This window comes from Prosthecobacter sp., assembly GCF_046154365.1.
Classification (GTDB): Bacteria; Verrucomicrobiota; Verrucomicrobiia; order Verrucomicrobiales; family Verrucomicrobiaceae; genus Prosthecobacter.
The window spans coordinates 1-57671 of the sequence record NZ_JBJXFV010000009.1 but is presented as its reverse complement, the minus strand read 5'-3'; the positions used below and the strand labels follow the sequence as shown (position 1 = coordinate 57671).

The 57671-nt window shown below is 58.5% G+C and carries 49 protein-coding genes; 38 read left to right on the top strand and 11 right to left on the bottom strand.

Going from position 1 to position 57671, the window contains the following annotated elements; all coding sequences use genetic code 11:
• The first annotated feature begins 59 nt into the window (after window positions 1-59).
• Window positions 60-1433 (top strand): alkaline phosphatase family protein, encoded by a 1374-nt coding sequence (locus ACKVY0_RS01340; protein WP_409212981.1) that lies wholly within the window; start codon window positions 60-62, stop codon window positions 1431-1433.
• Here ACKVY0_RS01340 and ACKVY0_RS01335 read toward each other — a convergent pair whose 3' ends face one another.
• From ACKVY0_RS01335 to ACKVY0_RS01325, 3 genes are all read right to left on the bottom strand, one after another.
• Window positions 1434-1763 carry a YbjQ family protein gene (locus ACKVY0_RS01335; protein WP_409212980.1) on the bottom strand — a complete coding sequence of 110 codons (330 nt, stop codon included), beginning with the start codon at window positions 1761-1763 and terminating at the stop codon, window positions 1434-1436.
• A gap of 16 nt (window positions 1764-1779) precedes the next feature.
• On the bottom strand, window positions 1780-2409 hold the full coding sequence (locus ACKVY0_RS01330; RefSeq protein WP_409212979.1) for a hypothetical protein: 630 nt from the start codon (window positions 2407-2409) through the stop codon (window positions 1780-1782).
• Window positions 2410-2537: 128 nt separating this feature from the next.
• Complete coding sequence (locus tag ACKVY0_RS01325) at window positions 2538-2759, bottom strand: hypothetical protein (RefSeq protein WP_409212978.1); 222 nt, start codon at window positions 2757-2759, stop codon at window positions 2538-2540.
• A 108-nt stretch (window positions 2760-2867) separates the two neighbouring features.
• Between ACKVY0_RS01325 and panB the strand changes: the two genes are divergently transcribed.
• The 21 genes from panB (at window position 2868) to ACKVY0_RS01220 (ending at window position 24361) form a co-directional block, all read left to right on the top strand.
• Window positions 2868-3626 carry a 3-methyl-2-oxobutanoate hydroxymethyltransferase gene (gene panB / locus ACKVY0_RS01320; RefSeq protein WP_409212977.1) on the top strand — a complete coding sequence of 253 codons (759 nt, stop codon included), beginning with the start codon at window positions 2868-2870 and terminating at the stop codon, window positions 3624-3626.
• Between the two features lie 120 nt (window positions 3627-3746).
• On the top strand, window positions 3747-4805 hold the full coding sequence (gene pseI, locus ACKVY0_RS01315) for a pseudaminic acid synthase (RefSeq protein ID WP_409212976.1): 1059 nt from the start codon (window positions 3747-3749) through the stop codon (window positions 4803-4805).
• Window positions 4802-5566: a cytidylyltransferase domain-containing protein gene (locus ACKVY0_RS01310; RefSeq protein WP_409212975.1), complete on the top strand. Its 765-nt coding sequence runs from the start codon at window positions 4802-4804 to the stop codon at window positions 5564-5566. The genes pseI and ACKVY0_RS01310 overlap by 4 nt, the downstream gene beginning before the upstream one ends.
• 32 nt (window positions 5567-5598) lie before the next feature.
• Complete coding sequence (locus ACKVY0_RS01305; protein ID WP_409212974.1) at window positions 5599-6756, top strand: N-acetyl sugar amidotransferase; 1158 nt, start codon at window positions 5599-5601, stop codon at window positions 6754-6756.
• Window positions 6753-7367: an imidazole glycerol phosphate synthase subunit HisH gene (gene hisH / locus ACKVY0_RS01300; protein ID WP_409212973.1), complete on the top strand. Its 615-nt coding sequence runs from the start codon at window positions 6753-6755 to the stop codon at window positions 7365-7367. Before ACKVY0_RS01305 ends, hisH begins: the two co-directional genes overlap by 4 nt.
• A 2-nt stretch (window positions 7368-7369) precedes the next feature.
• On the top strand, window positions 7370-8134 hold the full coding sequence (gene hisF, locus ACKVY0_RS01295; protein WP_409212972.1) for an imidazole glycerol phosphate synthase subunit HisF: 765 nt from the start codon (window positions 7370-7372) through the stop codon (window positions 8132-8134).
• A gap of 185 nt (window positions 8135-8319) precedes the next feature.
• On the top strand, window positions 8320-9450 hold the full coding sequence (locus ACKVY0_RS01290; RefSeq protein ID WP_409212971.1) for a Glu/Leu/Phe/Val family dehydrogenase: 1131 nt from the start codon (window positions 8320-8322) through the stop codon (window positions 9448-9450).
• Between the two features lie 6 nt (window positions 9451-9456).
• A complete protein-coding gene (locus ACKVY0_RS01285) occupies window positions 9457-11715 on the top strand; it encodes a hypothetical protein (protein WP_409212970.1) in 2259 nt (752 codons plus the stop codon).
• A 13-nt stretch (window positions 11716-11728) separates the two neighbouring features.
• The gene (locus ACKVY0_RS01280) at window positions 11729-13306 is read left to right on the top strand and encodes a class I adenylate-forming enzyme family protein (RefSeq protein ID WP_409212969.1); all 1578 of its coding nucleotides are present in this window, start codon (window positions 11729-11731) and stop codon (window positions 13304-13306) included.
• On the top strand, window positions 13303-14022 hold the full coding sequence (locus ACKVY0_RS01275) for a VOC family protein (protein WP_409212968.1): 720 nt from the start codon (window positions 13303-13305) through the stop codon (window positions 14020-14022). Before ACKVY0_RS01280 ends, ACKVY0_RS01275 begins: the two co-directional genes overlap by 4 nt.
• A gap of 63 nt (window positions 14023-14085) precedes the next feature.
• Window positions 14086-14331, top strand: coding sequence for an acyl carrier protein (locus ACKVY0_RS01270; protein WP_409212967.1), 246 nt, complete (start codon window positions 14086-14088; stop codon window positions 14329-14331).
• A gap of 15 nt (window positions 14332-14346) precedes the next feature.
• Window positions 14347-14790 (top strand): MaoC/PaaZ C-terminal domain-containing protein, encoded by a 444-nt coding sequence (locus ACKVY0_RS01265; RefSeq protein WP_409212966.1) that lies wholly within the window; start codon window positions 14347-14349, stop codon window positions 14788-14790.
• Complete coding sequence (locus tag ACKVY0_RS01260) at window positions 14787-15692, top strand: class I SAM-dependent methyltransferase (RefSeq protein ID WP_409212965.1); 906 nt, start codon at window positions 14787-14789, stop codon at window positions 15690-15692. Before ACKVY0_RS01265 ends, ACKVY0_RS01260 begins: the two co-directional genes overlap by 4 nt.
• Window positions 15689-17539, top strand: a complete 1851-nt coding sequence (locus tag ACKVY0_RS01255; RefSeq protein ID WP_409212964.1) for an HAD-IIIC family phosphatase — start codon at window positions 15689-15691, stop codon at window positions 17537-17539. The genes ACKVY0_RS01260 and ACKVY0_RS01255 overlap by 4 nt, the downstream gene beginning before the upstream one ends.
• Window positions 17536-18483 (top strand): acyltransferase, encoded by a 948-nt coding sequence (locus tag ACKVY0_RS01250; protein ID WP_409212963.1) that lies wholly within the window; start codon window positions 17536-17538, stop codon window positions 18481-18483. The genes ACKVY0_RS01255 and ACKVY0_RS01250 overlap by 4 nt, the downstream gene beginning before the upstream one ends.
• 20 nt (window positions 18484-18503) lie before the next feature.
• The gene (locus ACKVY0_RS01245) at window positions 18504-19172 is read left to right on the top strand and encodes a cyclase family protein (protein ID WP_409212962.1); all 669 of its coding nucleotides are present in this window, start codon (window positions 18504-18506) and stop codon (window positions 19170-19172) included.
• A 12-nt stretch (window positions 19173-19184) separates the two neighbouring features.
• Entirely contained in the window at window positions 19185-19439 is a 255-nt protein-coding gene (locus tag ACKVY0_RS01240) for an acyl carrier protein (RefSeq protein WP_409212961.1), read from the top strand.
• On the top strand, window positions 19436-20596 hold the full coding sequence (locus tag ACKVY0_RS01235) for a class I SAM-dependent methyltransferase (protein ID WP_409212960.1): 1161 nt from the start codon (window positions 19436-19438) through the stop codon (window positions 20594-20596). The genes ACKVY0_RS01240 and ACKVY0_RS01235 overlap by 4 nt, the downstream gene beginning before the upstream one ends.
• The gene (locus tag ACKVY0_RS01230; RefSeq protein ID WP_409212959.1) at window positions 20593-22731 is read left to right on the top strand and encodes a DUF4910 domain-containing protein; all 2139 of its coding nucleotides are present in this window, start codon (window positions 20593-20595) and stop codon (window positions 22729-22731) included. The genes ACKVY0_RS01235 and ACKVY0_RS01230 overlap by 4 nt, the downstream gene beginning before the upstream one ends.
• Before the next feature lies 1 nt (window position 22732).
• Complete coding sequence (locus ACKVY0_RS01225) at window positions 22733-23644, top strand: methyltransferase domain-containing protein (RefSeq protein ID WP_409212958.1); 912 nt, start codon at window positions 22733-22735, stop codon at window positions 23642-23644.
• 42 nt (window positions 23645-23686) lie between these two features.
• Window positions 23687-24361 carry a hypothetical protein gene (locus ACKVY0_RS01220; protein ID WP_409212957.1) on the top strand — a complete coding sequence of 225 codons (675 nt, stop codon included), beginning with the start codon at window positions 23687-23689 and terminating at the stop codon, window positions 24359-24361.
• Here the strand turns inward: ACKVY0_RS01220 and ACKVY0_RS01215 are convergent.
• Window positions 24348-25679 (bottom strand): surface carbohydrate biosynthesis protein, encoded by a 1332-nt coding sequence (locus tag ACKVY0_RS01215; RefSeq protein WP_409212956.1) that lies wholly within the window; start codon window positions 25677-25679, stop codon window positions 24348-24350. The two genes, ACKVY0_RS01220 and ACKVY0_RS01215, sit on opposite strands and share 14 nt — an antisense overlap.
• 102 nt (window positions 25680-25781) lie before the next feature.
• Here ACKVY0_RS01215 and ACKVY0_RS01210 point away from each other — a divergent pair, with 102 nt between their 5' ends.
• The 3 genes from ACKVY0_RS01210 (at window position 25782) to ACKVY0_RS01200 (ending at window position 29457) form a co-directional block, all read left to right on the top strand.
• Window positions 25782-26939: a glycosyltransferase family 61 protein gene (locus tag ACKVY0_RS01210; protein WP_409212955.1), complete on the top strand. Its 1158-nt coding sequence runs from the start codon at window positions 25782-25784 to the stop codon at window positions 26937-26939.
• Complete coding sequence (locus tag ACKVY0_RS01205) at window positions 26936-27892, top strand: glycosyltransferase family 9 protein (protein ID WP_409212954.1); 957 nt, start codon at window positions 26936-26938, stop codon at window positions 27890-27892. Before ACKVY0_RS01210 ends, ACKVY0_RS01205 begins: the two co-directional genes overlap by 4 nt.
• Window positions 27893-28380: 488 nt before the next feature.
• Window positions 28381-29457, top strand: a complete 1077-nt coding sequence (locus ACKVY0_RS01200) for a L,D-transpeptidase (protein ID WP_409212953.1) — start codon at window positions 28381-28383, stop codon at window positions 29455-29457.
• Between the two features lie 40 nt (window positions 29458-29497).
• Here ACKVY0_RS01200 and ACKVY0_RS01195 read toward each other — a convergent pair whose 3' ends face one another.
• Genes ACKVY0_RS01195 through ACKVY0_RS01185 form a run of 3 tightly spaced genes read right to left on the bottom strand, consistent with a single transcriptional unit; the run spans window position 29498 to window position 31240 of the window.
• A complete protein-coding gene (locus ACKVY0_RS01195) occupies window positions 29498-30157 on the bottom strand; it encodes a phosphoribosylanthranilate isomerase (protein WP_409212952.1) in 660 nt (219 codons plus the stop codon).
• On the bottom strand, window positions 30147-30608 hold the full coding sequence (locus ACKVY0_RS01190; RefSeq protein ID WP_409212951.1) for a hypothetical protein: 462 nt from the start codon (window positions 30606-30608) through the stop codon (window positions 30147-30149). The genes ACKVY0_RS01195 and ACKVY0_RS01190 overlap by 11 nt, the downstream gene beginning before the upstream one ends.
• 11 nt (window positions 30609-30619) lie before the next feature.
• Window positions 30620-31240, bottom strand: coding sequence for a hypothetical protein (locus ACKVY0_RS01185; protein WP_409212950.1), 621 nt, complete (start codon window positions 31238-31240; stop codon window positions 30620-30622).
• Between the two features lie 727 nt (window positions 31241-31967).
• Here ACKVY0_RS01185 and ACKVY0_RS01180 point away from each other — a divergent pair.
• The 12 genes from ACKVY0_RS01180 to ACKVY0_RS01125 all read left to right on the top strand — a co-directional run bounded on the left by ACKVY0_RS01180 (window position 31968) and on the right by ACKVY0_RS01125 (window position 42710).
• The gene (locus ACKVY0_RS01180) at window positions 31968-32978 is read left to right on the top strand and encodes a zinc-dependent alcohol dehydrogenase family protein (protein WP_409212949.1); all 1011 of its coding nucleotides are present in this window, start codon (window positions 31968-31970) and stop codon (window positions 32976-32978) included.
• Between the two features lie 32 nt (window positions 32979-33010).
• Complete coding sequence (locus tag ACKVY0_RS01175) at window positions 33011-34729, top strand: arylsulfatase (RefSeq protein WP_409212948.1); 1719 nt, start codon at window positions 33011-33013, stop codon at window positions 34727-34729.
• Window positions 34730-34760: 31 nt separating this feature from the next.
• Entirely contained in the window at window positions 34761-35171 is a 411-nt protein-coding gene (locus tag ACKVY0_RS01170) for a hypothetical protein (protein ID WP_409212947.1), read from the top strand.
• A gap of 87 nt (window positions 35172-35258) precedes the next feature.
• Window positions 35259-35888: a hypothetical protein gene (locus ACKVY0_RS01165; protein WP_409212946.1), complete on the top strand. Its 630-nt coding sequence runs from the start codon at window positions 35259-35261 to the stop codon at window positions 35886-35888.
• Window positions 35889-36012: 124 nt separating this feature from the next.
• Window positions 36013-36378 carry a YqjD family protein gene (locus ACKVY0_RS01160; protein ID WP_409212945.1) on the top strand — a complete coding sequence of 122 codons (366 nt, stop codon included), beginning with the start codon at window positions 36013-36015 and terminating at the stop codon, window positions 36376-36378.
• A gap of 20 nt (window positions 36379-36398) precedes the next feature.
• A complete protein-coding gene (locus ACKVY0_RS01155) occupies window positions 36399-36800 on the top strand; it encodes a phage holin family protein (RefSeq protein ID WP_409212944.1) in 402 nt (133 codons plus the stop codon).
• On the top strand, window positions 36773-37162 hold the full coding sequence (locus ACKVY0_RS01150) for a hypothetical protein (protein ID WP_409212943.1): 390 nt from the start codon (window positions 36773-36775) through the stop codon (window positions 37160-37162). Before ACKVY0_RS01155 ends, ACKVY0_RS01150 begins: the two co-directional genes overlap by 28 nt.
• 18 nt (window positions 37163-37180) lie before the next feature.
• Window positions 37181-38284: a type IV pilus twitching motility protein PilT gene (locus tag ACKVY0_RS01145; protein WP_409212942.1), complete on the top strand. Its 1104-nt coding sequence runs from the start codon at window positions 37181-37183 to the stop codon at window positions 38282-38284.
• Between the two features lie 29 nt (window positions 38285-38313).
• Window positions 38314-39417, top strand: coding sequence for a type IV pilus twitching motility protein PilT (locus tag ACKVY0_RS01140; protein WP_409212941.1), 1104 nt, complete (start codon window positions 38314-38316; stop codon window positions 39415-39417).
• Window positions 39418-39482: 65 nt separating this feature from the next.
• Entirely contained in the window at window positions 39483-40661 is a 1179-nt protein-coding gene (locus ACKVY0_RS01135) for a hypothetical protein (protein ID WP_409212940.1), read from the top strand.
• A 19-nt stretch (window positions 40662-40680) separates the two neighbouring features.
• Complete coding sequence (locus ACKVY0_RS01130; RefSeq protein ID WP_409212939.1) at window positions 40681-42123, top strand: phospholipase D-like domain-containing protein; 1443 nt, start codon at window positions 40681-40683, stop codon at window positions 42121-42123.
• Between the two features lie 209 nt (window positions 42124-42332).
• On the top strand, window positions 42333-42710 hold the full coding sequence (locus ACKVY0_RS01125) for a rhodanese-like domain-containing protein (RefSeq protein ID WP_409212938.1): 378 nt from the start codon (window positions 42333-42335) through the stop codon (window positions 42708-42710).
• Window positions 42711-42775: 65 nt separating this feature from the next.
• On the opposite strand, the gene ACKVY0_RS01120 is transcribed toward ACKVY0_RS01125, so the two are convergent.
• The 4 genes from ACKVY0_RS01120 to ACKVY0_RS01105 all read right to left on the bottom strand — a co-directional run bounded on the left by ACKVY0_RS01120 (window position 42776) and on the right by ACKVY0_RS01105 (window position 56315).
• The gene (locus ACKVY0_RS01120; RefSeq protein WP_409212937.1) at window positions 42776-46387 is read right to left on the bottom strand and encodes a thrombospondin type 3 repeat-containing protein; all 3612 of its coding nucleotides are present in this window, start codon (window positions 46385-46387) and stop codon (window positions 42776-42778) included.
• A 29-nt stretch (window positions 46388-46416) separates the two neighbouring features.
• Entirely contained in the window at window positions 46417-49719 is a 3303-nt protein-coding gene (locus ACKVY0_RS01115) for a hypothetical protein (protein ID WP_409212936.1), read from the bottom strand.
• Window positions 49720-49760: 41 nt separating this feature from the next.
• Entirely contained in the window at window positions 49761-55052 is a 5292-nt protein-coding gene (locus tag ACKVY0_RS01110) for a hypothetical protein (RefSeq protein ID WP_409212935.1), read from the bottom strand.
• 129 nt (window positions 55053-55181) lie between these two features.
• Window positions 55182-56315, bottom strand: coding sequence for an ROK family protein (locus ACKVY0_RS01105; protein ID WP_409212934.1), 1134 nt, complete (start codon window positions 56313-56315; stop codon window positions 55182-55184).
• 69 nt (window positions 56316-56384) lie between these two features.
• Here ACKVY0_RS01105 and ACKVY0_RS01100 point away from each other — a divergent pair, with 69 nt between their 5' ends.
• A complete protein-coding gene (locus ACKVY0_RS01100; RefSeq protein WP_409212933.1) occupies window positions 56385-57536 on the top strand; it encodes an LLM class flavin-dependent oxidoreductase in 1152 nt (383 codons plus the stop codon).
• The last annotated feature ends 135 nt before the right edge of the window (window positions 57537-57671 follow it).

Genomic DNA, 57671 nt, shown 5'->3' with positions numbered 1-57671 from the left:
TGGGGCATCGACTCCGAGTGAAACCATTGTGGCGAAATTCCCGTTTGGCATACTCCGCCATGCTCGCTCGCCCCCTCACTCTCCTCGCCGCCTCCGCATCGCTCATCCACGCGGCCCCGAGCGAGCACGTCATCCTCGTCAGCATCGACGGCTGGGCGCATCATTATTTCGATGATCCCAAGTGCCACATGCCGGCGGTGAAGTCGCTCGCGGCGAACGGTGTGCGGGCGAAACGCATGGAGTGCTCGTTTCCGACGGTGACGTGGACAAATCACACCACGCTCGTCACCGGCGTACATCCGGGCAAGCATGGTGTGCTGGCGAACGAATACTTCGACCGTGCAACGCGGAAGAAGGTGCCGCTCATTCCCGATCCACTCTTCAACAAGGACGAAATCGTCAAAACACCCACGATCTACGACGCCGCCAAGACCGCCGGCTTAACCACGGCTGGGGTGATCTGGCCCGCCTCACGCGGAGCCAAGACGCTCGACTGGACGGTGCCCGATGTGTTTGAGCAGGAATTGTTTGAGAAGTACGGGACGCCATCGCTACTCGAAGAAGCGCGTGCCGCGGGCATCCCCATAGAAAAGCAGATGGAATGGTGCAAGCTCGGCAACGCAGGCAAAGCGCAGCGTGACTACATGTATGCGCAGCTCGCCACGCACATCATCAAGAAGCACAAGCCGAACTTCCTGGCCATCCACCTCGTCAGTCTCGATTCCTTTGAGCATGCGCATGGTCGTCAGGTGCCGGAAGCCTACTGGGCGGCGAATGACTCGGACAATCGCGTGGCGGATCTCATTCGCGCCACCGAAGAAGCGGGCATTCGTGACAAGACGACGTTTATCATCACCACCGACCACGGTTTCGTCACCTTCACCAAATCCATCAACGCCAACGCAGCGCTGCGGCAAGATGGTTTTGTCAAATCGGTGCTCGGCAAGAGCCTCGCGCCCGACTCGCCGGTCTTCGCGATGGCCGAAGGCGGCGCGTGCTTCGTCTATGTGCTCGATGCGGCGAACCGCGACAGCATCCTGAAGCAGATCACGCCGAAACTCGCGAAGCTGGAAGGCGTGGAGGGTGTCGTCGAAGCCAAGGACTTCGACAGCAAACTGCATCACATCACCGCCGACAAGGATGGCCGTGAGCCTGATCTCGTCCTGCTCGCAGGCGATGGCTACACCTTCACCGATTCTTTGGCCGACAACGACGTCATCATCCCGAACGATCCGCCGAAGGGCGCGCACGGCCATTTCCAGCTTGATGCAAACCTCTACGGTTGCTGCGTCATCAGCGGTGCTGGCGTGAAGCAGGGCATCGTGCTCGACGAAGTGAAGAACATCGACGTGACCCCGACGATGGCGAAACTGCTCGGCATCCCCTTCCCCGGCGCAGATGGCCGCGTACTGGACGAAGCGCTGGCAAAGTGATCAGCCCTGCTGCACCAGCACCGCCGTGCCGTAGCACAGCACCTCGGTGACACCCGGAGCGATCTCCGTGGCGTCGTAGCGCATGGCAATGATTGCATTCGCACCGAGTTCGCGTGCATGCTGCTTCATCAAATCAAAGGCCTCGGCACGCGCCTGCTCGCAGAGCTTGGTGTAGATCGAAATGTTGCCGCCAAACAAGGTCTGGATGCCCGCACCGATGGAACCGACGATCGAGCGCGAACGCACGATGATGCCACGAACGACGCCCAACTCCTGGTTAATGTGGAAACCGTGAAGCGAGTTCGCCGTGGTGGTCAGGATGTCGTGCATGACGATGATTTGAGCCTCACAGCATGCCTGGCGTGTAACGTGGCCGCGCCTCCGCGCCAGCGCCGATGCGCTGGCGCATCTCCACATCATCCAGCGCACGATCCACGGCTTCCTGCAGAGCACGGGAGGTCAGCTCGCGCAGCACCGGCACCGGAGAGCCACTGCCGGGCCGGTAAGCACCGCTCTGGCGCTCACCTTGATACACCTTCGTGAACAGCACCCGGCCGGAACCGGCTTCCAGCACGTTCACCCGGATGCGTGCATACCCATAGGGATGCACCAGAAGCTGCGCCCGCAGATCCTCGACCTCTCCTGTCAGGATAAAGCGGGCCTTGGTATCAGGCGCAACCATGCCGCGTGTTTCCAGGCCATAACCAAAGGCGTTGCGCACCACATCGCTGACGGGCAGCCGGGTTTGCAGGGTATCGACCTTCGGCCCGATGGGCATGCGCACATGACCCAGTGTCTGCGGCTCAACGCCACGCCGATCTTTGAACTTACCCACAGCGAACTCCGGCGCGCCGTGCCGCACCTGGCGGGGCATCGGCACGTAATTCAGGCTGACGACGGAGGAATTGGTGAAACAGGAAGACAAGCCGAAGGCGGCTGTGGCTCCGAGAATGACAGGCAGGCACCGGAAGTTCATGGGTGGGTATCTTTAGAACGCCTTGGCGGCGAATCAATGCGCGAGATGCGCGCTAAAGCCGCATCTGTGCGGTGAGGCGTCCTCAAGGCTTCGCGGTAGCGAACAACCGCTGGAGCTGCGGCGTCGGCTCAGGACTTCGGCTTCACCTGGTACTTGCCCGGCGTCCGATCAAACTTTCCTTTGCACTCCGCCGTGGCAAAGGCGACGCGCTTGCCGTCCTTGGAGTTGCTGTGGAAAATGAGACGAACATCTTTATGGCAGACCGGGCATTCACTGTTCACCGGTTCGGCAGCGGCGGCGGAAAATGTCAGTGCGCTGGCAAGGGCAAGAAGGGTCAGAAGAGTTTTCATGGTTGATGGAGTTGGGTGGAGGGCCGGATGGCATTCACATTCAACACAAACTAACAGAGTCTGTCACGCTTGAATTTCATGTCGATGGCGGCGATGCATCGGCACCCCATGCTGACATCCCTCGCCGAACTCCTCCAGCGCAAGGCCAGTGGCCCCAAGCTGGCCGTGCTGACCGCCTACGACTATCCCACGGCCCGGATGCTTGATGACGCGGGCGTCGATTTGATCCTCGTCGGCGATTCGCTCGGCATGGTCGTGCTCGGCCTGCCAGACACCACTGGCGTGACCATGGACATGATGCTGCACCACAGCGCCGCCGTGTGCCGGGGCGTCAAACGTACGCCGGTGATCGCCGACCTGCCCTTCGCCAGCTACCGCACGTCTGAAGCAGCGGTTTTAAATTCCAGACGCCTCATGGATTGCGGTGCGTCCGCCGTGAAGCTCGAAGGCGGCGTTTCGATGATCCCGCAGGCGCGGGCAATTATCGACGCAGGCATCCCATTCGTCGGTCACATCGGCATGTTGCCGCAGAGCGTGAAGGAGGAAGGCGGTTACAAGAAGAAAGGCAAGACCAACGAGCAAATCGACCGCCTCATCGCCGATGCTCGTGCTCTGGATGCAGCCGGGGCCGTGGCGATGGTTTTGGAGAGCATCGTGCCCGAGGTCGCCACACAGATCACCGACTTAGTCAAAGCCAGCACCATCGGCATCGGGGCCGGTTCAGGCACGGATGGCCAGGTTTTGGTCACGCCCGACCTGCTGGGCAGCTTTCCGTGGTTCCGACCGCCGTTTGCCAAACCTCACGCCGATATCGCCGGTGAGACGCTGCGTGCGGTGCGGGAATACATCGCCGAAGTGCGCGGTTAGGTAAAAAGCACACCCCCTTTCCTGCGTTTTTTTTGAGCGCGCAGATGTCGTAAAACGGCAGCACGGCACGGAGTCCGTTGAATTCATTGCCAACGCAGCTAGTCTCGGCGCTCCACAAGAATGAAGATCGGCACCCACTCCCTCGGCTCCGGCCAGCCCTGCTACATCATCGCCGAACTCTCGGCGAATCACGGTGGGGACTTTCAGATCGCCGCCGACACCATTCGCGCCATGAAGGAGGCCGGCGCGGACGCGGTGAAGTTGCAAACGTACACGGCGGACACACTGACCATCGCCAGCGACAAACCGCCCTTCAAAATCACCGGCGGCACGCTATGGGACGGCAAAACGCTGCACGAACTGTATCAGGAAGCCTTCATGCCCTGGGATTGGCAGCCGAAGCTTCAGGCACTGGCCACCGAGCTGGGGCTCGACTTTTTCTCCACGCCCTTCGATGACAGCGCGGTGGACTTTCTCGAAGGCATGAACGTGCCAGCGCACAAGATCGCCTCCTTTGAGATGATCGACCACCCACTGCTGCGCAAGGTGGCCGCCACTGGCAAACCGATCATCATGTCCACTGGCATGGCTTCACTGGAAGAAATCGAAGAATCCGTGGAAGTGCTGCGAAAGGCCAAGAGTGGCCCGGTAGCCTTGCTGAAATGCACCAGCGCCTATCCCGCCGACCCTGCGGAGATGAACCTGCTCACCATCCAGGACATGCAGCGGCGTTTTGGTGTCCCCATTGGCCTCAGTGATCATACGCTGGGCCACACCGTGCCCGTGGCGGCGGTGGCGCTCGGTGCCTGCATCATCGAAAAGCATTTCATCCTCGACCGCACCCAAGGCGGCCCCGATTCGACCTTTAGCATGGAGCCGCAGGAGTTCCGCGCGATGGTGGACGCGATCCGCATCGTCGAACAAGCACTCGGCAAGCCCGACAACTACGTCATTTCGGAAAAAGAGGCCAAGAGCAAAGCCTTCCGCCGCTCCCTCTTCGTCGTGAAGGACATTCAGGCCGGTGAAGCCTTCACACCTGACAACGTGCGCTGTATTCGTCCCGGTCACGGGCTGCACCCGCGGCTTCTTGAGCAGGTGCTTGACTCAGAAGCCATTTGTGACATCGAACGTGGCACGCCACTCTCCCTGAACCACCTTCACAGCATCACGAACCCATGAAGATCGTTGCCATCATACAAGCACGCTATGATTCCACCCGGCAGCCTGGCAAGGTGCTGCTGCCGCTGGGGGATAAATCTGTCATGGGACAGGTTGTGTCCCGGGTCCGCTCAGCAAAGCTGCTGCACTCTGTCTGGGTGGCGACGAGCACCAAACCCTCCGATGATGCGGTGCATGCCGAGGCAGAGCGCATTGGCGCTCCCTGCTTCCGGGGTAGCTCCGACGATGTGCTGGCACGTTATCAGTCCACCGCCAATGCCGCTGGGGCGGACGTCGTGGTACGCATCACCTGCGACTGCCCGCTCTTCGACGGCACACTGCTCGACGAGATGCTCGCCACGTTCACCCAGGAAGTGACTGAAGGGCGGCAGATCGACTATTTCAGCAATGTGATCGTGCGCACCTTCCCGCGTGGTTTGGACGCCGAGATTTTCACCATGGATGCACTGAACCGGGCCTGCCGTGAAGCCACGCGGACATATGATCGCGAGCATGTGACACCGTTTTTTTACAACAACCCGGAAATCTTCCATCTGCGCTCCTTCACAGGGCCGGACAACCTCACCCAGCACCGCTGGACGCTGGATACGCCGGAGGATTACACGCTCATCAGGAAAATCTATGACACCCTCGCCACTGAAGGTGGCGGCGTCACAACACAGGACATTATCAATCTGGTAACCCGCCATCCGGAACTTCAACTCATCAATTCTCACATCGAGCAGAAGAAAGATGCGCATGCCCGCGCCAATCTGCCGTAAATCCCCTTTCTCTTCCAATTTCTCCGCTCTTTATGCACCCACTCAAATATTGTACTCACTGCGTAATGCCGGACACCAAACCGGACCTCAAGCTGGATGAGCAGGGCGTCTGCAACGCCTGCCGTTCCTATGAGAACCGCAAAGAGACCGACTGGGACAAACGCAAACGTGAACTGGAGCAGTTGCTGGAGAGATACCGCAGACCAGATGGCTCCAACTGGGATTGCATCGTTCCTGTGAGTGGTGGCAAGGACAGCACATTTCAAGTCGTGCGCATGCTCCAGCTCGGGTTGAACCCTCTCTGCGTCACGTCCACGACCTGTGATCTGGCAGACATCGGCCGCCGCAATATCCAGAACCTCAAAAGCCTGGGAGTCGATTACGTTGAGTTCACCCCCAATCCAATCGTGCGGCGCAAACTCAACCGCATTGGCTTGGATCAGGTGGGTGACATCGCCTGGCCTGAACATGTGGGCATCTTCACCATCCCGGTGCGTGCGGCTGTCCAGTTCGGCGTGCCATTGCTCGTCTGGGGTGAAAACTCTCAGAACGAATACGGTGGCCCAGCAGCGGCGTCGGAAAATAACGTTCTCGACCGCCGTTGGCTGGAGGAATTTGGTGGCATGCTGGGACTGCGCGTGACTGATCTCATCGGCCTGGAAGGCATCACCGCGAGAGACATCATCCCCTATTCCTATCCCAGTGATGAAGAACTTAAGCGCGTCGGCGTGACGGGGCTGTTTCTGGGGCACTACCTGCCATGGGATGGCTATTCAAACGCCCTCATTGCCCAAGCGCACGGCTTTGAAAGCTATCCCACGACCATTGAAGGCTCCGTCGTCAATTACGAGAACCTCGACAATCATCAGCACGGCATCCACGACTACTTCAAGTTTCTCAAATTCGGTTTCGGCCGTGCCACAGACCTGGCGTGTCTGCATCTGCGCCGCGGCCGCATCACCCGCGCCGACGCGCAGGACATGGTGCGCCGCCATGATGGTAAATATCCATGGACCTACCTGGGCAAACCACTGGAGGCAATCATCGAGCCGCTCGGGATCAGTCAGGAACAATTCAACAAAATCTGTGACCGCTTCACCAACAAGAAAATCTTCCTGCGGGATGCCAAGGGCAATCTCATCAAAGACAGCCATGGCAACCTGACCAAGATCAATTACGACAACGCGTGAACGTTCTCATCATTGACTACGGCATGAGCAATCTTGGCTCCGTGCGCCGCGCATTCGAGGAGTGCGGCGCCGAGGTCAGCATCTCGGCCGATCCTGCCGATCTCGACCAGGCAGAGCGTATCGTGCTGCCAGGCGTCGGCGCTTTCCCGGACGGCATGGCCCACCTGAACGCTGCCGGCTGGCCGGACAAACTGCGCCAGACACTGACCAATCCAGACATCCACCTGCTCGGCATCTGCCTGGGCATGCAGCTTCTTGCCACTCAGGGCCATGAGAATGAAGCAACAACCGGCCTGGGATTGATTCCGGGGGAAGTCGTGAGGCTTGATCCCGACAGCACAAACGAACGCATCCCTCATGTCGGCTGGAACGAAGTGCATTTCACCCGGCCCCACCCGCTCACCAGCGGGATCAAAGATGGCACCGACTTCTACTTCGTGCACAGCTATCACTTCCGCACGACCGATGCCGCGCATGCCCTCGCCAACACGCCCTATTGTGGCGGTTTTACCTCCATCGTCAGCGCCGGCAATGTCATGGGTGCCCAGTTCCATCCAGAAAAAAGTTCCCGACCAGGCTTTCAAATCATCCGCAACTTCCTTTCACGCTGACGATGCTGAAGACTCGTGTCATCCCCACCCTGCTCTGGAAGGACTTCGGTCTGGTAAAGGGCATCGGCTTCGACAGTTGGCGGCGCGTCGGAACGGTGCTGCCAGCCATCAAGGTGTACAACACCCGTGAAGTGGACGAGCTCATCCTCGTGGACATCACCGCCACCTCAGAGGAACGCGAACCCGACTACGAATCCGTGGCCGAATTCTCTGCCGAATGCTTCGTGCCGCTGACCGTCGGCGGCGGCATCAGCACCATGGAGCACATCACTCAACTGCTACGCTCAGGAGCCGACAAAGTGAGTATCAATAGCGCCGCGTACGAGCACCCTGAACTCGTGCGCGAAGCATCGTCAAGATTCGGAGCACAATGCATCGTCGCCAGCATCGATGCTCGCCGCATGCCGGACGGTAGCCTGCAATGCCACAGCCACAGCAGCGCCAAACCCATTGGTCGTCATCCCGCCGCATGGGCTGCCGAGCTAGAAAAGCTCGGTGCCGGAGAAATCCTCATCACCTCCATCGAGCGTGACGGCACCATGCAGGGCTATGACCTTGATCTCATCCGGGTAGTCGCCGCCGCCGTGAAAATCCCCGTCATCGCCTCCGGTGGAGCCGGCAATTATGCGCACATGCTCCAAGCCGTCCGTGACGGCGGTGCCAGCGCCGTAGCCGCCGCTAGCATCTTCCATTTCACCCAGCAAACCCCGCTAGAGGCCAAAAATCACCTCGCCGCCCACGGCGTGCCCATGCGCTGGCATGGCTGAGCACCTGGCAATGATTTGCTTGCCAAAAAGCGGCGAAACAGCCACTTCCCCATTTGCACATGTCTCAAAACAACAACGTCACCACTTCCAATCTGCCACCTCATGGTGGACCACGGTTCGACGCGGCATTGAGGCTGGCACCTCTACCGGGAGATGCGCTCGTAAGACTTCAAGAACCCCGCAGCGTGCGACGATTCGCGCTGCCGGTGCGGATGGATCACGGCGGACTTCAAACATTTACAGGATGGCGCGTTGTCTATTCAAACTGCTTCGGCCCCACCAAGGGCGGCGTGCGCTTCCACCCAGCTACTAACGAGGCAGATCTCACCGCGCTGGCTTTCCGTCTGCTCCTCAAATGCGCCGTCAATGGACTGCCTCATGGCGGTGCTGGTGGTGGCGTGGCCGTCGATCCCCGCACACTCTCATCACGCGAAAAAGAGCAGCTCGCCCGCGCCTACCTTGATGCCCTTGGCGAGGAAGTCGGCCCGGACGTGGATATTCTCTCGCCCGATCTTGGCACGGACGCGCAAGTGATGGGCTGGATGGCCGATCAATTCAACAAAACACGCCGCGCCAGCATTCCTGGAGCCATCAACGGCAAGCCACCCGCACTTGGCGGCATTCCTGGGCGACCAGGAGCCACCGCGCGCGGTGCATGGGCCGTTTTGAGTGCCGTCCTCGCCGAGCGTGGCATCCAACCCGCAGGCCTTACTTTTGCCGTACAGGGCTATGGCAGCGCGGGCGGGCATCTGGCACGTGTTTTGCAGCAAAATGGCCTGCGCCTCGTCGCCGCCAGCGATTCCAGCGGCGGACTTCATTCGCCCGCTGGACTCGATGCCGAGGTGCTCTGGCAGGCCAAGGAACAGGACCGATCCTTCAAGGATTTGCAGCTTCCTGATGCCACCGCGCTCTCCGCCGTCGATGTTTTGACCCTCAAGGCTGATCTCATCATCCCTGCGGCCACGGCAGGTCAAATCACCGCTGCGCTCACGCCGCACTTGCAGTGCCGTTGGATCGTCGAAATCGCCAACAGCCCCATCGCCGCCGATGCAGAGGCCGCCGTCATCGAACAAGGCATCGAAATCATCCCAGACGTGGTGGTCAATGCGGGAGGCATCACCATGAGTCACTTTGAATGGGCACAAAACCGTGGCGGAGCACTCTGGTCGGCTGAGGATGCTCGCAGCAGGCTCGACACGCGAATGATTGCCACTGCCACTAGTATGCTCCAAGTTGCCCGCGAGCGGAGCGTTTCCCTCGCCATCGCAGCCCAGTTATTGGCATTGGAACGCCTCTCCGCGGCACTCTCCCGCTAAATACACATGTCGAAGTCTTTCTATCTGCACACCACCGTTCCTGGCCTGGATGATTCTGTCGCCGCCGAGCAGGGTTTTGTCATTTTTGGCAAGCACCCGGACCCCGAGGCCCTCCAGCCCATGGACCTGGCGATTTTCACCGTGCATCTCGCCCGCAGACTCGGTGTGATCAACCGCGTCCCGCCCCAGGCCGGTCTGCTGCCCTACGACGCTTCGCATGACAATCTCATCTTCGACGCACCGCTGGCCGGACTGGCTGTCGGACGCCGCATGCGCTTTCTGCGCGGCTGGAAGGACTACGGCAGTTGCGTGAAGTGCTTCAATGGCCTCGGCCTGCTCGGCGAGCACATCCTCAAGGAACTGCGCCGACTTCAGAAAGCTGATAAAGCCTCCCTCAAAGCCGATGCGCTCGCTTTCCTGCGCTCCCGCAAAACAACGCTCGATGAAGGCCGCGCCGCGATCTTTTCCGAAGCCGAAATCGCCGCCGTCACCGATGCCGAGATTGCCAAGATCGATCTCGAAGCGCTCGCCATCTGGAAGGTTTACGGCGCACGTCCCATCGTCTGCTCCACTTCTTCCAACATGGGCATCTCCCTCCATGAAGCGCTGCGCTTCATGCAGAAAAAGCCCGTGAGTCTGGCTGGCAAAAACTTCACCGCACTCAATGACGATGAAGGCTGGCTGATCATCTGGTGCCCTGACGAGCAGGCTGACTTCATGAATGCGGAAAAGACAGAGCATCTGCGTTCCTTGGAAACCGAGCAGCCGCCTCTCACCGTCCTGCACACCTACATTAACCGCAAACAGCGCGACCCCGGTGCGCTCAAAGATGCGCTCGACTCAGGCGGCTACTTCTTCCCCACCAATCCGCAAAGCTCGGACGAGCTGCAAAACCTGCTGGCCAACTCTCTCGGCGATGTGGCACGCGAACGCCGCTGCACCACCGCGCAGCTCCTGGCCGATGAGAAAGTGAGCTACACCCTGCGCTCGCTCGGATGCAGCATCGAAGGCAGCCGCATCGTCGTCCGTGGCGGTGTAGAGGGCGGTTTGTTCGGCCTCATGGCAGGCTATCTCGTGATGCTGGATGAAACGATCCCGCGCAATGACACGGCAGCCATCAGCACGTGGAATCAGGCCTCGATCGGTGCCGCGCTCGCCGCCGCCGTGCTCGCTGATCTTGAATTGCGCGAGCCCCAGAAGCTCAGCCCGTCCATCCGCGCGGATTTGAAGGCCACCTTCCCTGCCATCGACAGCTTCCTCAACCGTCAGCAACTCGGCAAAGATCTGCCCACACGTATTCACGGCGTCTTTGACCTCGCCAATCTCCAGTCACTCGCGCAGCTCCTCGGTGTTGTCGTCGAACGACATCTCTCCGGTCGTGGCACCGCCTACGTCGGTCTTGGCTCCAGCTCCTATGCCAACGGCAACCGCTGTTACTCGATCCTCAAGGCAAGCCTGCTTTGCAACGGCCCCTTCATGGGCAAGGAAACCTTTCATCCCGCCACACACACGCTGAACCCCATCGCGCAGGCTTTGATCTATGCCGATGACATGCACCGCGCCGCCAGCCAGCCCGCGTTTGCCAGCATGAGCGCCGAGGAGCGTGTCCGCTACATCATGCAGCATTCGAAGAAGCCGGAACCCGCCGGTGCCGCCGCCATGGCGGGCTACCTGCTCTCCCGCCTCGATGAACGCACGCTCTCCGTGATCGAACTCGCCGCCGTGCTGCGGCTCGCTGGATTTGATTCGGCCATGTTCCTCGAGTTTGCCGGATTCAACAAAGACGTCCAGGGCACCAACTGGTTCCTTCAGGAGGCGAGCGAAGAAGGCCCCTACATGGAAACGCTGGCCAAGCAGTTCCTCCAGCTCATCGACCGCGACCTCAAGGATCTCCTCGAACTCGCCCGGCATGAGCGCACGCACAGCCGCCTGAACTATCGACTCCGTCCGCTCGATCCGGCCGCCTTTGAAGCACTCAATCCAGCCGTGAACATTTACCTCACTGGTGACAACACGCGCCAGCCGAAGGCCAAGCTCGTGCAGGGCATTTTGGAACGTTACCTCGTAACGAGAGAGCAGTTGGTCACCGTTCTCAGCGAGGATCAGGCCGTGCAAAATCGCGCGCAGGCAGTGGACTTCATCACTCTGGTGAACCTCAGCTTCAGCAAGGTCGCCTCAGGCCTGAAATGGCTGCAAAACAAAATCGAAGCCACCGGCCAGGGCATCCTCGCCTCACGCATCTCCGCCATGGCGGAGAAAAACTAATCACCTCGCCTTCATGTCGCAGACCACGCTCGTTAACCGCATCCGCAGCGTCTTCGAAGAGAATCGAGACCGGGTGTTTTTGATCGAATCGATGACCGGTCGCTCGTGGACCTTCGCCGAGCTTCATGAATGGGGCCTGCGTGGTGCAGCACTGCTAAAAAGCCACGGCATTGGCAAAGGCGACCGAGTCGCCCTGGTGCTGGCGAACTCCGCTGAGTTTGCCGCGATGTACTTCAGTTGCCTCTTCATCGGTGCCGTAGCCGTGCCTGTGAACCAGGCGCTGCACACGGATGACGTCAGCTACATCCTCCAGCACAGCGGCGCCAAGCTGCTGCTCTTCTCGCGCTGCACTCGCTCCCTCGTTTTGCAGGCGACTGAGAAACTCAACACCCTGAAGCAACTGCGCGTCGCTCTCGGACAGGAGACGAGCTTCCATCCCGAGGATGTCGATGAAGCCTGGACCTTCGATCAAGGCACGACAGATCCATCAATTATCCCGCTCGCGGATGTCAACGATGACGACACACTGCTCATCCTTTTCACCTCCGGCACCACCGGGCGTCCGAAAGGTGTGGTGCATCCCGTGCGCTCCGAGTTTGGCAATGCCGTCGCCTTCAATGAAGCGATGCAGTTCGGCCCTGAGCATCGCTTTTTGCACATCTGGCCCATGGCCTACAGCAGCGGCTACCTGAACACGCTCATGTCCCCATTCATGGCTGGCAGCAGCGTGGTGCTCTCCTGTGCGTTCACCGCGCAGACCATCCTCGCTTTCTGGAAACCAGTGCTGGAGCATCAGGCAAATACGCTCTGGCTCTCACCCACGATGATGGCCTCGCTGCTGCGTTTGGATCGCGATCAGGCGGGCATCGATTACTGCCGCGCGAACGTCAAAAGCGTCTGTGTCGGCACCGCGCCTCTTGCTTTGAAACTGAAGAAGGACTTCGAGACCAAATACGGCGTCGAGTGCATGGAAAGCTACGGCTTGTCCGAGCTTCTCATCATCAGTGGAAACGTGCCCACCAAGCCACGGCTGGAAGATTCGGTCGGCAGTTTGCTCGCTGGAGTCGAGTTCATTACCACCGCTGAAAATGGCAGTCATCAGACCGCTTCGCAGGAGGGCGAGATCCTCGTCCGCACCCCCTTCAAGATGCTCGGCTACCTCAACACGGAGACTGGCGAAGTCGAGGCATCACCTGCCGATGAATGGTTCCCAACTGGCGACATCGGCCTCATGCAGGACGATGGAAGCATCTTCATCACAGGCCGCAAAAAGGATCTCATCATCCGTGGTGGTCAGAACCTCAGCCCGCGTGCAGTCCGCGAATGCCTGCTGCATCATCCCTCGGTCGATGACGCCGTCGTCGTTGGCATCCCGCATGATTTTTATGGCGAAGAAGTCGCCGCCGTGCTCAAGCTCAAGCCAGAACTTGTCCTGGCCGACGAGCAATCCTCCATCCTCCAGCACTGCCGCAAGCATCTCGCCCAGGCCGCCGTGCCGACCAAGCTCAAGCAACTCGATGAGTTCCCGCTCGGCAGCACGGGCAAGATCCTGAATCGCGAAGTCCAAAGACTGCTGGCGGCAAAACCATGATCCTCGGAGTCAGCCACATCGTCCTGGCGAGCACGGATCTCACCCGCGACAGGCAGACCTTGGAGTCCATCGGCTGGAAGACGCAGTTTGAACAGCGCAGCATCCCCACGCACCCCGGCAAGCGGCCCTTTATGAGCACTCAATCTACCGAGCAGGGTCTCATCTTCATGCATCCGGGGCAGGGCACGCCCGTCGAGCTCATCCACTATGCGGATGAGCTGCCAGACCGCTCCGATTCGCCCATGCAGATCGTCCTGCCGCAACCGCAGATTCACGCACCCCTCGGTCACCTCACCTGCCCGCTGCAATTCGCCGCCACAGCCCCCGTGCCCAGTTTGATCACCCATTTTGTCACCGACATGGATGCTGCGAGCCGCTTCTGGCAAAAAGGTCTCGGCTTCAAGCGCGCCGCTGCGCAGGACGGACCTCCGGGCAGCCTCCAGCTCGAATTCCGCAGCCTAATGCCGCACTGGCGTGCAACCCTATTGCTACTACCCCGAGAAAAGACCGCGATCCCTAGCCTTCTCGATGGCCCGGGTTTCCGTGTTATTTCCATGGTATGCTCCAACATCGACAGGGATCGTGTGTCGGCCTTCCAAAATGGTGCTCTACACTCCACCGGCATCATGGATCTAGCGGTCGCTGGAAAATCTCTGCGCCTGGAACTTCTCCAAGGTGTGGATGGTGCTATGATCGAGCTTTTGGAGGGCCAGTAAGCGCAGGAAAATAATGAATTTCAAGTTGCGAAGCAGATGACACATAGCTATGTCCAAAACCTCATGCGCTCGAATCTGATCAAACTTGTTACCCCCATCTTCAGAAATGTTTTCGATGCCCCCTCTCTGGAGGTTTCCGAATCCCTTTCCGCGGCCGATGTTGAAGGGTGGGATTCATTTGCGCATATTAACCTCATCGTGGCCCTTGAGGAGGCTTTTAAAGTCAGTTTCACCACCACTGAACTCGGTCAGATGGCTTGTGTTGGCGATTTGATTACTCTCTTGCAAGCCAAAGGGGTCAAGCCCTGATCTCCCTCCGTTTCTATGACGGCAAAGGAACACACGATACAATCTCTTGCAGTCGGCCACGAGGAAAGAATTGAAGTCCATGTCCGACCGGAAGATGTCTCTGCTTTCTCCCGACTCAGCGGAGATTACTCCCCCCTGCATGTGGATGAGGAATTTGCGCGTTCTAAGGGACACCCATCCTGCGTCGCCCACGGCTTCCTAATCGGGGCTTATGTGTCTGCGCTGATAGGAATGCTGCTGCCCGGCAGGCACGGAATCATGCAGTCCTGTGAACTTCAGTTCCGATCTCCCTTAATTGCTCCGCAGACCATCGTCGTAACTGGAACGGTGAGCGGCGTTTCTCAAAGCACTGGACAAATAACAATCAAAATTACCGTGAAAAATTTAGCCGGAAGCATGTTCGCCACTGGCAAAGTCACCAGCATAATTCGGAGTCTCAATCCAGCAACGCCATCATGAAACCATCCTCGTTCCAGCAACTTTCCAAGCTCGTTCATACCAAATACGCAACATACGCAACTCTATGGGACCGCAGTCTCGAGCAGTTTGGCAGCGCTTGGGAAGATGAGATTTCCGGACACATCGACAAGGTTTTTGGATCGGAGCCTAACCAGCGATGGGAAGAGGCCGCAGATGGCTATGCCGAGTTCTGCACCGAAGCACTGCGAGCTCAAGTCTTCTTTGAAAAGCATGGCCATTATAAGGCAACAAACTACCAAGAGGTGCTTAAAGAGTGCTACCACTCATCCGAGTACATGGAGAAACGCTACCTGCCAGGACAGTACCTCTCGCATTCAATCTGGCCGCATCATCAGCGAATGCTCCGCCATTTCACGGATGTGTTGTTGCCGATCATCGCCAAGGATGTTTCCCTCTTTTACGAAATCGGCGTCGGCTGTGGCCTGTACTCCCAGAAAATTCTACAAACTCTGCCCAAGGTCCGCGGGATAGGATATGACATCAGCGATTACGCCCTCAAGTTCACCTACCGCGTCGTGCAAGCACACGGTCTGGCCGACCGCTATGAGATACGCAATCAAGACATCATCTCAAAGCCCATCGAGCAAAAAGCAGACTTCGTCATCAGTCAGGAGGTGCTGGAACATCTGGAAGACCCTCAGGCTTTCATTCACGGGCTGTTTGCGGCCGTTCGACCCGGCGGCTGGGCCTACATCACTGCCGCCATCAACGCTGCTCACACTGATCACATCTACTTGTACCGCTCACCCAAGGAAGTCGAAACCCAGATTGAAAAAGCGGGTTGGATAATTCATGACACACAAATTGAGTGCAATTATCCGGAAAAGCCTGTGGAGTTCCGTCCGACAATCGCAGGCTTTCTCGCGCGCAAGCAGCCATGAACTTTGCCGACGCGCTCGCCCGCATCAAAAAACATGCCGTAGATGGCAGGTTTGATGATGCTTGGAGTGCATTGCGGCACGCCATGCTCGGGTCTTTTAAAATTCCCGACTTGCAAAAACTTAACCGCGAACTACAGGCACATGCGGCTGCATGGAATATCCTCACAGGAGGAAAAGTCATCCGCTTTGCACTGGTTGGCGGTTACACAACTGACCCCATTAAGCAACTGCTGCTCCCTTTGGCACTGGCCGAAGGCTATTGGGCCGAGATTTACGAAGGAACCTACAATACTTTTGAGTCTGAGCCACTGGACCCTTCCAGCGGACTTTATCAGTTTAGGCCGGACATCGTTCTTTTTGCCACCGGAACAGTAAATTTGACCTCTTTCCCGCCTGCGGGAGCGGAGTCTGTAGTTATCGGACATATGGCTGACGAGGTGCTAGCTGCCTGCCGAGCTCGCTGGCATGCCATCGCGGTGGCCACTAGCGCGCGGATCATCCAGCACAATTTCGAGTTGCCGTCCGTGCTGCCGCTCGGACGGCTTGAAGGCCGCCTAGATTGGTCCGCCACCAATTTTGTCCGGTTGCTTAATGACCGCCTGTGGGAACACGATGGGCACGAAATTCGCGTGCTAGACACTTACCAGATCGCGGCCAACTGCGGACGCCGCCAGTGGCATGATTCGCGCTGGTATCATCATAGCAAACATGGATTTGATCCCAGTCTCATTTATCACTATGGCCGTGCCTTGGCTGGGTTGCTACGCGGCATGCTCGGTACAACGCGAAAATGCCTCGTTACCGACCTAGACAACACGCTATGGGGTGGGGTAATTGGTGATGACGGTCTCGACGGCATCCAGTTGGGCAATGTTTCCGCGTCAGGCGAAGCCTATGCCGAGTTTGGACGCTACCTTAAGTCATTGCAGCGGCTAGGAACAGTGCTCGCCGTCAATAGCAAAAACCATGCACAAACTGCTGCCGAGGTATTTAACAGACATCCTGAGACCGTACTGCGGCAGGACGACTTCGGTGCCTTCATCTGTAACTGGGAGAGGAAATCGGACAACATCCGCGCCATTGCTCACCAGTTGAATCTGGGTTTAGACAGTCTCGTATTTGTTGATGACAATCCCGCCGAGTGTGAGGAAGTGCGTGCCGTCTTACCCGAGGTCACCGTGATTGAAATGAGCGGCGATCCGGCCGGCTTCCCACGCCGCATCGAAGAGCTGCAACTGTTTACCCCGCTGGATTTCACCACCGAGGATCTAGCCCGAGCGCAAAGCTATGCCGCCGCTCAGCAGATCACACGGACGGGTGATTCGTCGGTGGATCTCGATGCGCATTTGAGCGGACTGGCAATGGAGGCCTCGATCGGCCCTGCCCATGAGGGCGACCTGCCCCGCCTCGAACAACTCTTCAGCAAGACCAACCAGTTCAATCTCACAGGCCGCAAGTATGAAAAAGTATCTTTGCAGCAGATGATGAACTCACCAGACAAACTGCTGCTGGCAGGGCGATTGAAGGATAAATTTTCCAATCACGGTTTGGTCTCAGCGTTAGCGGCGCGCTGTGAAGGCTCAGTTCTTATCGTTGAAAACTGGGTAATGAGCTGCCGTGTCTTCACAAGAACATTGGAGGAATCCATTCTGAACAGATTGATTGACGAAGCACGGCTGCGTGGCTGCACCAGCGTGCTCTGCACAATTGTGCCAACTTCAAAGAATGAATATGCGCAGCGTTTCTTCGCAAAGTTGGGCTGGCACACCGGACAGGATGATGCAGCCCAAGTTTGTGAGCTAAGAACGACCATGCCTGAATACAAAACATTTGTGCAAACCGTATGAACATAGAGAAAATTGAACATTTGGTGGCTGCGGACGAGGATATCAATATGCAGGCTGTCCGTGTCCTAATGGGAAGCGAAGACGAGCACCTCGTAGTGCTGGCGGAATTTGGAGGTCCTCGTGTGACGGATGTAGATAATCTGAAAAGCCGCATCCAACAGAAGATCACCAAGGCCGGCTGGCGTGGTGAGATAACGATCGAAGTACTCCGTGCGGGCTGGCTCTCTAATTCAGAAGGACCGCTAAATGCTGTGGAATCTGCGGCCAAGCATGTCCAGATGGTAACCAGGCGTGCTGATACGGAACAAATCTTCAATTCAACTTTCGAGATGAACATCACCGAAGAAGAAAAGGATACTTTTGGCTACTTTGGCTCGTTTTCGAAAATCCGAACCCCGACAAGCATTGCCCACCCGAAGCTGATTCACATTGGCAACTGGGTCAGTCTAGGAAGGTTTGGAAAGATATTCATGCAGACGTCATTCGCGGAGTTAAAGGAGTACCTTGCCCAACACTACCCCTCCGTCGCTTACAACATCCCTGAAAAAATCTGGATGCCACGTTGCCCGCGGCTGAAGATTGCTGACGGGGCCACCATCGGCGATTTTTTCTTTATCAACTGTAACCGTGACATCGAGATAGGCATCCATGCAGGAATAGCCGACCGCGTTTATATTTCCGACGGCAACCACCTGCACAACAATCCTGATCTGCCCCCCGCATTGATGCCCAATGAGATGGGCAAACCCATCAAAATTGGAGATCACACATGGCTCGGAGTCAATACCGTAATTCTCAACGGGGCGACTGTTGGTAAGCACAGCATCGTGTCTTCGAATTCGGTTGTGACCCGCGACGTCCCGGATCACTGCCTAGCAGTGGGCAACCCTGCAAAAGTAGTCCCTTTGAATGCTTTTGGCTTCAACCAAAGGTGCGCAAGCTAACAACTAAAATCCCTGTACCGATGACACCTCGCATCATCGACCTCAGCTATCCCATTCACGAAGGCATGACGACCTTTCCGGTGCATTGGCACCCCGTCGTCGAGATCACTCAGCTCGCCCGCCACGGCATCGAGAATCGGGAAACGCGCAAGATCGTCATGGGCACCCATTGTGGCACACACATCGACGCACCGCGTCATTTCATCCCAGGCGGTCCTACCATCGAGCAAATCCCGCTCGATTGGCTCGTTGGTCCAGCGCGCGTGCTGAATTTCACGCCCGTGACTTTGCCAAAACAGGAATTCGGCGTGGAAGACTTCAAGCAACGCTTAGGCGACGAAAAACCGGAGCGCCTCATCCTGCGCTTCGACTGGTCGGATCACTGGGGGACGATGCGCTATTACACCGAACAGCCCTACATCACCGAGGAGGCAGGACACTGGCTCGTCGAACGCGGTGTGCGTGTGCTGGCCATGGACACCCCGCAGGTGGACAGCCCAGACAATGGCCGCACCGGGCCGAAGGACTCCCCGCTGCATAAAATCATGCTCGCCGCAGGCGTAGTCTTTGTTGAATACTGCACCAACCTCCGCCAAATCTCCCGCCCCGAAGTCGAACTCGTCGTCCTGCCACTCAATATCCTCGGCTCCGACGGTGCCCCGGCGCGAGTCATTGCCATCGAACGCTGAATCACATCTCCCATGAACGTCACCCAAATCGTCCTCGAATTTTTTGACTCCCGCGGCGGCCTACCAGGCGCCTCGCAAGATGAAAAACTCGCCTGCGCCTACCTCGATGCCAAAATCGTCGATAGCATGGGCATTATCGACATGGTTTCGCACTTTGAGGATATTTTTGACATCCGTTTTGATGCCGACGACCTGCAATCCCAGGAGTTTCAGACCGTGGGAGGCCTTATTGGCGTCATCGAAAAACTCCGTACCACCGCCGCATGAGCCAGATCTGCCCGGACATCATCTCCTTCCCGGAATCTCCCGCCACACACCCGGAACGCTGGGTGCTTATGAACGTTTTCACCCGCCAGTGCCTCGGCGTGGGTCCCGAAGTAATGACCGTGCTCGCCAATCCGGATGTTGAAAGCACCGCCACCTACCGCATCTGGCGTATCTGGCGCTTTTCCCACATCGACGGCTTGCTGGCCGACCCCAGCCGCTTCAAACGAGATGCAGGCACCTGGGGAGATCCGCAGATCGTCGATCACGCCACCTTGATCAAGCTGCTCAAGGATCAGTGCATCTTCATCGACGATCTCGCCAGTTACCGCGCTCGTTTCGACGTCAAGAAGTCACTGCTCGACCGTCAACGCTTCGGCACCTACCACCAGCAGCTCGGCCAGCAATTGATCGCCATCGAGCGCCGTGACCCAACCGCCTGGTGGCTGGAACAGAAGTTCACGCCCGATCTCGCCGCCATCCGGCAAGACAACCTCTACGGCGCAGTTCAGGACCGCTTTCTCGACCAATGGCTGCCTAGGCGCATCACGCCGGGCATGCGTATCCTCGATCTCGGCTGCGGCGCAGGTACCATCGCACAAAAAATGGCCCGCCTCGGCGCCAGCGTGCTCGGCGTCGATCCGAATCCCGAGTACATCCGCCGCGCCAGCGAACGAGCGGAAGGAGATTCGACGTTCCAAGTGCTTGATCTGAACTCTCCCGGTGCTCTCGACGCGCTACCAGCCGCCTCGTTCGACTGCATCTACATGAGCGACGCACTGCTGTTCTACTTCGTGCCTTATGAGCCCGGCAAGCCGCTCGATCTGCTGCGTTTCATCTCGGACATCAAACGGCTGCTCAAGCCGGGCGGCACTTTCCTCTCGCTGGAGCCTCATCCAGTGTTCTACATCCAGCCATGGCTGGGAGATCCGGCGCGACCTTTTACCGTGATGACCGAGTATCTGCACACTCACTGGCGCATCAATCCGCCACTCGCCACGCTCACCCGTCCGTTCCTCGACGCCGGCTTCACGGTGATCGGCATTGAGGAACTGGCCAGCGATCCGGAGAATCCGAAGGTGGATGCCCGCGCGGCGCGTTTCGCCGCGGAGTTTCCCGTGTGGCTGCTCGTCGAATTTCAAGCCCCCGCGAACGCATGAGCCGCCCGGGACACCATTACTCCAAGGATGACCTCGTCGCCGCGCTGCGCCAAGTGGGCGTGCAGGAGGGTGTAACGATCCTCGTCCACATGAGCCTCGGTCGTCTCGGTTACTCCGACCGAGGCCGGACCATGTCAGACTCCTGTGCCGTGCTTCACGAGGCGCTCCGAGAGGCTGTGGGTCCCCAGGGCACGATTCTCGTTCCCGTTTACACCTATTCGGTTGGCCGACGGGAGGTGTTTGACCTGAAAGACACGCCGTCAACAACGGGAGAGTTCACAGAATTCTTCCGGAAGCAGCCCGGAGCCGTCCGTTCCGCCGATCCCATGCTTTCCATGGCTGGAACAGGGCCACAGGCGGAAAAACTGCTCACCAATCTTCCGCGCACTTGTTACGGCCATGGCAGCGTCTATGACCGGCTGTATGAGGCTGATGCTCGCATCGTCACCGTGGGCTTGGGACTGTATTGGGCGACTTACCGCCATTACATCGAGGAGCATTGCCACGTGCCGTTTCGATTCCCGAAGCTCTTCACCGGTTTCATTCGTGAAAGCGGAAAAGAGCGGAAAGAAACCTGGACCTATTATGCCGCGCCATTCACCAAGAACTGCGCGCCCAACGGCATCCCGCTTGAAACGCGGGCACGCGAGGCTGGATTGTGTCGTGTTCAATCCGTTGGGCGCGCCGAAGTATGCGCCATCGGCTGTCGCGAGTACCGTGATTTTGCGGAGAAGGAATTCGCTCGCGACCCTTGGCTGAGCGCCGAAGGACCGCCGCTAACGCTGCAACAGCTCGTGGAGAAAGAGGCGGAACGTGTCGGAGTGCCCTGTCCTCAGGTGAACCTCCCGGAGAATGCAAGCATGATGCAGATGCTTGAAGTTCTCGGACCGCTCCATCGCCACATCGTTTCCGATGGCTACGACGCTGGCATGCGCGCACTCGCCAACGTGCTGCCGATGACCATTCACGAATTTCCCACCGGCAGTGAATGTCTAACGTGGCTCATCCCGGAAAAATGGACCTGCAAGGAAGCTTATTTGGAGACCCTCGACGGCCGCCGCATCTTCTCACATGCCGATCATCCGCTGCACGTCGTATCATATTCACTGCCTTTCGACGGCGTGGTGGCCAGAGAGGAATTGTTGAAGCATTTGCATGTGCATCCGCTCATGCCGGAGGCCGTTCCGTTCATCTTCAAATACTACGAACGCGACTGGGGCCTGTGCTGTTCCCGCCAGACGCGTGACGCCCTCGACCAGGACCAGTATCGCGTCGTCATCCGTACCGAGTTTAGTTACTCCACGTTGAAGGTGGGAGAAGTCATTCTCCCGGGTGAAAGCGAGGAAAGCATCGTGCTCTGCACGCATCTCTGCCACCCTGGCCAGATCAACGATGACCTCTCCGGCTTAGTGGTGGGCGTGGAGGTGATGCGCAGGCTGATGAAACTCCCGTCACGGCGTTTCACTTACCGCTTCATCATCCTTCCGGAAACCATCGGCTCCGCCGCCTGGCTCAGCCGTCATGAGCACCTCATCCCAAAACTCGCCGGCGGCATTTTCCTCGAGATGCTGGCGCGCGGCAACGCATTCACCCTGCAAAGCACCTTCCCGGGGGGAACCGAGCTTGATCGCTGCTTCAAGCTGGCCGCCACCCAAGCAGCCCCAGACACCACCGTCATTCCTTTCCTGTGCATGAATGATGAGCGCCAGTTTAACGCGCCAGGCATCCGCGTGCCTATGGCCGCGCTCTATCGTATCCTGCCGGATGGCCATCCTGACTGGCCGTATCGCGAGTATCACTCTGATCACGATGATCTGCGTCATGTGAGGCCGGAGCACTTGGAACAATCCTGCGACTTGGTCATGGCCATGCTCGATGCGCTGGAAAAAAACGCTGTCCCCGAGTTGCTGTTCAAGGGGGAGCTGTTTATGTCACGCTATGGCCTGCACATCGACTGGTATGTGGACCGGCAGGCCAATGAGCAGTTCTTCAACATCCTATACCGCATGGACGGCACTCGCACCTTGGCCGCCATCGCCACCGAACTGAACATTTCCTTCCAGTCCGTCCACGCTGTGGCCGAAAAACTTGTCAGCGCCAAACTCTGCCGCCTCCACCCAGCCAGCACCCGATAAAATGAACACCTCCCATCCGGACATGCCCACTGTCAAAGAGCTGGAATCTGCTCTCCAACAAAACATCAACCTCATGGGCCTCATGCGAGAGCGCAATCGCGTCAGCCGCAACACGCCGGATGCGATTCTCCTTTCCTACGATCTGCAAAGCGGCAGCTACACCGCTTTGCTGGACGACCCGGAGTACCGTGCATTGAAAGATCGTATGAACGCGTTGACCGCAGATGTGCTCCGCCCGCTCGGCCCGGGCACCTTGCTCGAAGTTGGTGTCGGCGAGGCCTCCACGCTCGCTGGCGTGATCTCCAACCTGGGCATCCCAGCCACTGACGCGGCTGGATTTGATATTTCATGGTCGCGCGCCGCCTACGCGCGCCGCCATCTCGAGACATGTGGTCACCATGGCGTCACGCTCTTCACAGGGGACATCGGTTCCATCCCGCTCCCAGACAATGCTTATGACATCGTCTACACCGCGCACTCCCTCGAGCCCAATGGTGGGCGGGAGCGTGAATGCCTGATGGAATTGCATCGGATCGCCAAAAAATGGCTCGTCCTCTTCGAACCAGCTTACGAACTGGGCAATGAGACGACACGCAAGCGTGTTGAAGAGCATGGCTACTGTCGCAATCTGCCCCAGATCGCTCGCGACCTCGGGTACGAGGTCGTCGAGCACGCGCTCTTTGCCTGCAGCCCGTGGGACTACAACCAGTCCCAGCAAATCATCATCCGGAAAAAGACCGCTGGTCCAGCCAATGATCGGAAGTTTGGGTGCCCCTCCTGCAAGCGGCCTCTGCGCGATCACTTGGGTCATTTGTTTTGTGAAGAATGCTGCAACGTGCATCCAGTCATCGGTGGCATCCCCTGCCTGCTTCCAAGCAACGGAGTTCTGGCCACCAAATTCATGGCGTTTTAAAAACTCCGCACATCATAAAGTCAGTTTCCATCACCGCGTCCCATGCAAGGCAGCCTGTCTTTCCGTGACACCCTGAGTTATGTCGCCGCACAGTTGAACCGCCTGTTTCCAGATGGCAACGTGGTGGCGGAAGACGATCTTGAGCACCCGGTCAAAGAAGCATTGGAAGCTGCGGAATTCTGCTTTGCACACATCAAAGACAGGCATTTTTGGCGTGGCGACCGGCCCTGCTTTGACCATTTGCACTCAGAACAGTACTCCATGTTCCTTTACTGGGCGGGGCATGCTGCCTGGAGGCAGAATAAGCCGGCACATGTGCCGCTGAAGCTATATTTGCTGAACAAGGCCCTGCATGGGATTGACCTCTTTCACGAGGTCGTCATGCCGCGTGTTTTCAAGCTGGGACATGGCGTGGGCAGTGTGCTGGGTCGTGCCACCTATGGTGAATATTTTTTTGTCAGCCAGTGCTGCACGGTGGGTGCCGTTGGCTACGATTATCCAGTCTTCGGCAGAGGCGTGGTGCTTTCCAGTGCATCCAGTGTGCTCGGCCGGTCGCATTTGCACGACGAAGTCTGCGTCGGGGCTGGGACACTGCTGGTCAACGAGACCGTCGAGGCCGGCATGACTGTGGTGGGGCATACCCCTGACATCCGCTGCTGGCCCTCCAAGAGCCCAAGTTGGAAAAACCTGTTCTTTGAAGCGGTCACTGGAGTGTGATCTCGAGGAACCGATCCCCATGCAAACGCGTCTTCAGAGGTTTGTCGAGCATCTCCCCGCAGGCGGCGACCCGCTGTAGAATGGATACAGGGCTGCTCGGCTGGTATTTGGTCATGCCCTTTCTGGTTCGCAGCCTGCTTTTTAGCTTGTCCAGGAGGCCGTGCAGCCGGGTCATGAGCAGAACTCCAGGGCGTGCCTCGGCGGACCCCAGTTGTTTTTTAACCTCCGCCGCAATGGCGGCAATCGTTGCAGACGCGCACTTTTCAGACGGGTAGTTTTCAATCAGGCGGTTGATCTCCGAGCAATCCAGAGAAGTTTTGTCCTGTAATGTGCCGGACTTCAGAAGGTCCACGACCTCTGTCTCGCTGCGACACTGGATGCTGATTTTGCGCGGTCCCGGCTCATCGTAGTGTTCGTCGAACACCGGCTGGTAATTGATAATCGTCGGCGTGAGCCGCACGGCCTCAAGTGCCGTGGTGCAGCCAGTATGCACGAGCGCGCGTGCAGCGGCAAGCCACGGCACAACAGATCCCTCGGTAAGCACATGCACGTTGGGATACGCCTGTAGCACCTCTCGATAGGCTGCCGGATTTTCACCAGGATGGGGCCGCAGCACGATGTTGACGCCGGCGAGTTCCCTGCTCAGCCGGGCAGCCAGGCAGATGTAGGCCGACTGCAGGTCCGAGTGATACTTGAAAAAGCCAAGCCAGTAATTGTCTGGCTTGTCATCGCTGAAATCCTTGATGGCCGAGACCAGTGCCGCAAAATTGCTAGCGAAGGCAAACTTGGTGTTCAAGAGCACAAAATCGCCAAAACGCCTTCTGATATCCGCCACCTCAGCATCAAAAAAACGTGAGAACCTGGATTTGCACAGGTCAAACTTCGGGTGGCCGGTGGCAATGATATGCGGCGCATGATCGGGGGCCGCGCTTTTGAACATGGCGGCGGTGACCTCACCCCATGCGCAAACATAATCATCCGTGGAAATCCAGCGCGGATCAAACATCATCAGGAACTGGCTCATGTCCACTTTGCTGGCATCGAGCAGCAGTTCCTCCTCGGCCTGGAATAGCACCCGATGGCCGTCCTTTTTCAACGCATGATATTTTTTGAGATTGGGAGACGCCCCGCCCAATACGGCCTGCTTGCCCACATACAGCCCATTTTTAAACCCCGCCGCCAGACGATGTATGCTTTTCGTCTCACCGACAAACACCCGGGTGTCATCTTCAACCAGATGCACCGCCATCAAAAGCTTGGCGTCGAATTCCCTGGCGCTGATTTCAACAGGGATGAAGATCGGGGTAAGGCTCGGCATGCACTTGGTTTTCGAGGTTGGCGCCGAGACTGTCCACTGATTTGTGCTCACAGATTGCAGGAATCATTTGCCTCCGTCTTCCCAGCATTCATGGATCAGTGCATGGTGAACCTAGCGCGCTGCTTTCATGACATCTGGTCCCAGGGCGCTTCGCGGCTTGGTTTTCCGGTCTATGAGGCTTCGGAGGCGGAAATCACACAGCAGGCCGCCCAAACCTGGACACTACAGGCACGCGGCACTCGTGTCTTGGATAATGCCCTCGAGCACCGGATCAATCCCGCCTGTCCTGCAACCCTCGACATGTGCTGGCAGGATGTGTCGTGCAGGGAACTGCACCACACCTTGCTCACTGGTGATGATGGCATGGTCTTTTTAGCCAACGGCAGGCACCTTCGGAACTGTCCCAGCCTGCGCCACCATCCAGATCGAAAAATCCGCCGGCCCTTGCACTTCATGGCCCAAAAAATGAAGGAGCCCTGCTTCTACCTGGCCGGGAGAAACTATGAAAACCACGGCCATTTTCTTCTGCACCACCTGCCCCGTCTCATGGCCGCCCAGAACAGTTTTACTGAAATGAAACAGCCCAAAATCTTGCTCGGAAACCGCGTGAAACGCTGGCAGGAACGCTATCTGGCCGCAATGGGCATCCAAGCAGAGAACATTCTGCGCGCCGGAGCAGGCACGACTCATGTGGAGTCTCTGTTTTACGCGCCACAGATATGGACTGACACGGCACTGGCCGATCCCGAAATTCTGCACAAGCTGCGGTGCGCTTTCCTGACGCACAGCCAGTTCTCCCATGCTTCCGCTGCCAGCCAGGCTCCTGTTCTGATCTCACGGGCTGACGCCCCTGACCGAAAACTGCTCAATGAACGCGAGATCGCAGCGGAAGTGGAACGCCAGTGGGGAACCTGCGAAGTACTGGAGTTGAGCAAGCTCGATTTCGCCACACAATTGCGCAAATTTGCCACGGCACCACTCATTCTCGGCGCGCTCGGCCAAGGCTTCGCCAACCTGCTCGTCGCCAGTGGTGCTCTCTGCCTCATCCTCGACACCGAGGAGCAGTGGAGCGAATCCTACTTTTCACGGACCTTTCGTGATCTGGCCCTGATGCACGGCAACATGGCCGCCAGGCTTTTCGCCGGCCGGTCGATTCAAAAACGCGAGCATTGGAGCTATCCGCTGCCTAAATTTAAGCAGGAACTTGCGACCGCCACCGCCCTCTGGAAACAACACCGTTCCCTTGCGCCCTCACCGTGAGTACCGCCGTCGTTTACCATAAACAGCTTGGAGACACGCTCTTGTTGCAGCCTGCTTTGGCAAGGCTCGCAGCACAGGATCATGAGCCTGTCACTCTTTACACACTGCCTGGACATCGACCGCTCGTGGAATTGATGCCGGGGGTGCAATGGGGCGAACGGGCCGGCTATTTTGCCAGTGCCTTCAAGCGAGTTGTCGCCCTCGATCAAGGATCGCAATCATTGCTGAAAAGCCTGCGGCTGCGTGCTCGGCATCGGCTGTTGCTCACGCGTGCCGAGGTTTATATCCGCTGGTATCATCGCCTGCTGTTTCACGCCTGCAGATCGGAAAATCTGAACGACATCTATGTGGCGCGTTTTTATTTCGATGCGGTGGGCGGTGCGGCTTCGGACACCTTCACATCGCCCAAACTTCATGCACCGCCTCCCGAGTGGGTGCAGCCTGAGATATCCGCCACAAACGCTGTGATCATCAATCCGGCCTCAGGCTGGGAGCGAAAATCTTGGACGGTCGAAGGCTGGCGCTCGGTCATCCGCTCCGTGCTGGCGATGGATCTCGGTCCGGTGTTTGTCTCCAGTGGCACCTCCGAATGGCACCAGCGCATGGGACGTGAGATCTGTGAAGGCTTTCCTGCTTCCCAAGTGCGCAATCTTGCTGGTCAAACCACGCTACGCGGCTTTCTCGCGCTGCTCGCGCGCGCGACCATCACGCTCACCGTCGATGGTGCTGCCTCCCACATCTCCCAAGCATTTGGGCGGCCAACCGTGGTGCTTTTCGGCCCCTCAAAAACTCGGATGTGGCATTACGAGACACCACAAAACCGTGCCATCCACGCCAGTGAGTTTAGTACCGAAGCGCTGCCGCCCACCGCCCTCATTCCACCCGAACGCATCATTGATGAAATGCAGTTGGTCCTAGCCAGTCCAACCAAACAGCAGATACGGGAAGATTGAGCCACCCGATGAGCTCATGCCCCGCTTTGTTTATAATACTCCAACGTTCTGCGCAGACCTTCCTCCCATGACACCTGGATCTCATAGCCGAGGCACTCGCGTGCCGCGCTGATGTCCGCCAAGGAGTGTAGGATGTTGCCCGTGCGGCGTGGTTCAATGCGCGCAGGTTGTGCTGATGGCCGTCCACACCCACCTGGTCTTCGCAGGAACCTTTTGCCACCTTCTGGGCCTGTTCGCGCTTCCGTTTCTCGAAACTGTAATTGGATTTATTGCAGCGAACCCCATAGCACCATTTGCCGGGAGTCACGCCAGCAAATGCGATGAAATTCAGCATTCTCGATTCCGACCTCGTTTCTGCTTATCAATCGTTCATGCCTTCTTCGGCAACGCATCATCTTCACTTCGCTCTCTTGCGTCACCGCGCTCTTGCGCTATGGAAACCGACGAAGGCTGTTTGGTCTCCCTCTTGTTTTCGTGCCCCCGCCCCCATGAAACATCCGCTTGCCATCGTTCTGCCCTTGCTGCTGCTCGCATTCACTGCTGCGTCAGCCATCGTCATCCCCGATCCGCTGCCCAAAGCGCCGGAACCCATCGACGACATTCTGCGGCTCCAAATCTTCCTCGACACACAGCTCTTTGGGCCGGGGAAGCTCGACGGTCGTCCCGGTGAGTTCACCACCAAGGCCCTCAAGCGCTACCAGCGGGCGCAGGGCCTCCCCGAGACCGAGATGGCGGCGCACACTCTCGACCTTGCCAGCGTGCCGGAAATCTACACCACCTACACCATCCGCCCTGAAGACCTGCAATACGTCGGCGACCTGCCGCACCAGCCCTCCGCTCAAAGCCGGAAAAAATACCTGCCCTACGACTCGCTGCTGGAATTTTTGACCGAGCGTTTTCACAGCGCGCCCGAACTCCTCGAGTTCATCAACCGCCCGCTCAAGCTGCGCGCCCTCAAGCCCGGCGATGTCGTCAAAGTTCCCACCGTGCAGCCCTTTCTCCTCGAAGCACTCACCGAGGTGCCCAAACTGCCCGAAGTGCCCGAATACTTGACCCGCGTTATCAAAATCGACACCCGCGAAAAAGTGCTGGACCTGTGGGAGGGAGACAAACTCCTCGCCAGCCTGCCCATCACGCCCGGCAGCGGCCACCTCGCCACCCCTCCAGGTAACTGGCGCATCGTCGGCATCACACAGATGCCCACCTTTCGCTGGGACAAAAGCGTCCTCGAGTACGGCGTCCGCAGCAACAACGCTTACGAACTGCCCATCGGCCCGAACAACCCCGTCGGCGTCATGTGGATCGGCCTGAACCGCGCCGGCATCGGCATCCACGGCACCAACTCCCCGCAGACCATCGGACGCAGCTCCAGCCACGGCTGCATGCGCACCGCGAACTGGGATGTCGTGCGCCTCGTCAAGCTCATCACCCAGGGCATGCCCGTCATCATCGAAGGCCCAGCGCCTGAACCTCGTCCCGTCGTTGTGAGGAAAGCCGAACCGCCCCCGCCGCCCGCCGAGCCGCCCAAGCGCGGCTTCTTCAAGTGGCTCTTTGGAAAGCAGTAGAAAGTCCTCCGCTCAACGCCCACATCGTCTTCAATCTGGATCAGGACGTGAGCCAGCCGGCCCGCGCTTCTGCAATGAAGCGGGCGACCTGCGCGAGATCCTTGATGCCGGGCTGGGATTCGACGCCACTGGCGACATCGACGGCGACGGGGTGCGTCTGCTGCACCGCCATGCGCACGTTATCAGGCGTGAGACCGCCGGAGAGCAGGATTTGTTTGGCTGGAAACAACTCGCGGGCACGCACCGCCAGTTCCCACGGGAAGGCGTGACCGCCACCGCCGTAGGTTTCGGGGTTGTAGGCATCGAGCAAGATCGCGGCGCAGGGATACTCGCCGATCTGCGCAAGCGAGGCGGCATCGCGCACTTGCAGGGCCTTGATGACGTTCACACCGCGCTGCATGAGGCGTTCGACAGCACGCGGCGTTTCATCGCCATGGAGTTGCAGCGCTTGAAACAAGCCGCTGGCGATGGCGGCATCGAGCAACGCATCATCGGGATTCACCAGCACGGCGACGAGGGCATGTTGCGCCGCCACGTCCTGCAACGAACCCACCGCGACCGACAGCGACATGTGGCGCTTCGATTTGGGCCAGAGATTGATGCCCACTGCGTCTGCGCCGAGCGCGAAAATTTCCAGCGCCTGCTGTGGCTGGGTGATACCGCAGATTTTGACGCTGTGCCGCAGGGGTTCAGGAAACATGCGGCGGTAGCGGGAGTGGGAAGGTCTGGCCTTGGCGTTCTGGCAACAACGATGCCGTCACAGCCAGCAGCACCTCGAGCTTCGGTGGCAGCGGCATGCTGCCGCGCACGCGTACGTCGCGCTGCAGTTCCTGAAAGCGCAGCACATCGGTGGGACCGATGAGATAAATCACCGGCGGCGCGGTATGGACACCGGGATGCACCATTGGATAAGCCTTGCTGAGCAGACGGTCGAGCATATCCCCGGCGAGATCCGGCAACGGGAGTGAAAACAGAAACAACGAATACTCGCGATGCAGCGCCATTTCGAAGGCACGCTCGCCGCTGGGAGCATCATCCACCTCGCAAACTCGGAAGGCCGTCAGCGCCTCGCGAATGACGCGGCGAAAGGGCAGGCTCGCTTCCGCCAGCAGGACTCGCGGAACGGCAGTGGTGGCCGGATCAGGCGTCATGGAAAGCGCTCTTAGCCTTCGGGATACACCGCCACCGCCATGACACCTTCATTGGGCAGCCAGCCGACGATTTCCACGCGCTTGAGGGATTTGGAGGATTCCCCCATGCCTTTGCGCACCGTCTCCAAAACCTTCTTCTGTGTGTCCGCAGTCACCGTGGAGCCGAACAGCCCGGCAAGATCGGTCAGCACCGGCGCAGGGGCATTCACGCCGCCCAGCATCGTCACCGGGGTACGAGTTTGGCCACAAGCGAGAATGGCCTCCCGAATCGCCTCCGGCGTCATCGTGCTAGAGACCACCACAAGACGACGCAAACGGGTTTCCGCCGTCGGCGTTTGTACAATGGAAGGGGCGGTGACAGCTACCGCCGCGCTAACCGGCGGATTGATGGACTTGCTGGGCTTCAAAAAGCCACGCGGCCCGTCGGAATAAAATGACGTCCCCGGCACCAACGCCTGTGGCAGCACCGGCTCCTGCGCGCTCACGACAGCGGCAGAAGCAAGACAAACAGCAACCAAACAAAAGACGGTAAATTTCACGAAGAGCATGGTTTCTATCATGCCGCCCTTGAAGTGACAATGATAAAGATAGGAGAGGTTGAATAAAACTGGTCTGGGGTTCTGGAAATCCACCAGAACGAGACCGACGCTACAAATCGGTTTGTTCGCATTTTCTCTCTACGCTAAGCCCACTTCTTGACAGGTTGTTCACATGGGCTTGGGAATTCTCAAACATGCGCCAACTTAAATCGGCAATTCAAAGAACGTCTCAGGCACCTCGTTAGCTTTAGGTGGATAACGCCGAGCGTGGAACCCTTGCTTTTGAATCGTGGAACGTCAAGTGAGCCAAAATTAATGAAACTGTATCGTCACCGCCTGCTTGGAATCATCCAAGCCGCCGCAACACCCAAAACCTCTACCTCCAAGCATACAAATAGACATTTAAATCATTCACTTTCAGCAATTTATGAAGTCATTTCACGATCACTTAACGGGCGTTACCAACTGTATCCCATCAGGTGACAGCTAACGACAGCTTCTTCCCCAAGAGGCTCGCAAGCCGATGGACGAGCTGGATTCATTGTTCCGCTTTTATCCGTACATTCCCTATGCCGCCCCGCTGCGGCCGGACCAGATAGGCGAAGCTGGCCGCCTTTCATTTTTGATTCGCAAAGATCGCTTTCGCCTTGAAAACCAAGCGTCTGCCTCCCTGGGGTGCAATTTGTTCACACCATGGCGGGGAAAAACTTCTCTCGCAGAAAATAGTGCCAGCTACTGCCCGATGTGCGGGATTGATGGGAGACCAACTTCCGTCTTGTTGGGCCGGTCAGTTCCGCTAGCCTTCATTCTTCCCAAGCCCATGAAAGCCTACCAAATCACCGGAACCGACGGCCTGAATTCTTTGCAAACCGTGACGCTGCCCGAGCCGAAACCCAGCCCCGGCGAAGTTTTGCTTCGAGTCCGGGCCGTTTGCCTCAATTACCGCGACTACATGAACGTCATGGGCATCAAGGGAGTCAGCGGGCCGATTCCTCGCATCCCGTGCTCGGATGGCGCAGGTGAAGTGGTGGCGGTGGGCGAAGGCGTTTCGGCATGGAAAGCAGGCGACCGGGTGGTTTGCCCCTTCATGCCAACATGGTTGGACGGCGAGTATAGCCAGGCACATGCCGCCCAAGCGCTGGGCGGTGCGGTGGATGGCATGCTGCGTGAGTTTGCGGTGATACGTGCCGAAAGCCTGCTGCCGGTGCCTGCGCACCTATCCATCGTAGAAGCAGCCACCCTGCCCTGTGCGGCGGTCACCGCCTGGGATGCGCTGCATACCCGAGGAGCATTGAAGGCGGAAGAAACGGTGCTCGTGCTCGGCAGCGGCGGCGTGTCGGTCTTTGCCCTCCAGTTTGCCAAACTGGCCGGCGCACGCGTCCTGGCCACGACGAGCAGCGATGACAAGGCCCAACGTCTCCTCGCACTCGGTGCCGATGCCGTTCACAACTACAAGACCGATCCCGCTTGGGATGACTGGGCGCTGGCGCAAACCGGTAAACGCGGCGTGGACAAGGTGATTGAGATCGGTGGTGCCGAAACGCTCAATCGGTCGCTGAAGGCCACGCGGTTCGGCGGCCACATCGCCCTCATCGGCGTTCTTACCGGCACCAGTGCCGAGATTCAGACGGTGCAAATCCTGCGCAAAGGCATCCGGCTGGACGGCATCTATGTCGGTTCACGCGAAATGTTTGCACAGATGCTCGCGGAGATCGAGCGGGTGAAATTGCAGCCGGTGATCGACTCCACCTTCGAGTTTGAAGACGCCCGCGCCGCCTTTCAGCGCATGGAAAGCGGCCAGCACTTCGGCAAAATCGTGATCCGGGTGTGAGATCATCAAACAGGCATCGTTTGGGGTGAGCCATGCTCCTGCGTTCCCTTCTCTTCGTTCTGATCACTGCCAGCGCACTCCGAGCCGCTGCTCCCAACATCATCCTCATCATGTCAGATGACATGGGCTTCTCCGACCTCGGCTGCTATGGCGGGGAAATTCAGACGCCGAACCTCAACCGGCTGGCACAACGCGGCGTAAGGCTGAATCAATTCTACAACACTGGGCGCTGCTGCCCGACGCGGGCGTCGCTGCTGACAGGATTGTATCCGCATCAGGCGGGCATCGGCCACATGATGGAAGATCGCGGGCATGACGGCTATCGCGGTGATCTGAACAACCGCTGCGTCACGATTGCAGAAGTGTTAAAACCGGCAGGCTATCGAACTTATGCTGTGGGCAAGTGGCATGTCACGAAGCATGCCAAACCGGAAGGACCGAAGCACAACTGGCCGCTGCAACGCGGCTTCGACCGCTTCTACGGCACCATCACCGGCGCGGGCAGTTTTTATGATCCGGGAACACTGACACGCGATGACACCATGATCTCGCCTTTCGCCGATCCTGAATACCAGCCGCAGCGCTATTATTATACGGATGCCATCAGCGACCACGCGATTCGCTACATCGACGAGCATGCGCGTGACCAGAAGGACAAGCCGTTCTTTCTCTACATGGCCTACACGGCGGCTCACTGGCCGATGCACGCGTTGGAGGAAGACATCGCCAAATACCGCGGCAAATATGACGCAGGCTACGAATCCGTGCGACAGGCGCGGTTTCTGCGCATGAAGGAGATGGGATTGATCGCAAAAAACGCGGAGCTGGCCCCCACCGTCGGTGATTGGTCGAACGTGAAGGACAAAGTCTGGGAAACACGCTGCATGGAGGTCTTTGCCGCAATGATCGACCACATGGATCAGGGCATTGGCCGCGTGATCAGCTCCCTGGAAAAGCACCGCTTGCTGGAGAACACGCTCATTTTGTTTCTTCAGGACAACGGGGGGTGCCAGGAGGCAATTGGCCGACAACTCAAGCTGCCGGAGGCGAACAGCCAGACGTTTCCAGTGATCGCACCCGACGCGATTCGGACGGACGTCATTCCCAAGCAAACACGCGATGGTCAGCCGGTGAAGCAGGGCCTGGGCATCACGCCCGGAGGGCCGAATGATTACATCGCGTATGGTGAGGCATGGGCAAATGTCTCGAACACGCCGCACCGCGAGTACAAGCATTACGTTCACGAAGGCGGCATCGCCACACCGCTCATTGCTCACTGGCCCGCTGGTATTCCCGCTGCGCAGCACGGCAAAATCGAGCAGCAGACCGGTCATCTCATCGACCTCATGGCAACCTGTGTCGATGTCGCCGGTGCGGCCTATCCCGCAGAATTCAAAGGCCAGACGATTCAACCCATGGAAGGCGTGAGCCTGGCTCCTGCGTTTCATGGCAAGGACAACGGCGTGCGTTCCATCTTCTGGGAGCACGAAGGCAATCGCGCTCATCGTTTCGGCCCGTGGAAGATCGTGGCGAAGGAAAAAAAGCCATGGGAACTGTACAACATCGAGGAAGATCGTGCGGAGCAGCATGATCTGGCCGCCAGTGAACCGGAACGCATGAAAACGATGGTCGCCAGTTGGGATGCCTGGGCGGCGCGAGCACTTGTGCTACCCGTCGGCACTTGGAAAGCCTCTGATATTGGTAAAAATGCAAAAAAGAAGGCCAAGCCGAACAGCAAGAAGCCAGATTGATTTTGGAACGAAACGTGCTCACAATCACTTCATGTCCCTCCCTCAGATCGTTCTCGATGCCCCCACGCTGAAACTTATTCTCTGCATTGTCGGCGGCCTGCTGCTGATCGCGATGGTGCGGATCACCTTCCTGCTGCGCACCAACAACCGCCTGCGTGACAGCACCGCCAAGATGGAAAAACAGGTGCTCACTCAGCATCAGGAGATCCTCGCCGTGCGTCAGGATTCCAATGCTTGGCGTGGCGAACTCCAACGCATGTTCGACGCTTTCCGCGCCGAATTCTCCAAGCGCCTCACCGAATCTGAACAGCGTTACCATGACATCCAGCAGCGTCAGGCAGCGGTGACGCCGCCACCTCCTCCTTCTTCTGAGTCTGAGGCGGTGCTTGAATCGCCGGTTGAACCCGTCGTGTCGCCGGTGCCGGCTCTCGCCATCTCCTGAAGCCAGAGCTTACGGCGTTAAAATTTCATCAAAGCGAAGGACTGCCTGCGCGATTGAATTGAAACGCTGCCTACTGCATAACTCCATATGTTCCAGACATTGTCTCACGACGTTCAGCTTCTGCTCATTGGTCTCACGGTTCTCAGCGGCCTGTTTCTCATCGCAATGATCCGCACGTTTGTGCTGCTGCGCGACAATGATCGCATGCACAGCGAATGCACGAAGATGGAAAAGCAGGCGCTGGAGCAGCAGATTGAACTCACCGCCATTCATCACGATGCCATGTCGTGGCGGGCCAAAACGCAGCGCCAGTTTGATGCGTTGCGCGGTGATCTCTCCCACCGCCTGCTGCAGTCCGAGCAGAGCAATCAACACGCCCAGCAAGGCCTGGATGTTGCTCAATCCCAGTCGCTGACCGCCATGCTCGCCAAAATCACGGAGCTTGAGGCCCGTCTCGCCGCAAAACCGGCACCTGCTGCACCGTCGAAGCCTCCGGCTCCGGCATTTGCCAAACCTGCGGAATCTTCCCTGCCGTCGCTTCCCGCGATGGAAACACTGCGTCTCCAGTCGCTGGAAGCCGAACTTGCCGCCACCAAAGCCGAACTCACCGCCCACCGGCAGCAAAACGCCGCGCTTCAGCGCACCCTGCTGCTGGCACGGCGTCGGCAGCCCGCCCTGCGGAAGAGCGGTACTCGTGGTATGGCACGCAACAACTGAGCTAAGAAATCAGCGAACTGTTTTTTCCTCTCGCCATTGTGACGAGACCGTCTTTATTCGCGAACACAAGGCTGTGCGCACCGTGCGGACGGCCAGAATGCTCACTTCAGCTTTTTTTCGCACCATGACTGAGAACCCCACCGCAGAATCCCCTTTCGGCGTCAGCTCGCCGCACGATCCGTTTCAAGCGGCGAAGGCCAGTGCGCTGAAAGCCGCCGAGGAATTGCGCGCCGCCGCTACTCAAAAGGCATCTGAATTCCGCACCGCCGCCGAAACTCGCGCGCAGCAGTTCCGCAGCAGCGCCGAGCAAACGGCCACCGACATCAAGGAAAAGGCCGGCGAGTTTGCCGACCACACGTTCACCGAAGCCCGCGAGCGTTATGCTGATCTACGCGCGGAGGCGGAAAAATTTGCGCGTGAAAAGCCGCTGCAAGCTCTGCTCACCGCCTTCGGCATCGGCTTCGTCGTCGGTTCCATCCTGCGTCGCTGATTTTCCATCGCGCACAGCTCATGAATCCAGGCACGCCGCCCGCATCCGAGGAACACGCCAGTGCGCCCGGACTGCTGCGTGCCATCGCCTTGTATATCGAGGCCCGTGGCCGCCTGCTGCACATTGAAGGCCAAGAGGCTGGTGCACGGCTGTCCAACCTCGTCGGCATGTTCATGCTGGCGCTCACAGCACTCATCATGAGCTGGATTCTCGCCGCCCCCGCGTTGGTGTGGCTCATCGCCGAATACAATGGCTGGCCTTGGACCCGCGTCGCGTTAATCGGCGCTGCGGTGCATCTGTTTCTCGGGCTGCTCCTGCTCGCCGGCTTGAAAAACCGGCTGCGCGGCGTCCAGTTCTTTGAGGAAACCTTCAATCAATTCCGCCGGGATCGCGAATGGCTCGCCAGCAACAAACACCACTAACGCCGAAGGAACAGGCGTTGCAGGATCTGGAGGCCGCGCGCGCGTCTCTGGCGCATCATGCCACGCTCGCGGTGGAGGAATGGAGTCCGCACGCGCTGGTTGCACGCAGCATCGAGAAACATCGCGCTCTGTGGATGGGTGGCGCGGCGCTCGCCGGCTTGGCGCTGATCAAACTTGTCTGGCCCAACAACAGACGTGACAACTTGGTCGCCACCGCTAAGAATCGCGGCCTGTTGGCGTTGCTGCTCAGCCCGCTTCTCGCGCTGGGTCGTAAATCCATCTTGAACTACGGCACACGATGGCTCGAATCCTACCTGCACAAGAAAGCTTCTCCTAACGCTCCTGACCTCGGGACAGTCTAGTCAGTGCCTTTTCCTTTCATGTCCGAATCCAACCAACCTCCTCAAGACCTCCTTCCCGTTTTAGGTTCCGTGGACGAATACCTGCGCTTTTGCATGGAGTATGATGCGTCCGACCTGCATCTTGCCACCGGCGCGCAGCCTGCTTGGCGGCGTTACGGCAATCTGCAGCCGATCTGGGACAACGCCGCCCTCCTTTCCGCCGAAGATGCCCGCCGCCTCGCCTACGGCTTCCTCGGTGAAGCACAGACCAAGCAGCTCGAAGCACGCGGCGATGTCGATTTCGCCTATTCGCCGGCCTTTGGCCGCTTCCGCTCCTCCGTGGTGCAGCAGCGTCTCGGCATCGACATGGTTTTTCGTGTCATCAAAACGCAGATCAAATCCGTCGAGGATCTCGGCCTGCCTGACACCGCCAAAACGCTCACCCGCTTCCACAACGGCCTCATCCTCGTCACCGGCCCCGTCGGCTGCGGCAAATCCACCACGCTTGCCGCGTTGGTCGATTCCATCAATGCGGAACGCCAGGATCACATCATCACGCTCGAAGACCCGATCGAGTACGTCATCGAGCCCAAAGGCTGCCATGTGAACCAGCGCGAGGTTCACACCCACACCGCCTCCTTCGCCGCCGCGCTGCGTGGTGCGCTGCGTGAAGACCCGGACGTGATCATGGTCGGTGAAATGCGCGACCTTGAAACCATCTCGCTCGCCATCACTGCTGCGGAAACCGGCCACTTGGTGCTCGGCACACTGCACACTGGCAGCGCCGCACGCACACTCGATCGTGTGCTCGATGTGTTCCCCATCGACCAGCGCGATCAGATTCGCATCATGGTCTCCGAATCCTTGCGCGGCATCCTCTCCCAGCAGCTCGTGCCCCGGCTCGACGGCAATGGCCGCGTGATGGCGCTCGAAGTGCTGGTGAACACACCTGCCGTCGGCAACTGCATTCGTGAAGGCAAGACCTACATGCTCGCCGGCGTCATGCAGACCGGCAAAAGCGTCGGCATGATCACCATGGATGATTCGCTGCGCAATCTCTACGCCGCCGGCCAAATCAGCCGTGAGGAGTGTGAATCCCGCGCCGAAGACAAAGTGATCATGAAGAAATACTTCGAGTCCTGAGCCACCCAACCGCGCACCGCGAACGTCTCATGCCAATCATTGACCAATATTTCCAACAGCTCATCGCACTGGGCGGTTCCGACCTTCACCTCAGCCAGAAGCAGCCTGCCAAAGTGCGCGTGCATGGCAGCATCAAGCCCATCTCCGACCAAATCCTCGACGAACGCCTCATGGAAACCATGATGCGCGAAATCTGTGAGCCGCGCGCCTGGGACCGCTACAAAGAAAAAGGCGATCTCGACTTCGCCTACGAGATGGACGCGGACAATCGCTTCCGCTGCAACTACCTGCGCCAGCAGCATGGCTACGCCGCCGTGTTCCGTATCATTCCCACCAAAATCGCCAGCCTCGAGCAGCTCGGCATCCCGCAGGTGGTGAAGGAGTTCGGCCATATGCGCAGCGGCTTGGTACTCGTCACTGGCCCCACCGGCTCCGGCAAATCCACCACGCTGGCCGCCCTGCTCGATTACATCAACACCAACTTCCGCCGCCACATCATCACGATCGAGGAACCGATCGAATTCGTGCATCGGAACAAGAAAAGCATCATCACCCAGCGTGAAGTGCCGATTCAAACCCCATCGTTCGCCGACGGCCTCCGCGCCGCTTTGCGCGAAGATGCCGACATCGTGCTCGTGGGCGAAATGCGTGACTTGGAAACCATCGCCCTCGCGCTCACGGCGGCGGAAACCGGCTTGCTCGTGTTCGGCACCCTGCACACCAACAACGCCCGCAAAACCGTTGACCGTATCATCGACGTGTTCCCCTCCGACCAGCAGAGCCAGGTACGCACCATGCTCGCGGCTTCATTGAAGGGGGTCGTCGCCCAGCTCCTCATGAAAAAATCCGACGGCAAGGGCCGTGCCGCCGTGAATGAGATCCTGGTCACGAATCCTGCCGTCAGTGCCATCATTCGTGAAGGTGCCACGCAGAAGCTCTACGACGTCATCATCGGCGGCAAGGCCCAAGGCATGCAGTTCATGGACGAAGCCATCTGGCAGAAGCTGCGCGACGGTTACGTCACGCCGATGGAGGCCTACATGAAGGCCATCGACAAAAACCGCTTCAAAGCCTTCCTCCCGCCCGAAGACGCCGGTCTCGCCGTCGCCAGCGGTGGCGACACCAACAAGTGAACCTGCGGGCCAGATGCATCTTGCCGCCGCAGACGCGATGAATTAGCATCCGCGTCACACTACGGATGAGCACGGCTTCAGAGGGTATTCCGACGGATCATGCAACGCACGCCGGTCAACCGCCCGGCGCGTTGGCCATGCTGGCTGCCACCGCCCTTGGCGGCGTCATCGTCTCGCGCATGAACAAAACACCGCTCATCCTGGCCGCTGGAGCCGCCGCGCTGGCATTGCTGAACCGCAAGAAAGTCAGCACACCCAAGGCCGCGCCACCGTGCGCACCAGAACCCGTTCAGGCGCAGCCAAAAATTCAGCCGCAGAGTCAGATCGAGCAATGGCTCACCCAGCAGATTCATCGCGAAGAAAACGCCCCATTCATCGAACTGCCACCAGCAGCCGCCAGCATCGAACCCGAGGACGATTACATCCCGCAGTCCTTGCTGTCCGATGACGCGGCTGAAATCACCGTCGCCCCGCCGCCACACGACGCCTTCGCGTCTCTCACCGAACCCGTGTTCCGCATGCCCAAAGCCGCGCCAATGCGGTTCGAGCCCAAACCCGCTCTCTCAGTGCTCCAGGCTCTCGAAGCCACCGAATCCTGCCCCACCTTAGACGCAGCGTGGATTCTCGGCGTCGAACCGCTGCCCAGCCTGAACGAATCCGCCGCATCTCCCTCCTTGGTCAGCCGCATGTTCTCCACCCAACCTGTGCCGATGACCAACCTCGCAGCGCCGGCGGTTTTTTCCGCCCCCGTGTTTGAAGGCGGCACCCTGCCGGATGAAATCGAAGTCACTCCTTCCACAGAGCCCGTGATACATCTGACGCCGATGCTCCCGCAGGCGCTGACAACGGCACCAGAAGCCGAGTTAGTGCGTGACACGGCGCCCGCAGCAGAAGTGCCGGAAATTCTCGTTCAAATCGCCGCGCCCGGCGAAGCCTCCTTCGATCCGCCGCTTGCCATCGTGCCCAATAATCCCTGGATGCCCCCGGTCGAAGCGCCACCGCCATCGCAACCCTCACCTCTCAGTCCCGTCTTCGAGGCAGAAATCGTGCTGCGCCCACGCGCACCGACGCAGGTCGCCGTAGTCGCCAAAACCAGGCCCGTCTCGTCACGCTTCGCCAAAACCGCTGTACCAGCCGCAGCACCGGCCGACCGCGAAGATCCAGTTCAGGTCAACGCCACGGTGCAAACACCGCACGAACAGCCTGCCAACACCACCTGGCGCTCCTGGTGGCGCGGCGATTGATTTTATCGCATCCTGAATCATGCACTGGATTGAATTCACCTTCTGGCCGACAGCGTTCGCCATTGCCTCCATCGTTTGTGCGGTCGTCGCTCTGGCTCATCTGCTGCTGCGGCATCATGATTACCGCTCCGCCGCGTTCTGGACGGCGCTCGTCGTGTTCTCGCCGCTCATCGGGCCGCTGCTCTACCTGTTTCTCGGCATCAACATCCTGCGCCGTCGCGCCAAGCATTATCGCAGCGGCACCTATGAACCGTGGCTGGATCCCGTGCCGGAACATCCCCTGCCCTTTCCTTCCGAAAGCAGCGAGGCGCAGGAGCACCAGCAGCTCGCGAAGACGCTCGACCGCATCTCGCGTTTCTGCTTCACGCTGGGCAACACCGTCACGCCGCTGTACCATGGCGATGAGGCCATGCCGCGCATGCTGGCGGCGATTCGTGGCGCGCAGCGCAGCATCTCGCTCGCCAGCTACATCTTTGAAGCCATTGGCATCGGTGCGGACTTTGTCACCGAGCTTTCCAACGCGGTGAAACGCGGCGTGCAGGTGCGTGTGATGATCGATGACGCTGGCACGCGTTATTCCTGGCCGCCAGTGGTCGATGCACTCGTCAAAGCGGGCGTCACCGCGCGGCGCTTCATGCCCAACCGCATGATCCTGCGCCTCATCACCATGAACCTGCGCAATCACCGCAAAATCATGGTGGTGGACGGCAAAACCGCCTTCACCGGCGGCATGAACATCCGCGAAGGCAACATGCTTGCCCGCAAACCCGCACATCCGGTGCATGACCTGCATTTTGAGGTCAGCGGTCCCATCGTCGCGCAGATACAACGCGTGTTCGCCGAAGACTGGGCCTTCTGCACCAACGAAGCGCTCGAAGGACCGCTATGGTTCCCGGAGATTCCGGGCACCGGCAAAACCAGCGCCATCGGCATCGTCGATGGCCCTGATGAAGACATGGAGGTCATGCCCGCCGCCTTTTTTGCGGCGCTCAACGCCGCACGCGAGGAGGTGCGCATTATTACGCCCTACTTTCTGCCCACGCTCACGCTCATGGCCTCGCTGCGGCTCTGCGCCATTCGTGGCGTGAAGGTCACCATCCTCACCCCGGCGCAAAACAACATCCCGCTCGTCGGCTGGGCCGCGCAGACCTTGTATCCCGAGCTGCTCGCCGTCGGCTGCCGCATCTTTGAATCCCCACCGCCCTTCGACCACTCCAAATTTTTCCTCATCGACGGCGTGTGGTCCTTCCTCGGCTCCACCAACTGGGATCCACGCAGCCTGCGCCTGAATTTCGAGTTCAACCTCGCCTGCCACGACCCCGAGCTGGGCCAGCTCCTCAGCGCTGAGATGGATGCCAAACTCGCCGTCAGCCGCGAAATCACCCGCGAACTGCTGGCCGCCGCCCCGGTCCAGCAGCGCCTGCGCAACGGCTTCGCCCGGCTGTTCATCCCCATCCTGTGATTTCTTTGCAGCATTTCGTCGGATGAAACGTAATGACACCCACACGCTGCAAAGGCCGGGAATAAAACCGCCGGATGCAACGTCCCACACGACCAATCCATGAAACCTTGGTTTCACCCTCCGCATTGAATCCTTTGCCCCGGCAGACGGGGCCGCTGCCGCGCACAGCCACCACGCGCACCCCTAACTCAACCCACCCAAACTCAATCATGAAGAAAATCATCGCCCTCGCCTTCGCGCTCGTCGCCTCCTCCGTGTTCGCCGCCGAGTTCCCGGACATCAGCATCGCCGACCTCAAGCAGGCCATCGCTGACAAGAAAGTCACCGTCATCGATGTGAACGGTCCCGCCTCCTACAAGGCCGGCCACGTTCCTACCGCCGTTGATTTCGCCACCCAGAAGGACAGCCTCGCCAGCGTGCTCCCTGCTGACAAAGGTGCCCTCGTCGTCGCCTATTGTGGTGGTCCTGCCTGCAGCGCCTACAAAGCCGCTGCCAACGCCGCCAGCCAGCTCGGCTACACCAACGTGAAGCACCTCTCCGCTGGCATCTCCGGCTGGAAGGCCGCCAACGAAGCCCTGGAGAAGTAATTCTCCGTTTCACCAACCGGGTGTGCGGGATCAAATCCTGCCGCCCGGTTTTTTTGTGCCTACAATCACCTCTTCAAACTTGCCAACGGACGGAAAAAGCGGCGTGAACGATCCAGCGCGATCGTTTTGGCAAAGGTGTCAGCGTCCGCAAGCGTTGCGGAAAGCTCTGGCGGAGCGCCCCAACTGAGGAGGTCGTCGCTGGCTTCAAAGTTCACATTGATGTAGCTGGTGTATGCCGCCGGCCAGTCCACACGTAACGTCGGTGTACCAGACGCGAGGGAGAGGTCAAATTTGGAAAATTCAAGATTCGTCGGAGGAACCGCTGGTGAACTCAATGCGCTGCGTGGATCGGTCGAACGGAAGTATTCCTCCACTAAAGTATAGGCACTAGCATCGAGGCGGTCATACATACCATAAGCCAGCGTGCCAAAGTGACGACGCTCCCAACTGTCAGCCAGGAGATCGCCGTCGTTGTCTGCATCGATCGTGGAAGGCAGCGCATCGATGGTGAGGCTGATGACTTCCAGCACCGCGTAACTCGCGATGGCGGGAAGGTCGAAATAGGCAGAGACAGTCATGCTCGTGCCAGCAGCCAGGGAGACAGAACTGGGAAGCCGAATGGCATCATGATCGGCATCGACGAGGACATAGGGGGTGCCGCCGCTGTCCTGCACCAGCGTCAACCCAGCAGGTGAAGCCGTTGCGCGGGTGACGAGTGTGTAGGTAGCGCTGCTCCGGGTTGGATAGCCTGCTAGGACGGCGGCACAACGGGCTTTGGCCGTGGCGTAGTCGCCACTGGTGAAAGTTGACCCGCTGAGATACTCGGCAGGCAAATTACCCGTAGTGACAAACTCGTATAGCGCAGTCAGCGGCGCTGTCATACTGCCCAATGCGGCATCAGCCAGAGCTTCGTGGCGCGCATAGACATCACGTGCCACTTGGCGGAGCGCTGTGCTGTCGGTGTGGGACAAGGCAGCGTCTAGATAGCTCACCAGAGCGCTCATGCGCACGATAGAAGCTGTCGGTGTAGTACTAGAGCGGGTGCGAAGCGCATGGGGATTTTGATCGACGGTCGTTTCATCACCCGTGACAATGACTCCGCGTGCGGCGAAGAGATCACGCACCATTTCACGCAACATCAGCGCAGCGAGTGTGGTCTCGCTCGTCAAAGTGACCTGCGCATAAGGCTGACCACCACGGTTGGCAGCCGCGAGGTTTTGCGCCAGCCAGTTGGGCGCTGCGGCACCTGCGCCATCAATGGGGAAAGTGAAGCTCTGCTGCGTGCTGCTCCAGTGATCGTCGTAACCAGCATTGGCACCAGTGGGGCTCCAATTCGTCGAGGTATTATGCCAGTTCGTGGAGCCAAAACTCCATGCAGTGCCAGTAGTGACTAGTGCCCCCTGCGTGCTGCCAAAACTCCAGCCGTCCTCCTCTGACACGGGAACGATTCCTGCCATAGCACGGCCAGGGTACGTGGTCATGGACGGATTGTTGGAGAAATTGTCCGGTGTACGCGCGATCAGGTAGCCTTTGTCACCCGTGGCATTCAGCACGGTAATCCGACCAAACAAAACCGCCGCACCGCCCGTGCCGATGCTGCCACTGCCGAGGTTGTTACCGAGCGGATCGGTGATGGTAATGACAGTGTCATTGGCCGCACGGCCAGTGGTGAGTCCAGTGGCACTCTGGCGGCGCACACTCACATCGACAAGCAGCGTGCTAAGCGAAGGCGCATCAGTAGCGGGTTTACTCGTTGCGTTGTTCGGATTGGTACCGGCGCTGATTTCATCAGCATCGCTAAATCCATCAGCATCGGAGTCGCTGCCGCCATCAGGATCGAGGCCTTTATTGACTTCGACAAAGTCAGGCACGCCGTCACCATCGCGGTCTTGAAGTGCAGGTGGCGTGGTAAAGGTGTAAGCAGCCGATTTTGTCAGCGTGGGGCCGGTGCCGGGCTTGTCGGCATAGTAATAGACCGAACCGTCGGTAAAAACCCACGGTGGGGCTGCGGAGTTGTATGCGGTGAAGCTCCCGGCACTTCCGATTCGGTAATAGACCGTCGTGCCGCCACTGTAACCAATGAAGCTAAGCTCAATGCCAGTGCTGAAGCTGCCCGCTGCGGGTGAAATTGACACGTCCTCCACTCTGGAGCCAAGCGTGCTGTCAAAGTTCACGATGGAGAACTGGAGGTGTTGCTGATTGACCGCTGTACCCGGCGTGGCACTCGCGGCAGTACCCACATTCTGTGCTGAGGGCACACCAAGTCCCTGGGCACTGCGTACAAAGCTGGCGATCTGTGCCAGCACATTGAAGGGACCGCCGCCGATGCTCACGCTATCACTCCAATCTCCCGCTTTATAGCTATGCAGTTGCGAAACATTGTCCGCACGGAATGGCATGTCGCTGAGCAGGAGAACGTTGGCATAACTGGCATACGCATTGACCGCTGGCAGTGTGGTGATGGCAGTCTGGGTCCAGCCGCTACCGTTATTGGCAAAGGAAATGGCGGTGGTGGAAGGCTGGCCAGGTGCGGCGGCATATAGCACCTGAAACTGCGAGGAGCCATTTGCTGGCACCACGCCGCTGATCACACCACTGCCACCGGTGGGCGAAAGCGTGACTGGAGCGGAGAAGCCAACGCCACTGGTGTAACCATAGATCGCCAGCATACCACTGGAGAAACGCACGAGCATTTTCGCACCTGCCGGATCTGCTACCTGCACGATTTGAGCCACCGGGGCACCAAAGGTATGAGTGAACGGCGCAGAGAAAACCCAACCTGGACCACTCGTCACAATACGGCGCACTTGAACCGCTGAGACACCAGGAACGTAAAACACGAGGTCCATGTTCGGACTCTGAAACGGCACAGCAGTGAAGCCAACGTTGTCCACCAAGCCTGGCAGGCTCAATTCGGTGGTGAAACCTACGCCAGTGGGATTCACCGCCACAAAATCATTCGTGGCACCAGCATCACGCAGGTAACCAAACAGGATCGCACCACCTACCGCCGTGTGGAGCGGATTGCCACGCACGGTTTGAAACGATGGGCAGTCGCCAACGTCGATAATACTCCATGATCCTGCGTTTGAGCGGAGTTCGCTCATCGCATTGGCCAAAGTTGGGTGTCCGGTGATGATCGCGGCCAAATCGTCCTCAGGAGTGTTGCCGCCACCGGTGGTGATGTCCATCGCGCAGAGTGTTTCAGGCCCCAAACCGACACTGAGCACCGTTTTTGGCTCCACGTAACTAGCAGTGCTCGGAGCAAGGATTTGGACGCGATTTTGCGCCGGAGCCGTGATGGCAAAAGAATCGGCTGCAGTGCCAAAAAGTTTGCCCACCGCGATGCTAGTGGCGTCAGTGACCCCGGTGGCCCGCGAAGAGGCGAAACTCGGCCCCGTCATCAGTCCAGTACCATAGCCAATGCGATACAGCCCTGTCACTTTATCAACGATGAGCACATCAGCATTACCATCCCCATTGAAATCACCGGCGGCAGTCAATTCGCGCTCGTTTTCGTAGCTGGGTGCAGCGGCGTGAGTGGCGGCAGCGATGAAAAAAATCAGGCGCGCCACAAGTTTGCCGCAGAAAGAAAGCAGTGCAGAGAGGTCCGAGCATCGCTGCTGAGCATCTGGGCGTTTCAGCGTGTGCTGGGTGGCAGGGAAGATGGTTTTCATTTAAACAGGGGGTTGATTTTGGCACCAGTTCACAACGGCACATCGACAGTGTTCGTCACGATCACGCGTTCGATCTCCTTCGTGGGGCTAAAACGTACAAGGATATACTTATATGTGGCTCCTTTGATGACAGGCTGGCGATCGAGCAGGAAGATGTCGTGGTCGTATTGCGTCTCGGTTCCGGTGAGCGGACTATCGCTTTCATGCAGGATGGCGATGAAAGGATCCGTAACGACTTTGTTCGGGCCGCCGATGATCTGGGCGATGCGCTCCATCAACGGAGAGACTTGCACAACATCACCAGAGACAACGGGAAAGGTGCTATTGGCGATCTGCACGCGGTAGAGTGCTACGGGGAACACCGCCCCAGGAAGCACGGTTTTGCCACCTTCCTCGCTATCGAGCGGTTGATTGACATATATGGAATGTTCCACATTGAGGACGCTGCTGAGATTGAAACTGACATGCACTGCGGTGTTGACGGGACCACCCTGATCCGTTTGAGCCGTGGTGGTGTTGCCGTTGAATGGCGGATCACTGTATTCTCCGATGCGGATGCCGTTTCCTTTCCACGGCGCGAGATCTGAAACGTTCAAATGTGCGGCCTGAATGCCAGGATGGAACGCTGCCTGCGGCGGCAGCGGACGATCCGGCCAAGGAACCGCCGCACTCAATGTGAAGTCGCGGGAGGTGTAGGTGAAAGTTTCCACATTGCTGAAAGCCCCAACAGCACGCGTGCTACTGCTACCGGAGCCAACGGCACGGACCATGACTGTGTAAGCGTCACTCACCGAGACTGGCAGTTCGACACTGTACTCCGGCGTGCCAGTAGGGCTGAGATGACGTGCCAGCGCAGTCTGGAAGACGGCAAAATCTTTGCCATCAACCATGTTCAGATGCGTGGCCAAATCGGTGGAAAGTCCACTACCGGTGCTAGAAGGTGCCGAGCCGGAGGAACGGCTCACCCATAACTCAAAGCGCTCCACACCGGCCGTCGAACACATCCAGGAGACCTGCATTTTTCCGCTCATCAGTGGCGGCACAGATTTGAGCGGCTCCAGCATCGGTGTGGGCAACGCAGTGGCATCAGCAAAGGTGGCACACTCGCCCTGCTGCATGAGCTGACCGGGATTGCCGTGCTCGTCGGTAAGCTCGAGGAAATAGCACACCGTGCAGTTGGCTTTCGGTGGGTCAGAATCCGTCCAAGTGGTGGGTGCAGTGCTGCCGGCGGGGATTTCACCTTGAGCGATGAGCGTCTGTGCGCTGCTATTCACCCGGCGGTACAATTTCCATTCACGTGAGCCGGTGCTGGGAATGAAACTGCCGGTGGGCTTGACCGTGTCTCCTGTGACAGGATCGGTGGTCTGGTGACGCCAGCCACAATCGGCACCCGGCAGGGTGAGAGAGTTGAGCACGGTGTTCCACTTCAGTTCAATGTATTTACCAGCTTGGGGGGTGATGTTGTCCTGGCCTGTGGTAGGCACCCATGCAGAAACGGTGCCACTAGGTGTGGCGACGCGGCAAAAAAAAGTGCCGTTGCCAGTGAACTTCGGCAGAGTGCGCGGGAGGTTCACACGCAAAAAGCCCGTGCCGTCTTTTTTAAACGCGCTCCGTCCGAGCAGAACCTCAGAACCACCAGTTGTAACCTTGAATTCCGCCCACGCGAGGCCGGTGGTTAGCGAACTGGTACAAACGAACTGCAAATGAGCGGTATCCGCATTCAGACCAGTCTTCGCCACTTGCATTGCGCTGGTAAAGCTCACCAACGGCTCGAAACACTTCAACGAAACCTCCCCTTTCGATCCCGCAGGACCTTCACGGTCGCGCAGCACGCCAAACACAGGTGGACTGTTGCCGCTGACGTTACCGCACACACTGCCATCAATCGCGCGCACGGTGTAAAAGTACGTCTTGCCGTTGTCTGTAGGCCATGCGGGAGTGCTGTAGTCATTCACAGCCCCACCAGGCGGAGGTGGACTACCGTCATCAATGAAGCTGTGCGTTGTCGCTGGAACGATGGCGATGAGATTGCGATTGAGCAGCTTTTCTTTCGTCGGAATCTCCGACGGTGTGCGCCAGCGATACACCCGATAACCGGCGATGGTTTCAGGTGGGACAACATCCGGTGCCTCCCAAGAAACTTCGAGGCGCTGATCATGCACGGTGCCGTTGTAGCTGGCCACGTTGCGCACTTTGACCTTCTTGGGCTGGTTCGGCGGGAGGCGGTCGCAGATTTCTACCAAGGTGCCAGGGGAAGGTGTTCCGCCATTGCCCAGCAGATCTCGGGCGACGGCGAAGTAATAAAATTGTGCGCCATCGGCGAATGGTGTGCCAGCCGTTTTGAAGCGGCCGTTATCATCGTGCACATAGACGGTGTCGTTGGTCAGATTCGCTGCTTCAGCAGCAGTGAGCATCACGGAGGTCAAAATGGCCAGCGTATTGATCTTTCTCGCAGTCGGCTCAGATGTGAAATCATTCACCGTGGTCGGCGGTGTGGTGTGCCAGCCTTTTGACATCGCGATAGCCTTCGGTACACGGTACACATCAAAGCCATGATGCAGCGGTGCTAGGTCACGCAGTGTGTTTGGCGTCGCCCAGCGCAAAGTAACATTCAGATTGCCCTTCGAGGTCGTGTCCGGCAGCTCGACAGGCGCACCAGGCGCAGGAAGCACGAGCGGAGCGGCGGGATCTACCGTCACACGTCCCACCACACCGATGTCCGTGCTCGTGGCAGTGTTGAAATCTCGCAGTTCATAAGTCAGCACCCCAACTGCGGACACCCGTTCCATATGGGCTAGGCCTGCGCATAATGCTACTGAGGGCCGCTGACGTGCGACGAGCATCACCCGCTTCATTTTGTCGTTGTCGCCCCAGGCTCCACTGATGAAGGCAGACATCTTTTGAGCCACGGTGACCGTCCCTGCCGCACTAGCATCCTCCAGCAATTCCGAGAGCACCGAATTTAGCTCCAGAAGGTTTTCACCGAGCACATTCGCCCGCGTAAGCAGTGAACCAATGATTCGCACATCCGCCGCCGGCTCCAGGATCGCCACGCGCGAGTACGAACTGGCGGAAGTCGGTCCGCCGCTCTTCCGATACACTGCGATCTGCTTTCCCATCACCACCGAAGGGTCCGTCGGCTGCAAAGCGATCCACGCAAAGCTGCCACTGCCGTTCGTCGTTGTGGTGCCGGCCACGATGAGGGAGTTTCCTGTTCCAGATTGAGCGTAGCTCGGAAACGGAGCCAGCAGCAGAGACAGAATAACGCATGCGTAATGCAGCTTGCCAAAGGCGCGGTGATTGCCGTCGTCAGCGGAGATTTTGAAATACATAAGAAGGAATGCTTGAGAAATTTGCGAGTACGATTTCGCCATTAATAACTGACCTCCCAGCCGCCCTGATCGGTGTACTCGAATTGGGCGCGGAGATCAGCTTCAAGGCAGAATTTGCAGACACCTGCTTTACCGTAGAGACGACCGCTGCCGGCAAAGGCGTAGTCATCCCCGCTCTTCAGGCCAACGAGTGACACCTCACCGCCGATCTCAACGGCACACAGCGCTTCACCATACACACCCATCGTGAGGCGTCCGCCATACGTTGGGCCTTCGGTAAAGTAGAACACGCCGGCACCCGCTTTGGCACTGATGTTGAATAGGCAAGTGCCAGTACCGTAAACCGGGAAGGTCGCCTCGCCGTAGCAATAGACGCCAGTAAATTCCGTCATCGTCAGCACACTGGCCACGAGAGGATCGACCATGAGCAGTGGATCAAGCGAACATGCGTGGCCGAAGAAGACTCCGCCTGCCATCTGATACTCACCAAACTCGACGCCGATCTTCGCAGCGAGGTAGTTCTCCGTAGCTCCAAACATGACGCTGGCTCCCAGTTCGGTGATTTTAAAGGTTTCGAAGCTGATCTCCCCGCTCGTCATTTCAAACGAACCACCGAGGCCGATGGGTAAGCCACTGCTATTGAGTGAAAACTTCACACCGAGATCGGCACGCAACTCCTCGCCACTCACACCAGTCCAGCCAAGGCCCACATCGAGGGCTCCGATGCTGACCTCAGTGATGTTTGCGCCAGTAGCGCCGCCGCAGCATGCCGCATTTGTTGCGCCATCAGAGTCCAGTTCCTTGATTTGGAGGTACGCGGCCAGTTCCATCGCATCTGGCACCTCCATTTTGAAGGTCGCGTCGATGCGCAACTCGTCGAGGCTGTCGCCATTGATGTGGGCGTAGCCAGTAAGCGAACCACTGCCGAGGTAGTTCTGCACATCACCGACGAAGTTGTCGTTGATCGTCTCGTCGAGTCCCGCCAGCACTTCACTCATCGCCTGGCGGATCATTGTATTCAGTGCAGCAAACGCGGTATCCACTGCCTGATTGAAAGCGGCCTGAAGGTCATAGACCTTTTCCTTGATCGCTTCCTGGATGTCGGTCACGAACTGACTCTCAAAAATTTCGTCCGTGATGCGCTGTGCGATCTGCGCTTTCCACTCCACAATGATGGCGTCAATGTCCGACTGGTCTTCGACGGTCATTGCAAGCACGAGCTCCTCAGCGTAGTCACCAGCAGCATCGCTGGCAGCTTCGATCTGCGTCGTCGCATTATTCACGATATTCGTGATCTCGTCAGCGAGTTCGCCACCGGTATTCAGCGCTGCACGCACTTCACCAATCGCCGTCTTGATTTCTAGGAGCACGTTTTGAGCCGCCTCGAGCTGCGGTTCAATTTCAGCAAGAACTTCGCGGATTTTGTCACCCAATTCGGTTGAGGAAGCGACTGTCGCCAGCGTGTCGATAAGCGCCGAGGCGAGGTTGAGGAAAATGACACGTTCGGCCTCGGTGCCACCAGATGGCACGTATTTCGCCAAGAGGCCATAGGAGTCGATTTCAGGATCAGCATCCGTATTGAGACCCACCGTGACGGCATCAATGGCGTCTTCAATCAAATCGAGCTTGGACTTGAAGTCGGCGATCATCTTCTGCGTGAGCGCGGTAGTGTCACTCACGCTGCTCAGCGCTTTCACGGCATCGCTGGTCGGATCGCGGAAATAGCGGTCCACTACGCCCGAGAGCACACCTGCGTTGATTTTCGCACCGGCGGGCGTGTTGGTCTTCACTTCAGCCAAAAAATCATCCAACACGTCATCCACTGCCTGATCCAGAAGATCGCCGATGAGATCCTCGGCCTTGTCACTGAGCATGTCGGTGAAGCTATCCACACCTCCCGAGAGGGAGGTGAATACTTCGTTGCCTGCTGCGGTGACTAGCGCGGAGGAGACACCGGTGGCTTCGTCCAAGGCATTGAAAGCCATGCTGGCTAGATTGATCTCCGGGAGGCCGCTGTATTGCACTCCAAAGCTAATCTCCGCCGTTTTTTCGTCCATAAAGTCGAGCTGATGCTCGGTGCTCAGCACAAGCAGATTCTGCGTTTGGGCCTCGAAACCGCGGAAGTCGAAGCTCGTGCTTGACCACACGACTGGGTAATCAAAATCGATCACGCCAAGCCAGAGTTTCTCCGCGTGTGGGAGATAAGTCGTCGTTCTTTGATCACGGTAAGTTGCCAATGCGACCGGATGACCGGTGTGGGTGCTGTCAAAAAAATCGACATCAAAGGCCGTCTGGCTGCTGGTGTCCATCCAGCCGCCAGTCATGTAGAGCGGCGAGGCAATTTCCGGCGCAGTGCCTCCCGTGGCTGTAAAACCCGCACGAGTCTGCAAATGCACGCGCATGTCCTCAAAAAACGGCACATCCAGCGTACCAAAGAGGCTCCAAAAACCCTCACCATCGCCAGTGCCGGAAGCCGGATTGTCATTGAAGTAAGCCCCCTCAGCCGGGAAGAAGGTGTATTCTTCACCGCTCGCGCCGGTCATTGTTAGCGCAGAGGGCAGCGTCAGCCGTGTGGGCACCGCTAAGTCCATATGATCGCTGTACTTCGCGAAGTGCCCATTGTACTCGATGCCGAGTGAGCCTTCGAAGGCTGCCGCGAAGTGTGAAGCATGCGCGGTAAAGCCCAGCTTCATTGTCACAGTTCCAGGCGCAGAGCTGGCACCGCAGGCGCTTGAATCCACAAACGAAACGGCCAGCGGTGTGAAGAGAGCGTTCCAGAGATCGAACTCCTTGCAATCTGTGCCGCTAGAGCCGCTGCCCAGCTCGAACGAATCAAGTGAACCAAGGCAGGAGAACCGTAGCTCATTAAAATCAAGCGTGAAGTTGTTTGGCGTGATGATGTCGAGTTCGCCACTGATGCGGCTGTCTTCCATCTCACTGGAGAGAAAAGAACAACCAAAGGTCGTCAGATTGAAAAGATATCCAGCCAGCGTGAGTCCACCTGGACCGGTGGGTGATTCGTGAATTCCGGTGACGCCAGAGAGACGCGTATAGTATTTGCTGCGTGTTGTCAGATTATACGGACCGAAGAGGCTGCCTTGCAGTCGGCTTGAGGCTGTGGCGAGCGGGCTGGTGAAACTGGAGCAGCGGAAATTGATGCCCGCGTAGTCTCCCAAGCCGTTCGAGTACGCTGTCGTCTGTGGACGCTCGGCCACAGTGAGGTTGGCAGGATCAAATCCGCTCAGAAGGATGTTCGCAGGGCCGTCTTCATCATTGAGCAGATTTTGGTCCCCTCGCAGGAAGGTGCCAGCCATGAGAAAGTGTGCGTCCGTGAACGTGCTATTTACCTGATGCGTGAAGTCTATACCGTTGTAACCCCACTCGATGGTCTGTGTCACCGCACCGCCAGCGTAAAGACCACCATCACCGGTAAAAGACAGCGCACCCGCCGGAGTGAGCGTCACATTTTCCGTCCGCGCACCGGTGCAGTCGATTTCATCGGTGCAGTGCTGGTTGTACGCGTTGACGAGGTTTGACGGCGCATTGAGCTGGCTCCCTGCCGGATTCACGATATCACCCGCGATGTGCATGACACTCGCACTCGCCCACACGACCGACGTGTCGTATGGGAAATGCGTCACCAAGCTACCGGCAGACAAATTCACATCTCCCGTGATCTGCGCCCCATTGCTCACGCCTTTTTTCACACTGATATTTGCAGCAGTAGTGACGGTGTTGTAGAGGTGGTCATTCGAGCGCTTCGTTGAGAGAGACGGATCTGCGTATGCATAGCTACTGAGAAAATCGAGCAGTGGTTTTCGAATCGAGTGCGCATTGCATACCGCGCCGCACTGAAACTCTCCCGCACTGGTGAGCCACGAAAACACCGCCGCTTCGATGTACACCGGCTTCGTTTCCTCACAAAGGTAAAATGCGCCCGCACCCGGTGTAATCGTCAGCGTGCCAGAGGGCATGAGGCTTTGATTTAGGTTCTGGGTGCCAAATGCAACACTCGCATTGAGCAGGCCCGTGACCTTGTCTGCAGCCCAGCCGATGCCCGCTGGCAGGAATGCCAGAATTTCACTATGAGCACCCGTCGCATTTAAATAGGCCGTGCCGGTGCGCTGAAAATCGACCCCATTGAGCACACCGCTGCGATTTGCCGTCGCTACGGGATCGAGATTCATCGTACCAGGCCAGGCCGTCCGCACCTGAGCGATGCCGCTCGCGGTCAAAACCACCTGGATCGTCGATCCGCCGAAAGTGTAGCCGCTCACACCATCCACTGTGCCACTTCCCGCAGCAGGCGTGATCGTGCATTCGACTGAGGTGCCCAGCGTCACCAGCGCTCCGAAAAACGTGCCCGGCGCACCCCCGATATCAGTCACATGCGTCATGATGGGGCCGCTGCCGAAATTCACCTGCCCTGTGAAATGATAGGTCAACGTCGAGGCCGAATCCATGGTGTTGCCCGTGTAACTGGAAGGCGTCACCGTATTCTCCGTATGTGTGATCGTAACAGAGGCGCGGTAATTGTCCGGCGCGAGGATCGCCGCCGGGTCCACCTGGATGATCTTGAAACCCGTGACCACCTTCGGCGCGATGGGAGATGCTGAGGCATCAAAGCTACCCATCGCTGACTCCGTCTTCGTATTCCCCGACACGGTGACCGCCTGAACTGCGCCGTCGCTATTCCTCAACCATTGCCCACCAAAAGTCAGCGCCACATCCTTCGCCGTATTCGTTCCCGACCAGTCATCAAAGCGGTGCAGCGTGTAATCCACCCGCACCGGGATCGTTATCCGCGTTGAATTCGATTCCAGCAGGTAATCCCGGTTCACCGTGATCGCGGTGATCTCGCTCACGACATTCAGATCATCTGAGCCTGAAGAAGTACCGATGAAATGGATGAATGTCTGCCCCGTAGTCTCGGTAAACGTGGCCTCCAGCGTGTTGCCGATGACTTTGACTACATCCACCTTCACACGGTAAAGCTTGCCTGGCACCAGACGATTGACTGCGGAAGGCGTGATCGTCTGTGCGACTGTCACCGTGCCACTGCGTGATGCAGCAGTCGTCGTCGCCGTCGCCACCGCCGTGCCACTGGGATCGAGCAACGACCAATCCAAGCGGTAAACCGCCGCAGAGCCAAAGCTCACGTTGGCCTCCACCGCGATTTCATCCCGGTCGGTCCCCGCGCCGGAAATCGACGCGTCCGCAGCAATGACGTAGCCAGTGTAATTCGTGTGTGAAAGGCTGTTCACCGTGACGGCCGCAGCAGTCGTAACCGCGGTAAAACCAGCCAGCAGAAAGAAAAAAATGAATCGAATCATGGTGTATTACCATTCCCAATACCGATCCGGCGGGATGAGTTACACGACAGCTCGTCCCGATTGTGATTTTTTCTCCTTCGGCCTGTAAGAGGGGCCTCATCCAGCACCCTCCGACTGCATGGTCTCGGCTCAAGCCGGCGACCATGCCTCCATCGCCAGACTCGCCGCACCGAGCGCACCGGCATCATCACCGAGCACTGAAGGCACCACCTTCAGCGGCGCTGTGGCCAGCGCGGGTGCCAGCGCACGCGCCGCCCGGATGATCGACTCGCAAAAACGCTCCCCCAGCGCCGTCAGCGGCCCATGCAGAATAAAGACCTCGGTGTCGGTGAGCAGTTGCAGGCAGCCGATGACGCGCGCGAAATCCGCGCAGACCGCCTGCCATTCCGCACTGTCAGTTGCTGCAAATTCCACCAGTGCCGCACGCAAATCCTCCGGCAATTTCTCTCGCACCGAAACACCCGCCAGCCGCCGCCACGTCGCCGGTGCGCTGAGCACATGATGCAGTTCCTGGCTGGTGCCATCACCACCTCCCAGCGGCCATGGCCAGCGTCCCACTTCACCGGCGGCATGGTGCGCCCCCTCCACCAGTTTGCCATGCAGCACCATTGCGATGCCAAAACCGCTGCGCGGTCCCAGGATCACATAGTCGTTCAAATCATGCCCCATGCCGAACCAGCGCTCGGCAAGGGCAATCGCGCGCAGATTGTTCTGCAAAATGACCGGCACGCCGAGTCGCGTGCTGATGAGACTGGAGACCGGCACCTGATTCCAGTCGGGAATGAAAGCGTAGTGCAGTCCGATGCCCGCCTGTGGGTCCACCAAACCTGGCACGCCCAGACCCACCGCCAGCAGCGGGCCTTGCATGGCTTCAGTCAACTTCGCCACACACAGCAAAATCGTTTTGATCACGCTGTCAGCGGTGACTTCTGCTGGCAGCGGACGCACCACCGCCGTCGTCTGCCTGCCGGAAAAATCCACGCCCACCGCCTGCACGCGCAACGCATGAAACTCCACCCCGGCAAACCAGCCTGCGCCAGCCAGCGTCGTCAGCAGCCGTCGTGGCCGCCCCATCGGCCCCTGCCGGACGCCTGATTCACTCAAAAAATTTTCCGCGATCAGGCGGTCCACATACATCCCCACCGTTGAGGGCGAAACGCCCAGCGCCTTCGCCAGCGTGGTCCGCGACCTCGCACGACCGCTGCGCACCTGCAGGATGGCCGCGCCGAGCACCTCGTTTTGGAACACCGGATTTTTACGCATTTGAGTAAAACATGAATTGCTGTCGTTCTCGTATGCAGGAAAACCTCCTGCCTCGTCACTCTTATCTGCATGACAGCTCTACCTATCCGTACGCCTGACCGCAAGGCCGAAGTCGCCTGGTTCTCCGCCCTTTGCGCAGATGACTACGAGTTCCTTGGAGTGCCCGACGGCAGTCTGCGCTCCAGCTATGAGCACTGTGGTGACATCGTCCGCAAAGCCGATGCCCTCGGCTATCAAAATATCCTCCTCCCCAGCGGCTGGATCGCCGGACAGGACGCGCTGGCCTTTGCCGCTGCCATGGCCCCACAAACCACGCAGATCAACCAACTCGTCGCCCTGCGCATGGGTGAAGTCTGGCCGCCCATGCTTGCCCGCGCCATCGCCACCGTCGATCACATCGCCAAAGGCCGCCTCTGCATCAACATCATCTCCTCCGACCTGCCCGGCCTGAAGGAGAGCAACGAAGTCCGCTACGCCCGCGCCAGCGAGATCATCCAGATCCTCCAAGGCCTGTGGCGCACCGGCGGCCACTTCGAGTGGAAAGGCGAGTTCTACAACATCAGCCTCCCCACCACCGAACCCGCCAAGCCTTATCAGCAAAACGGCGGCCCGCTCATGTACTTCGGCGGCATCTCGCCTGCCGCGCAGGACTTGTGCGCGAAGCATTGCGATGTCTTCCTCATGTGGCCGGAAACTGAAGACCGCATCGCCGAAACTATGCGCACCATGTCCGAAAAAGCCGCCTCCTATGGCCGCAAGATCGACTTCGGCTTCCGCGCACATGTCATCGTCCGCGAAACCGAAGCCGAAGCCCGCGCCGCCGCAGATCGCCTCATCTCCAAACTCGACGTCGCCAAAGGCGCCGAGATCAAAGCGCGCTCGCAGGACAGCCAAAGCGCCGGTGTGAAGCGCCAAGACAAACTCCGCGCCCAAAGCACCGATCTCTACCTCGAGCCGCATCTCTGGAGCGGCATCGGCCTCGCGAGAAGCGGCTGCGCCAGCGCCATCGTCGGCGATCCTGATCAAGTCCTCGCCAAACTCAACCGCTACATGGACCTGGGCATGCGTGCCTTCATCCTCAGCGGTTATCCGCACCTTGAAGAATGCGATCTCTTCGCCAAACACGTCCTCCCCCACCTCCCCACCTGCCGCCTCAACGAACTCCAAGGCCGCCGCATTGAAAATCCCGTCACGCCACTCACCACCGCAGAACGCAAATGACGAATGCTGAATCAATGTCATTAAGTTAAGGACAGCACATGAATGAATGCCGCAGATTCAGGAAAACCACAGATTAGACGATTCAGGCGAGAAATCTGCGGCTTCCCTGAATCTGCGGCAATCCCTTCTTAACTT

Excerpts from the sequence above, each read along its gene's own strand:
- ACKVY0_RS01340 (WP_409212981.1), top strand. The coding sequence starts at position 60 with ATGCTCGCTCGCCCCCTCACTCTCCTCGCCGCCTCCGCATCGCTCATC.
- ACKVY0_RS01335 (WP_409212980.1), bottom strand. The coding sequence starts at position 1,763 with ATGCACGACATCCTGACCACCACGGCGAACTCGCTTCACGGTTTCCAC.
- ACKVY0_RS01330 (WP_409212979.1), bottom strand. The coding sequence starts at position 2,409 with ATGAACTTCCGGTGCCTGCCTGTCATTCTCGGAGCCACAGCCGCCTTC.
- ACKVY0_RS01325 (WP_409212978.1), bottom strand. The coding sequence starts at position 2,759 with ATGAAAACTCTTCTGACCCTTCTTGCCCTTGCCAGCGCACTGACATTT.
- panB (WP_409212977.1), top strand. The coding sequence starts at position 2,868 with ATGCTGACATCCCTCGCCGAACTCCTCCAGCGCAAGGCCAGTGGCCCC.
- pseI (WP_409212976.1), top strand. The coding sequence starts at position 3,747 with ATGAAGATCGGCACCCACTCCCTCGGCTCCGGCCAGCCCTGCTACATC.
- ACKVY0_RS01310 (WP_409212975.1), top strand. The coding sequence starts at position 4,802 with ATGAAGATCGTTGCCATCATACAAGCACGCTATGATTCCACCCGGCAG.
- ACKVY0_RS01305 (WP_409212974.1), top strand. The coding sequence starts at position 5,599 with ATGCACCCACTCAAATATTGTACTCACTGCGTAATGCCGGACACCAAA.
- hisF (WP_409212972.1), top strand. The coding sequence starts at position 7,370 with ATGCTGAAGACTCGTGTCATCCCCACCCTGCTCTGGAAGGACTTCGGT.
- ACKVY0_RS01285 (WP_409212970.1), top strand. The coding sequence starts at position 9,457 with ATGTCGAAGTCTTTCTATCTGCACACCACCGTTCCTGGCCTGGATGAT.
- ACKVY0_RS01280 (WP_409212969.1), top strand. The coding sequence starts at position 11,729 with ATGTCGCAGACCACGCTCGTTAACCGCATCCGCAGCGTCTTCGAAGAG.
- ACKVY0_RS01275 (WP_409212968.1), top strand. The coding sequence starts at position 13,303 with ATGATCCTCGGAGTCAGCCACATCGTCCTGGCGAGCACGGATCTCACC.
- ACKVY0_RS01270 (WP_409212967.1), top strand. The coding sequence starts at position 14,086 with ATGCGCTCGAATCTGATCAAACTTGTTACCCCCATCTTCAGAAATGTT.
- ACKVY0_RS01265 (WP_409212966.1), top strand. The coding sequence starts at position 14,347 with ATGACGGCAAAGGAACACACGATACAATCTCTTGCAGTCGGCCACGAG.
- ACKVY0_RS01260 (WP_409212965.1), top strand. The coding sequence starts at position 14,787 with ATGAAACCATCCTCGTTCCAGCAACTTTCCAAGCTCGTTCATACCAAA.
- ACKVY0_RS01255 (WP_409212964.1), top strand. The coding sequence starts at position 15,689 with ATGAACTTTGCCGACGCGCTCGCCCGCATCAAAAAACATGCCGTAGAT.
- ACKVY0_RS01250 (WP_409212963.1), top strand. The coding sequence starts at position 17,536 with ATGAACATAGAGAAAATTGAACATTTGGTGGCTGCGGACGAGGATATC.
- ACKVY0_RS01245 (WP_409212962.1), top strand. The coding sequence starts at position 18,504 with ATGACACCTCGCATCATCGACCTCAGCTATCCCATTCACGAAGGCATG.
- ACKVY0_RS01240 (WP_409212961.1), top strand. The coding sequence starts at position 19,185 with ATGAACGTCACCCAAATCGTCCTCGAATTTTTTGACTCCCGCGGCGGC.
- ACKVY0_RS01235 (WP_409212960.1), top strand. The coding sequence starts at position 19,436 with ATGAGCCAGATCTGCCCGGACATCATCTCCTTCCCGGAATCTCCCGCC.
- ACKVY0_RS01230 (WP_409212959.1), top strand. The coding sequence starts at position 20,593 with ATGAGCCGCCCGGGACACCATTACTCCAAGGATGACCTCGTCGCCGCG.
- ACKVY0_RS01225 (WP_409212958.1), top strand. The coding sequence starts at position 22,733 with ATGAACACCTCCCATCCGGACATGCCCACTGTCAAAGAGCTGGAATCT.
- ACKVY0_RS01220 (WP_409212957.1), top strand. The coding sequence starts at position 23,687 with ATGCAAGGCAGCCTGTCTTTCCGTGACACCCTGAGTTATGTCGCCGCA.
- ACKVY0_RS01215 (WP_409212956.1), bottom strand. The coding sequence starts at position 25,679 with ATGCCGAGCCTTACCCCGATCTTCATCCCTGTTGAAATCAGCGCCAGG.
- ACKVY0_RS01210 (WP_409212955.1), top strand. The coding sequence starts at position 25,782 with ATGGTGAACCTAGCGCGCTGCTTTCATGACATCTGGTCCCAGGGCGCT.
- ACKVY0_RS01200 (WP_409212953.1), top strand. The coding sequence starts at position 28,381 with ATGAAACATCCGCTTGCCATCGTTCTGCCCTTGCTGCTGCTCGCATTC.
- ACKVY0_RS01195 (WP_409212952.1), bottom strand. The coding sequence starts at position 30,157 with ATGTTTCCTGAACCCCTGCGGCACAGCGTCAAAATCTGCGGTATCACC.
- ACKVY0_RS01190 (WP_409212951.1), bottom strand. The coding sequence starts at position 30,608 with ATGACGCCTGATCCGGCCACCACTGCCGTTCCGCGAGTCCTGCTGGCG.
- ACKVY0_RS01180 (WP_409212949.1), top strand. The coding sequence starts at position 31,968 with ATGAAAGCCTACCAAATCACCGGAACCGACGGCCTGAATTCTTTGCAA.
- ACKVY0_RS01175 (WP_409212948.1), top strand. The coding sequence starts at position 33,011 with ATGCTCCTGCGTTCCCTTCTCTTCGTTCTGATCACTGCCAGCGCACTC.
- ACKVY0_RS01170 (WP_409212947.1), top strand. The coding sequence starts at position 34,761 with ATGTCCCTCCCTCAGATCGTTCTCGATGCCCCCACGCTGAAACTTATT.
- ACKVY0_RS01165 (WP_409212946.1), top strand. The coding sequence starts at position 35,259 with ATGTTCCAGACATTGTCTCACGACGTTCAGCTTCTGCTCATTGGTCTC.
- ACKVY0_RS01160 (WP_409212945.1), top strand. The coding sequence starts at position 36,013 with ATGACTGAGAACCCCACCGCAGAATCCCCTTTCGGCGTCAGCTCGCCG.
- ACKVY0_RS01155 (WP_409212944.1), top strand. The coding sequence starts at position 36,399 with ATGAATCCAGGCACGCCGCCCGCATCCGAGGAACACGCCAGTGCGCCC.
- ACKVY0_RS01150 (WP_409212943.1), top strand. The coding sequence starts at position 36,773 with ATGGCTCGCCAGCAACAAACACCACTAACGCCGAAGGAACAGGCGTTG.
- ACKVY0_RS01145 (WP_409212942.1), top strand. The coding sequence starts at position 37,181 with ATGTCCGAATCCAACCAACCTCCTCAAGACCTCCTTCCCGTTTTAGGT.
- ACKVY0_RS01140 (WP_409212941.1), top strand. The coding sequence starts at position 38,314 with ATGCCAATCATTGACCAATATTTCCAACAGCTCATCGCACTGGGCGGT.
- ACKVY0_RS01135 (WP_409212940.1), top strand. The coding sequence starts at position 39,483 with ATGAGCACGGCTTCAGAGGGTATTCCGACGGATCATGCAACGCACGCC.
- ACKVY0_RS01130 (WP_409212939.1), top strand. The coding sequence starts at position 40,681 with ATGCACTGGATTGAATTCACCTTCTGGCCGACAGCGTTCGCCATTGCC.
- ACKVY0_RS01125 (WP_409212938.1), top strand. The coding sequence starts at position 42,333 with ATGAAGAAAATCATCGCCCTCGCCTTCGCGCTCGTCGCCTCCTCCGTG.
- ACKVY0_RS01120 (WP_409212937.1), bottom strand. The coding sequence starts at position 46,387 with ATGAAAACCATCTTCCCTGCCACCCAGCACACGCTGAAACGCCCAGAT.
- ACKVY0_RS01115 (WP_409212936.1), bottom strand. The coding sequence starts at position 49,719 with ATGTATTTCAAAATCTCCGCTGACGACGGCAATCACCGCGCCTTTGGC.
- ACKVY0_RS01110 (WP_409212935.1), bottom strand. The coding sequence starts at position 55,052 with ATGATTCGATTCATTTTTTTCTTTCTGCTGGCTGGTTTTACCGCGGTT.
- ACKVY0_RS01105 (WP_409212934.1), bottom strand. The coding sequence starts at position 56,315 with ATGCGTAAAAATCCGGTGTTCCAAAACGAGGTGCTCGGCGCGGCCATC.
- ACKVY0_RS01100 (WP_409212933.1), top strand. The coding sequence starts at position 56,385 with ATGACAGCTCTACCTATCCGTACGCCTGACCGCAAGGCCGAAGTCGCC.